Origin of the sequence: Pseudomonas sp. FH1 (genome assembly GCF_000510895.2) — a bacterium.
In the GTDB taxonomy this organism is placed as follows: domain Bacteria; phylum Pseudomonadota; class Gammaproteobacteria; order Pseudomonadales; family Pseudomonadaceae; genus Aquipseudomonas; species Aquipseudomonas azotoformans_A.
This window is the reverse complement of sequence record NZ_AOHM01000050.1, coordinates 1-41,703: the sequence shown is the minus strand read 5'-3', so window position 1 is coordinate 41,703 and position 41,703 is coordinate 1. Positions and strand designations below refer to the sequence as shown.

Below are 41,703 nucleotides of genomic sequence, written 5' to 3'. Positions count from 1 at the left end.
GGATCTGTGCGGGGGGCGGCAGGTAACTGCCGTCCCTACCGCGACCCCAATATCCTCACTCGATGACACTCAGACGGCCCAAGTGGTTGACTGCTTTGGGTCGACCTTAACCAGTTATGGATACGATGTACACTGGTCAAGTCCGATGCAAACGCCTGGTCAAGTCGAATGCAAATGGGTGGTCAAGTCCATGCAATTACGCATCACTCTCCAAAAATTCAGAAAGTTGCGCGAGAACACCTGTCGCATTACCGATCAGCATGATCTCGTTGTGTTCCCCCAGACTTACATCTTCCGTATTCACATGAATTAATAAAGCGCCCGACGCCAAAGCGAGCCTCGGAATATCTGCGGCAGGTGTGACAATCCCGGATGTGCCTACAGATATCAGGATGTCGCAGCCTCGCACCAATGACATCGCAGACTTCCAAACATCTCTCGACAGATCCTCTCCATACCAAACCACTCCTGGGCGCAGTTTGCCACCGCATCGTCTGCAGCGTGGCGGTTCGATCAACGCGCCTTCAACGGGTACAGCTAATTGATCCTGCGCCAGCTCTGCGGGTCGATGACAAGCGAAACACTTTGGGGTAGCCAGACTGCCATGCAAATGAAGGACACCATGAGACCCGGCCCGCTCATGCAGATCGTCAACATTCTGAGTGATGATAGAAACGGTACGCCCCGTTGCCGCCATTTGACAGAATGCTCGGTGCGCAACATTGGGCTGCGACCGAGCCACTTGTTGTCGCCGCCACAAGTACCACCCCCAAACCAGACGAGGATTCTCTCGAAAGGCCTTCGCGGTCTCCAGCTTCTCAGGGTCATACTGTGACCAAAGCCCGGCCAGCGGGTCTCGGTACGTAGAGATTCCGCTTTCAGCCGAAATCCCAGCGCCGGAGAAGCAGGTAATAGTTCTGGCTTTCAGTAACGATATCTTCGCTCGTTCCAGGGCTAGCATGTGCCCCTCAGATGGTTTGGCTCAAATAATGAAACAGGCTTCCGCGCCTTCATCAGGGCACCGCCGCATAGAGGTATGGCTCATTCGGATCGATCACGCGATTGGATACCCGAGGTATGTGAGCACGAAGCCGCTGCTCTGAGTACCAGATCTGACGAGTTTTCCTCTTCCACGAATCGAGATCACCAAGCTTATAGGTGCCCATCGACGCCTCATAGATCACTGCTCCTTGATCGGTCCCAATCCCTCGATAACAATTCTCTGAATAAGCTCATCCAAGCACCAGTGCTCCCGACCGGTCAGGTTCGGTGGACATAACATCTGCACTGCCTCAATGGCGACATCTTGGGCGAGAGAGAGATAGTGCTGCAGCTAGGAAGCGCAACGAGTCAATACACCTCTGTTGCGCCTGCTTGTGAACGGAGGTAATCGTTGGGAGAAAGCATAAACCATCTACCTCGCAATTCATCCATACGCGTACATCGCGGCTCTTATGACCAAGCACGTAAATCACTGTTTACACAATTGCGAGTGAGTCGGCCGCCTGACAAGGCTTAAGGGAGAATAAATCGCCCAAACATAACTTGAGACAAAGGCCTTTCGGAAAAATCAATTGGCCCTTGCCAGTTTTGACCAGTCCAGGATTGGCCTTTGAACGCTATTTTGACCAAAATAAATTGGCCCTAGCCATAGGCTGGGCGCGCTGTCGGCACTGGATTGACCAGTTGCTCGAGCGTCGCGCGATCCAATAATTCGGTGTCCAATTTGATGTAAATGGCCGCCTCTTCCGCGACCACGACTGCATCTGTTACCCCTACGACTGCCTTGAGGCGCTCTACCAGACCGCTTTCGCGGATCGCCTCAGGCGATAGCGGCAAACGCAGACTTGTGACGTAGGGAGGTTCGCGCATGGTAACAGCAAAGGCCAGCCAAAGTGCAGCCAGCCCGGCGCATCCGAGGAAGACAACCGACAAACCGCCATGCTGGAACATCCAGCCCCCCATGATGCCGCCCAGTGCAGAACCGAGGAACTGGCTGGTGGAATACACCCCCATCGCCGTGCCCTTGCCGCCGGCCGGTGAAACTTTACTGATCAGCGAAGGCAATGAAGCCTCCAGCAGGTTGAACGCGGTGAAAAATACCACCGTGCCGATTACCAGCGCCCGCAGGCTGTCGCCGAACTGCCAGAAGAATAGCTCAGTGAGCATCAGCGTCGTGACGGCGCCGAGCAGGATTCGTTTCATTTTGCGTTTTTTCTCGCCATAGATGATGAACGGGATCATGGCGAAGAACGAAATCAACAGCGCAGTGAGGTAGACCCACCAGTGCTGTTCCTTGGGCAGGCCGGCTTTTTCCACCAAGGCCAGGGGCAAGGCGACGAAGCTGCACATCAGCATCGCGTGTAATACGAAGATACCTAAATCCAGGCGCAGCAGATCCGGATGCTTGAGCGTCGGCAAGAGCGCCTTGCGTGCGACGCCCGACTCGCGATGCTGCAATGTGCCGGTGGAGCGCGGCACCATGAAGGCCACGATCACGATGCCGAACAGCGCCATACCGCCGGTGGCGAGGAACAGTCCATGCAAGCCGAACGCACGGGTCAGCAAGGGACCGACCACCATGGCCACGGCAAACGACAGGCCGATAGTCATGCCGATCATGGCCATGGCCTTGGTGCGGTGTTGTTCGCGGGTCAGGTCCGACAGCAAGGCCATCACCGCCGCGGAAATCGCTCCGGCGCCTTGTAGGATACGTCCGGCAATCACGCCCCAGATGGAATCGGACTGAGCCGCGAGCACACTGCCGAGGGCGAACACGATCAGCCCGAGGTAGATGACCGGGCGGCGGCCAATACGGTCGGAAATGATCCCGAAGGGAATCTGGAAAATCGCCTGGGTCAGGCCGTAGGCGCCAATAGCCAGGCCAATCAATGCGGGGGTCGCGCCTGCGAGATCCATTCCATAGGTCGCCAACACCGGCAACACCATAAACATGCCCAGCATACGGAAGGCGAACACCAGGGCCAGACCGCTTGCCGCTCGGGTCTCGCCGCTACTCATGCGTTCGCTGTGGGGATCGTGCATGGAAAAACCTCGTGTGAACCGGCGGCGATTCTACCAGTCCCATCGATTGAGAGGGTATATGCGGCGGTTTGCCGCGCAGCTTTCATCTAAGGCTGCAAGCGGCCTTTTGACAGTGTATATTCATCCAGTCTTTAGCCGTATACTCCGGCATTATTTACGCCCGCCGTGCGAGGCCATCTTGGACAAGATCCTGATTCGTGGGGCTAGAACCCACAACCTGAAGAACATCGACCTGACCCTGCCCCGGGACAAACTGATCGTCATCACCGGCTTGTCCGGGTCCGGCAAATCGTCCCTGGCGTTTGACACGCTGTATGCCGAAGGCCAGCGTCGCTATGTGGAATCGCTGTCGGCCTATGCCCGCCAGTTCCTGTCGATGATGGAAAAACCCGACGTCGACACCATTGAAGGCCTGTCGCCGGCGATCTCCATCGAGCAGAAGTCGACCTCCCATAACCCGCGTTCCACCGTGGGCACCATCACTGAAATCTACGACTACCTGCGCCTGCTGTATGCACGCGTGGGTATTCCGCGTTGCCCGGACCACGACATTCCACTGGAAGCCCAGACCGTCAGCCAGATGGTCGACCTGGTGCTGGCCCAGCCGGAAGGCGCCAAGCTGATGCTGCTGGCGCCGGTGATCCGCGAGCGCAAGGGTGAACACCTTTCCGTCTTCGAAGAGCTGCGGGCCCAGGGTTTTGTACGCGCACGCATCAACGGCAAGCTCTATGAGCTGGACGAAGCGCCGAAGCTCGACAAACAGAAGAAGCACTCGATTGATGTGGTCGTCGACCGCTTCAAGGTGCGCGCCGACCTGCAACAACGCCTGGCGGAATCCTTTGAAACTGCCCTGAAGCTGGCCGACGGCATCGCCTTGGTTGCACCGATGGACGACGAGCCGGGCGAAGAGATCATCTTCTCCGCGCGCTTTGCCTGCCCGATCTGCGGCCATGCCATCAGCGAGCTGGAACCCAAGCTGTTTTCCTTCAACAACCCGGCCGGCGCCTGCCCGACGTGCGATGGCCTGGGCGTGAAGCAGTTCTTCGATATCAAGCGCCTGGTCAATGGCGACCTGACGCTGGCGGAGGGCGCGATACGCGGCTGGGACCGGCGCAACGTCTACTACTTCCAGATGCTCGGGTCGTTGGCTTCGCACTACAAGTTCAGCCTGGAAGTACCGTTCAACCAACTGCCGGCGGATCAGCAGAAGGTCATCCTGCACGGCAGCGGTTCGCAGAACGTCGACTTCAAATACCTGAACGACCGTGGCGATATCGTCAAGCGCTCCCACCCGTTCGAAGGCATTGTGCCAAACCTGGAGCGCCGCTACCGCGAGACCGAATCGGCAAGCGTGCGTGAAGAGCTGGCGAAATTCCTCAGCACCCAGCCTTGCCCGGATTGCCGCGGCACTCGCCTGCGTCGTGAGGCGCGGCATGTGTGGGTGGGCGAGAAGACCTTGCCGGCGGTGACCAACCTGCCGATCGGGGATGCCTGCGAGTACTTTGGTGTGCTCAAGCTGACCGGGCGCCGTGGGGAGATCGCCGACAAGATCCTCAAGGAAATTCGCGAGCGATTGCAGTTCCTGGTCAACGTGGGCCTGGACTATCTGTCGTTGGATCGCAGTGCCGATACCCTGTCCGGCGGTGAAGCCCAGCGGATTCGCCTGGCCAGCCAGATTGGTGCGGGTCTTGTGGGTGTGTTGTACATCCTCGATGAGCCGTCGATTGGCTTACACCAGCGCGACAATGATCGCCTTCTAGGCACGTTGAAACACCTGCGGGACATCGGCAACACGGTTATCGTGGTCGAACACGATGAAGATGCGATTCGCCTGGCGGATTATGTGGTCGATATCGGCCCGGGCGCGGGCGTGCATGGCGGGCACATTGTCGCTGAAGGCACGCCGGCTGAAGTCATGGCGCACCCGGATTCGCTGACCGGTAAGTACTTATCTGGCCGTGTGAAGATTGAGGTGCCGGCCAAACGCACACCGCGTAACAAGAAGCTGGCGCTGCACCTCAAGGGCGCACGCGGTAACAACTTGCGCAATGTCGACCTGGAAATCCCACTGGGCTTGCTGACCTGTGTGACGGGTGTTTCCGGCTCGGGGAAATCGACGCTGATCAACAACACGCTGTTCCCCTTGAGTGCCACCGCCTTGAACGGCGCGACCACCTTGGAAGCCGCGGCGCACGACAGCATCAAGGGCCTGGAACATCTGGACAAGGTGGTCGATATCGACCAGAGCCCGATTGGCCGGACGCCACGATCCAACCCGGCGACCTACACCGGTTTGTTTACGCCGATTCGCGAGCTGTTTGCGGGTGTTCCGGAATCCCGCTCACGGGGTTACGGGCCAGGCAGGTTCTCGTTCAACGTCAAGGGCGGGCGCTGTGAAGCGTGCCAGGGCGATGGCTTGATCAAGGTTGAAATGCACTTTCTCCCGGACATCTACGTGCCGTGCGATGTGTGCAAGAGCAAGCGCTACAACCGCGAAACCCTGGAGATCAAATACAAGGGCAAGAGCATCCACGAAACCCTGGAGATGACCATCGAGGAAGCACGGGTGTTCTTCGACGCGGTCCCGGCGTTGGCGCGCAAGCTGCAAACACTGATGGACGTGGGCTTGTCCTACATCAAACTGGGCCAGTCAGCGACTACGCTGTCGGGGGGTGAGGCGCAGCGGGTGAAGTTGTCTCGCGAGCTGTCCAAGCGCGATACGGGCAAGACCCTGTATATCCTCGATGAGCCGACCACCGGCCTGCACTTCGCGGATATTCAGCAGCTATTGGACGTGCTGCACCGCCTGCGCGACCACGGCAACACCGTGGTGGTGATCGAGCACAACCTTGATGTGATCAAGACGGCCGATTGGCTGGTGGACCTTGGGCCGGAAGGCGGATCCAAAGGTGGCCAGATCATTGCCGTGGGCACGCCGGAGCAGGTTTCCGAAATGCCGCAGTCGCACACCGGTTACTACTTGAAACCATTGCTGGAACGCGACCGGGCCTGACTTTTTCGGGCCCAATGAAAAGCCCCTGTCACTTTACGGTGACAGGGGCTTTTTTGTAGCCGGGAATCAGAACTGCGATTGCAGGTAGTTTTCCAGACCAATCAGCTTGATCAGGCCCAACTGCTTTTCCAGCCAGTAGGTGTGATCTTCTTCTGTGTCGTTCAACTGCACCCGCAGGATTTCACGGGTGACGAAGTCGCTGTGCTGCTCACAGAGCTCAATGCCCTTGCAGAGCGCGGCACGGACCTTGTACTCGAGGCGCAGGTCGGCAGCGAGCATGTCAGGGACTGTGGTGCCCACATCCAGGTCATCCGGACGCATACGCGGCGTGCCTTCGAGCATGAGGATACGGCGCATCAGTGCGTCGGCGTGCTGTGCCTCTTCTTCCATCTCGTGGTTGATACGTTCGTAGAGCTCGGTAAAGCCCCAGTCTTCGTACATGCGCGAATGGATGAAATATTGGTCACGAGCAGCCAGTTCGCCCGTCAGCAACGTGTTGAGGTAATCGATTACGTCGGGGTGACCTTGCATCGCCCTACATCTCCCTGCTTGAAAGTCTGTAGTTTGAACCATGATGACTTGAAGGTCACGGGACCAACGGCAGAAAAGTGATGTTTTTCGGAGAAAAGTAGCTGAAATAACGCAAAAACCGCCCAAATGAGGGCGGTTCTGCTTATCGTTTAGAGTCGGTTAAGCGATACACCCAGCGCCTTTGCGATTGCTTCTCCATAAGCCGGATCGGCCTTGTAGAAGTGCTGCAGTTGACGTTGAACCACATCACTGGAAACGCCACCCATCGCGCCGGCGATGTTGTTGGTGAGCAAAGCTTTCTGCTCATCGTTCATCAGGCGGAACAGCGCACCGGCGTGGCTGTAGTAATCGGTGTCTTCACGGTGATCGTAACGGTCAGCCGCGCCACTCAGGGCCAATGCAGGCTCCGCATACTGAGGTGCTTGCTTCGGTGCATCGGCGTAGCTGTTTGGCTCGTAGTTAGGCGCCGCGCCACCGTTGCTGCCAAAGGCCATCGAACCATCACGCTGGTAGCTATTCACCTGGTTACGCGGGGCATTCACCGGCAGTTGCTGGTGATTGGTGCCAACGCGATAGCGGTGGGCATCGGCGTAAGCGAACACACGACCTTGAAGCATGCGGTCTGGCGACAGGCCGACGCCTGGAACCATGTTGCTTGGGCCAAAGGCAGCTTGCTCGACTTCAGCAAAGTAGTTCTGCGGGTTACGATTCAGTTCCAACTCGCCGACTTCGATCAGCGGGAACTCCTTCTGCGACCAGGTTTTGGTCACGTCGAACGGGTTCTCGTAATGAGCGTTGGCCTGGGCCTCGGTCATGATCTGGATGCAGACGCGCCATTTCGGGAAGTCACCTCGCTCGATCGCGCCAAACAGATCACGCTGGGCGTAATCAGGGTCAGTACCGGCCAAGCGAGCAGCTTCGGCCGGCGCGAGGTTCTTGATGCCCTGCTTGGTCTTGTAGTGCCACTTGACCCAGTGACGCTCGCCTTTGGCGCTGATCAGGCTGTAGGTATGACTGCCGAAGCCGTGCATGTGACGGTAGCCATCAGGGATACCACGGTCCGAAAACAGGATGGTGACCTGATGCAGCGCCTCTGGGGAGTGCGACCAGAAATCCCACATCATTTGTGCGCTTTTCAGGTTGCTTTGCGGCAAGCGCTTCTGCGTGTGGATGAAGTCCGGGAACTTCAAAGGATCGCGAATGAAGAACACCGGAGTGTTGTTACCCACGATGTCCCAATTGCCTTCTTCGGTATAGAACTTCAAGGCGAAACCGCGTGGGTCGCGCTCGGTATCAGCCGAACCACGCTCGCCGCCTACGGTGGAAAAACGCAGGAAGGTAGGGGTTTGCTTGCCCACCGACTCGAACAGCTTGGCGCTGGTGTACTGCGTAATGTCTTGGGTGACCGTGAAAGTGCCGTAGGCACCCGAACCCTTGGCGTGCACACGGCGCTCAGGGATATTTTCACGGTTGAAGTGAGCGAGCTTCTCGATCAGATGAAAATCGTCGAGCAGCAACGGGCCGCGTGGGCCGGCGGAACGTGAATTCTGGTTGTCCGCAACGGGGGCGCCGCTGGCGGTGGTAAGGATTTTATTCTGGCTCATGCTCAATTTCCCTCAGGTCGGACTTGGAACTTGCCGGCTAATCGGCTTGGGAGGAGTATTGATCATCAATATGACGTCTACAAATTCATTAAATTGTAGGCATCAATAGATATTTTCTACCGAACACTCCAACCCCCATAGTGCCAAGCACAATCTTTGGAAGCTTGTATCGAACACGCTTTTACTACGGGCACAAAAAACCGGGCACTAGGCCCGGTTCTTCGTTACAGCTTGTCGTCTTACTCGGCGCTTACAGCTTCACCGGCAGTAGCACGATCAACCAACTCGACGTACGCCATAGGCGCGTTGTCGCCAGCGCGGAAACCGCACTTGAGGATGCGCAGGTAGCCACCCTCACGGGTAGCGTAACGCTTGCCCAGGTCGTTGAAGAGCTTACCAACGATAGCTTTCGAACGAGTACGGTCGAAAGCCAGACGGCGGTTAGCCAGGCTGTCTGTCTTGGCCAAAGTGATCAGCGGCTCAGCAACGCGACGCAGTTCTTTAGCTTTCGGCAGTGTAGTTTTGATCAGCTCGTGCTCGAACAGCGACACCGCCATGTTTTGAAACATGGCCTTGCGGTGCGAGCTGGTACGGCTCAGGTGACGACCACTTTTACGATGACGCATGGTTCATTCCTTACCAAACTCACGTTCGGTGATTACGACGATCAGGCAGTCGCCTTGTCGTCCTTCTTAAGACTTGCAGGCGGCCAGTTGTCGAGGCGCATGCCGAGGGACAGACCGCGGGAGGCCAGAACGTCCTTGATTTCAGTCAAGGATTTCTTGCCCAGGTTCGGAGTCTTCAACAGTTCTACTTCGGTACGCTGAATCAGGTCGCCGATGTAGTAAATGTTTTCCGCCTTAAGGCAGTTAGCCGAACGTACAGTCAGTTCCAGATCGTCAACCGGGCGAAGCAGGATCGGATCGATCTCGTCTTCCTGCTCGATTACCACTGGTTCGCTGTCACCTTTGAGGTCGACGAACGCAGCCAACTGCTGTTGCAGAATGGTTGCAGCGCGGCGGATAGCCTCTTCAGGATCCAGAGTACCGTTGGTTTCCAGATCAATAACCAGCTTGTCCAGGTTAGTACGCTGTTCGACACGGGCGTTTTCCACCACGTATGCGATACGGCGAACCGGGCTGAACGAAGAGTCAAGCTGCAAGCGACCAATGCTGCGGCTTTCGTCTTCATCGCTCTGACGCGAGTCGGCCGGTTCATAACCACGACCACGAGCTACGGTGAGCTTCATGTTCAGGGCGCCGTTAGACGCCAGGTTAGCGATTACGTGATCGGGGTTAACGATCTCGACATCATGATCCAGCTGAATATCGGCAGCGGTAACCACCCCCGAACCCTTCTTCGACAAGGTCAGCGTAACTTCGTCACGGCCGTGCAGCTTGATAGCCAGACCTTTAAGGTTCAACAGGATTTCAATTACGTCTTCCTGTACACCTTCGATGGCGCTGTACTCGTGGAGCACACCGTCAATCTCGGCCTCGACTACTGCACAGCCGGGCATTGAGGACAACAGGATGCGGCGCAGCGCGTTGCCCAGGGTGTGGCCAAAACCACGCTCGAGAGGCTCGAGAGTAATTTTGGCGCGGGTTGGACTGACAACCTGCACATCAATGTGGCGGGGTGTCAGGAACTCATTTACCGAAATCTGCATGGATGCACCTATTTTCTAGCCCTTACTTGGAGTAGAGCTCGACAATCAGGCTTTCGTTGATGTCGGCGGACAGATCACTGCGAGCAGGAACGTTCTTGAAAACGCCCGACTTCTTCTCAGTGTCTACTTCTACCCATTCTACGCGGCCACGTTGGGCACACAGATCGAGAGCTTGGACAATGCGAAGTTGGTTTTTTGCTTTCTCGCGAACTGCGACCACGTCACCAGCACGAACCTGGTAGGACGGAACGTTTACGGTCTGACCGTTAACGCTGATCGACTTGTGCGATACCAGCTGACGGGATTCGGCACGAGTCGAACCAAAGCCCATACGGTATACAACGTTGTCCAGACGGCATTCGAGCAGTTGCAGCAGGTTTTCACCGGTTGCACCTTTCTTGCCAGCAGCTTCTTTGTAGTAGCCGCTGAACTGACGCTCGAGAACGCCGTAGATACGACGGACCTTCTGCTTTTCACGCAGTTGGGTGCCGTAATCGGACTGGCGACCGCGGCGTTGGCCGTGGATACCAGGTGCTGCTTCAATGTTGCACTTCGATTCGATCGCGCGCACGCCGCTCTTCAGGAAGAGATCGGTGCCTTCGCGACGAGCGAGTTTGCATTTTGGACCAATGTAACGAGCCATTCTTTACAATCTCCTGGATTACACGCGGCGCTTCTTCGGCGGACGGCACCCGTTGTGCGGGATTGGCGTCACGTCGGTGATGCTGGCGATCTTATAGCCACAGCCGTTCAAAGCACGGACAGCAGACTCACGACCTGGACCTGGACCCTTGACGTTAACGTCGAGGTTTTTCAGGCCGTATTCCAGCGCAGCTTGACCAGCACGTTCAGCAGCTACTTGAGCAGCAAACGGGGTGGACTTGCGGGAACCGCGGAAACCCGAACCACCGGAGGTAGCCCAAGAAAGCGCGTTACCTTGACGGTCGGTGATGGTCACGATTGTGTTGTTAAAAGAAGCATGGATGTGGGCGATGCCATCAACCACTGTCTTTTTAACTTTTTTACGAGGACGAGCAGCAGGTTTTGCCATGATAATTTTCCTGTCGATTCGCTGGGGCGATTACTTGCGGATCGGCTTACGCGGACCTTTACGGGTACGCGCGTTAGTCTTGGTACGCTGACCGCGTACTGGAAGACCACGACGATGACGCAGACCGCGATAGCAACCGAGGTCCATCAAACGCTTGATTTTCATGTTGATTTCGCGACGCAGGTCACCTTCAGTGGTGAACTTCGCCACTTCGCCACGCAGCTGTTCAATCTGCTCGTCGCTCAGATCCTTGATCTTAGCGGCTGGGTTTACCCCAGCAACTGCGCAAATTTTCTGCGCAGTAGTGCGACCAACACCATAGATGTAGGTCAGCGAGATAACAGTGTGCTTGTTATCTGGAATGTTAACGCCTGCAATACGGGCCATTCAGTGGGACTCCAATTGACAGCTACCTACGCCCCGGAAGCCAAGAAATAGGGCGCGAGATAATATCGCTGTAATAACAAATAATCAACCCGGCAGCGCACTAGCTGCCGGGCTTCAAGCGGATCACACTCAGCCTTGGCGCTGTTTGTGACGCGGTTCCGCGCTGCAAATTACTCGAACAACACCTTCGCGGCGAATAATCTTGCAGTTACGGCACAGCTTTTTCACCGATGCACGAACTTTCATCACCAACTCCTCGAACCTTATGGGGTACTCAGCGCAACATGCCGCTGCCGTAGCCCTTCAGGTTGGCTTTCTTCATCAGGGATTCGTACTGGTGCGAAACGAGGTGCGATTGTACTTGGGACATGAAGTCCATCACAACCACGACCACGATCAGCAACGAGGTCCCGCCAAGGTAGAACGGAACGTTTGCTGCAACCACCAGGAACTGGGGCAACAAGCACACGGCCGTCATATATAGAGCACCGAACAGGGTCAAACGAGTCAGAACGCCATCAATGTAGCGTGCAGACTGCTCACCTGGACGGATGCCCGGAATAAAGGCACCGGACTTCTTCAGGTTTTCCGCTACGTCTTTCGGATTGAACATCAACGCCGTATAGAAGAAGCAGAAGAAAATAATCCCTGCACTAAACAGCAGAATATTCAACGGCTGACCAGGAGCGATCGACTGAGAGAGGTCCTGCAGCCAGCCCATATTTTCGGACTGACCAAACCAGGTACCCAACGAAGCCGGAAACAGCAAAATGCTGCTCGCGAAAATTGCCGGAATAACACCGGCCATATTCACTTTCAGCGGCAAGTGGCTGGTCTGCGCAGCAAAGACCTTACGGCCCTGCTGACGCTTGGCGTAGTGAACAGCAATACGACGCTGACCACGCTCAATGAACACCACAAAACCGATAATCGCTACTGCCAGCAAACCGATGGCAACCAAGGCGAAAATGTTGATATCACCCTGACGTGCAGACTCGAAAGACTGCCCAATCGCTCTCGGAAGACCGGCGACGATACCTGCGAAAATCAACATCGAGATACCGTTACCAACACCACGTTCAGTAATCTGCTCACCCAGCCACATCATGAACATCGCACCAGCCACAAATGTGGATACCGCGACGAAATGGAAGCCAAAGTCACCAGTGAACGCAACGCCCTGCCCAGCCAGGCCAACGGACATGCCGATAGCTTGGACGAGGGCGAGGACGACAGTGCCGTAGCGGGTGTACTGGCTAATCTTGCGACGGCCAGCTTCACCTTCCTTCTTCAACTGCTCCAGCTGCGGGCTGACGGCGGTCATCAGTTGCATGATGATCGATGCCGAAATGTACGGCATGATCCCCAGTGCAAAGATGCTCATCCGTTCCAGCGCGCCGCCGGAAAACATGTTGAACAAGCTAAGAATGGTCCCCTCATTCTGTCGAAACAGGTCTGCGAGTCGGTCCGGGTTGATACCTGGAACCGGGATGTGTGCGCCTATTCGGTAGACGATAATCGCCAGGAACAGAAAACGCAGACGAGCCCAAAGTTCAGACATACCGCCTTTGCCGAGCGCTGAGAGAGCACCTTGCTTAGCCATTTATTCCTCGAACTTGCCGCCAGCTGCTTCGATAGCCGAACGCGCACCTTTGGTGGCGCCGATTCCCTTGCCGATAGTGACAGCGCGAGTCACTTCACCGGACAGCATGATTTTCACACGCTGTACGTTGACGTTGATCACGTTGGCATCTTTCAGGGTCTGCACAGTAACGATGTCGCCTTCCACTTTAGCCAGCTCGGACAGACGCACTTCTGCGCGGTCCATGGCTTTCAGGGATACGAAACCGAACTTAGGCAGGCGACGATGCAGCGGCTGTTGACCGCCTTCAAAGCCTGGAGCGATGGTGCCACCGGAGCGGGAGGTTTGACCTTTGTGGCCACGGCCACCAGTCTTACCCAAACCGCTACCGATACCACGGCCCGGACGATGCTTTTCGCGACGGGAACCCGGCGCTGGACTCAGATCATTGAGTTTCATCGATTAACCCTCTACACGCAGCATGTAGTAAGCCTTGTTGATCATCCCGCGATTCTCGGGAGTATCCAGGACTTCTACAGTGTGACCGATGCGACGCAGACCCAGACCTTTAACACACAGTTTGTGGTTAGGGATGCGGCCGGTCATGCTTTTGATCAGCGTTACTTTAACGGTAGCCATGATCAGAAGATCTCCTTGACAGTCAGACCACGCTTGGCAGCGATGGACTCAGGAGATTGCATAGCTTTCAAACCTTTGAAAGTGGCGTGAACCACGTTTACCGGGTTAGTCGAGCCGTAGCACTTGGCCAGAACGTTCTGAACGCCAGCAACTTCGAGGACAGCACGCATAGCGCCGCCAGCGATGATACCGGTACCTTCAGAAGCAGGCTGCATGTACACCTTCGAAGCGCCATGGGCGGACTTCATTGCGTACTGCAGCGTGGTGCCGTTCAGATCAACTTGGATCATGTTGCGACGAGCAGCTTCCATTGCCTTCTGGATCGCAGCAGGCACTTCACGTGACTTGCCACGGCCGAAGCCAACACGGCCTTTACCATCACCTACCACGGTCAACGCGGTGAAGGTGAAGATACGGCCGCCTTTAACGGTTTTGGCTACGCGGTTAACTTGAACCAGCTTCTCAATGTAGCCTTCGTCGCGCTTTTGGTCGTTATTTGACATAACTTAGAACTCCAGCCCAGCTTCACGAGCAGCATCAGCCAGCGCTTTCACGCGACCGTGGTACTTGAAGCCAGAGCGGTCGAAAGCCACTTGCGAGACGCCAGCGGCCTTAGCACGCGTAGCGACCAGCTGGCCAACCTTTGTGGCCGCGTCGATGTTGCCAGTGGCACCATCACGCAGTTCTTTATCCAAAGTCGAGGCGCTTGCCAGGACTTTGTTGCCGTCGGCCGAGATGACCTGGGCGTAGATGTGCTGCGACGAGCGGAACACGCAGAGACGCACGACTTCGAGTTCGTGCATTTTCAGGCGTGCTTTGCGAGCGCGACGCAGTCGAGTAACTTTTTTGTCGGTCATTTGCTATGCCCTACTTCTTCTTGGCTTCTTTACGACGGACGACTTCGTCCGCGTAGCGCACACCTTTGCCTTTGTACGGCTCTGGTGGACGGAAGTCGCGGATCTCAGCGGCCACTTGACCTACCAGCTGCTTATCGATGCCCTTGATCAGGATATCGGTCTGGCTAGGGGTCTCAGCAGTGATGCCCGCTGGCAGTTCGTAATCCACAGGGTGCGAGAAGCCAAGGGCTAGGTTCAAAACCGTGCCTTTTGCTTGCGCTTTGTAACCAACACCGACCAGCTGGAGCTTACGCTCGAAGCCTTGGCTTACGCCTTGGACCATGTTGTTTACCAACGCACGCGTGGTACCGGCCATTGCGCGAGTTTGTTGATCGCCATTGCGAGCAGCGAAACGCAGCTCACCAGCTTCTTCAACGATCTCAACGGACGAATGGATGTTCAGTTCAAGAGTGCCCTTGGCACCCTTCACCGAAAGCTGTTGGCCTGCGAATTTGACTTCGACACCGGCTGGCAGCTTAACGGGGTTCTTAGCGACGCGAGACATGCTTATCCCCCCTTAGAACACAGTGCAAAGAACTTCGCCGCCGACACCGGCAGCGCGCGCAGCACGATCCGTCATCACACCTTTGTTGGTGGAGACGATAGACACGCCCAGACCGCCACGAACTTTCGGCAGATCTTCAGCGGACTTGTACTGACGCAGGCCTGGACGGCTAACGCGCTTCACTTCCTCGATGACCGAACGGCCTTCGAAGTACTTCAGCTCGATGGACAGCAGTGCTTTTACATCGCTGCTGATCTGATAACCCGCAATGTAGCCTTCGTCTTTCAGGACTTTGGCAACAGCTACCTTCAACTTGGAAGATGGCATGCTTACGACGGACTTTTCAGCCATCTGGGCATTACGGATACGAGTTAGCATGTCCGCTAACGGGTCCTGCATACTCATGGGCTAGACGCTCCTAATACAAAAAAATTAGCCTTGCGGCTACATATGTCGCCGAGAATCTCCGGGTAAAAAACACGGGCTCAGGCGAGCCGCGTATTTTAGACACACTCCGGAAATGAAACAAGCCCCAAAAGGGGCTTGTTCCAGATTCAAGGTCACCGGTGGTCAGTATCTTGCGATATTGGCCACCTGGACGCTGAAAGTACTTACCAGCTGGCTTTAACCAGACCTGGTACGTCACCACGCATTGCCGCTTCACGCAGTTTATTACGGCCGAGGCCGAACTTGCGGTAAACGCCGTGTGGACGACCAGTCAGGCGGCAGCGGTTACGCATGCGCGAAGCGCTTGCGTCACGTGGCTGCTTCTGCAGAGCTACTGTAGCTTCCCAACGCGCTTCTGGACTTGCGTTCAGATCAACGATGATTGCTTTCAGTGCTGCACGCTTCTTGGCGTACTTGGCAACCGTGAGCTGACGCTTCAGCTCGCGGTTTTTCATGCTCATCTTGGCCATGGTCCTACTCCAATCAGTTGCGGAACGGGAATTTGAAAGCACGCAACAGGGCGCGACCTTCATCATCGTTCTTGGCAGTGGTGGTCAGGGTGATGTCCAGACCGCGGAGAGCATCGATCTTGTCGTAGTCGATTTCCGGGAAGATGATCTGCTCTTTCACGCCCATGCTGTAGTTACCACGACCATCGAAGGACTTGGCATTCAGGCCGCGGAAGTCGCGGACCCGAGGCAGGGAGATCGACAGCAGACGATCCAGGAATTCGTACATACGCTCACGGCGCAGGGTCACTTTGACGCCGATCGGCCAACCTTCACGGACTTTAAAGCCAGCGATGGATTTCCGAGCGTAGGTCACAACGACTTTCTGGCCGGTGATCTTTTCCAGGTCAGCAACAGCGTGCTCGATGACTTTTTTGTCGCCGATCGCTTCGCCCAGACCCATGTTCAGGGTGATTTTGGTAACGCGCGGAACTTCCATCACGTTCCCAAGCTTAAGTTCTTCCTTAAGCTTAGGGGCGATTTCCTTCCGGTAAATCTCTTGTAGTCGTGCCATGGTCTAATCTACCTAGCAGTGTTCAAGCATCAACCGCTTTTTGGGTCGACTTGAAGACACGAATTTTCTTACCGTCTTCTACTTTGAAACCAACGCGGTCAGCCTTGTTGGTTTCGCCGTTGAAGATGGCGACGTTAGAAGCGTCCAGCGGAGCTTCTTTCTCGACGATACCGCCCTGCACGCCCGACATCGGGTTAGGCTTGGTATGACGCTTGACCAGGTTCAGACCACCGATAACCAGACGGTTATTAGCGAGAACCTTAAGCACCTTACCGCGCTTACCTTTGTCTTTGCCGGCGATCACGATGATCTCGTCGTCACGACGAATCTTTTGCATGTCGGATCTCCTTACAGCACTTCTGGGGCGAGCGAGACGATCTTCATGAACTTCTCAGTACGAAGTTCACGGGTCACTGGCCCAAAGATACGGGTGCCGATCGGCTCTTGCTTGTTGTTCAGAAGAACAGCAGCGTTGCCATCAAAGCGGATAATGGAGCCATCAGCACGACGTACGCCGTGACGAGTGCGGACTACAACAGCAGTCATCACTTGGCCTTTTTTCACTTTACCGCGAGGAATTGCTTCCTTGACGGTAACTTTGATGATGTCACCGATACCAGCGTAACGACGATGGGAGCCACCCAGCACCTTGATGCACATAACACGGCGAGCGCCGCTGTTATCGGCCACATCGAGCATGGATTGAGTCTGAATCATATAATTTCTCCGACCCCTAGTCCTTAGACTTCCACAGCGCGTTCGAGAACATCAACCAGTGCCCAAGACTTGGTCTTGGCCAGCGGACGAGTTTCACGAATAGTGACTTTGTCGCCGATGTGGCACTGATTGGTTTCGTCGTGCGCGTGCAGCTTAGTCGAACGCTTAACATATTTACCGTAGATCGGGTGCTTAACGCGACGCTCGATCAGAACGGTGATGGTTTTGTCCATCTTGTCGCTGACAACACGGCCAGTCAGCGTACGGACAGTCTTTTCGGCTTCAGCCATGATCACTTACCTGCCTGCTGGTTGAGCACAGTCTTCACGCGAGCGATGTCACGCTTAACTTGCGAGAGCAGATGAGACTGCCCCAACTGGCCAGTTGCTTTCTGCATACGCAGATTGAACTGGTCGCGCAGCAGGCCGAGCAGTTGCTCGTTCAGCTGCTGTGCGGATTTTTCACGAAGTTCATTCGCTTTCATCACATCACCGTCCGTTTAACAAAGGAGGTGGCGAGCGGCAGCTTTGCAGCAGCCAGGGCGAAAGCCTCACGCGCCAGCTCTTCAGAAACACCCTCGATTTCATACAGGACTTTGCCTGGCTGAATCTGGGCTACCCAGTATTCCACGTTACCCTTACCTTTACCCATACGAACCTCGAGAGGTTTTTTGGAGATCGGCTTGTCCGGGAATACACGGATCCAGATCTTGCCGCCACGTTTAACGTGACGGGTCAGAGCACGACGCGCTGACTCGATCTGACGAGCGGTGAGACGACCACGAGCTACAGACTTCAGCGCGAACTCGCCGAAGCTGACTTTGCTACCGCGCTGAGCCAGACCACGGTTGTGGCCTGTCATCTGCTTGCGGAACTTCGTACGCTTAGGTTGCAACATTTGGCGTACCCCTTACTTAGCAGCTTTTTTACGAGGCGCTGGTGCTTGTGGTTTCAGTTCTTCTTGGCGACCACCAATTACTTCGCCTTTGAAGATCCAAACCTTTACACCGATCACACCGTAAGTGGTGTGAGCTTCGTAGTTGGCATAGTCGATGTCGGCACGCAGGGTGTGCAGTGGCACACGACCTTCGCGATACCATTCAGTACGTGCGATTTCAGCACCGCCGAGACGACCGCTCACTTGGATTTTGATGCCTTTGGCACCAATGCGCATGGCGTTCTGTACAGCGCGCTTCATAGCGCGACGGAACATAACGCGACGCTCCAGCTGCTGAGCTACGCTCTGCGCAACCAGCATACCGTCGAGCTCCGGCTTGCGGATCTCTTCGATATTGATGTGCACAGGCACACCCATTTGCTTGGTCAGGTCCTGACGCAGTTTCTCAACATCTTCACCTTTCTTCCCGATAACGATACCTGGACGAGCGGTGTGGATGGTGATACGTGCAGTTTGGGCCGGACGATGGATATCGATACGGCTTACGGACGCGCTTTTTAGTTTGTCTTGGAGATACTCACGCACCTTCAGATCAGCGAACAAATAGTCCGCATAAGTCCGACCGTCTGCGTACCAGACGGAGGTGTGCTCCTTGACGATTCCCAGGCGAATGCCAATGGGATGTACTTTCTGACCCATCTCTTCGACTCCGTTACTTGTCAGCAACCTTGACAGTGATATGGCAAGACCGCTTGACGATGCGATCAGCACGGCCTTTGGCACGTGGCATGATGCGCTTCAGCGAACGCCCTTCGTTGACGAAAACGGTGCTGACCTTCAGGTCATCAACGTCTGCGCCTTCGTTATGCTCGGCGTTGGCTACGGCCGACTCCAGCACTTTCTTCATGATCTCGGCGGCTTTCTTACTGCTGAAAGCCAACAGGTTGAGCGCTTCGCCCACCTTCTTCCCGCGGATCTGGTCGGCGACCAAGCGGGCTTTCTGGGCGGAGATTCGAGCGCCCGACAACTTAGCGGCTACTTCCATTTCCTAACCCCTTAACGCTTGGCTTTCTTGTCTGCCACGTGCCCACGATAAGTGCGGGTACCGGCAAACTCGCCTAGTTTGTGGCCGACCATGTCTTCGTTCACGAGAACTGGGACGTGCAAGCGACCGTTGTGTACAGCGATGGTCAGACCGACCATTTGTGGCAGGATCATCGAACGACGCGACCAGGTCTTAACTGGTTTGCGATCGTTCTTTTCCGCCGCCACTTCGATCTTCTTCAGTAGGTGAAGATCAATAAAAGGACCTTTTTTCAGAGAACGTGGCACTGTCGTATCCCTCTATTTACTTGCGACGACGGACGATCATTTTGTCGGTACGCTTATTACCACGAGTCTTCGCGCCCTTAGTCGGGAAGCCCCATGGCGATACCGGATGACGACCACCAGAGGTACGACCTTCACCACCACCGTGTGGGTGGTCAACCGGGTTCATGGCAACACCACGAACGGTTGGGCGAACGCCACGCCAGCGTTTGGCACCAGCTTTACCCAGCGAACGCAGGCTGTGCTCGGAGTTCGAGACTTCGCCCAGGGTCGCGCGGCATTCAGCCAGCACTTTACGCATCTCACCAGAACGCAGACGCAGGGTCACGTAGACACCTTCACGAGCGATCAGCTGAGCCGAAGCACCAGCGGAACGAGCGATTTGCGCGCCTTTACCTGGCTTCAATTCGATGCCGTGTACGGTGCTACCAACTGGAATGTTGCGCAGTTGCAGAGCGTTGCCCGGCTTGATCGGTGCCAGAGCACCTGCGATCAGCTGGTCGCCAGCGCTCACGCCTTTAGGGGCGATGATGTAGCGACGCTCGCCATCTGCGTACAGCAGCAGAGCGATGTGAGCAGTACGGTTTGGATCGTATTCGATACGCTCGACAGTGGCAGCGATGCCATCTTTGTCGTTGCGACGGAAATCGACCAGACGATAATGCTGCTTATGGCCACCACCGATGTGACGAGTGGTAATACGACCATTGTTGTTACGACCACCAGACTTCGATTTTTTTTCGAGCAGCGGTGCGTGAGGAGCGCCTTTATGCAGCTCCTGGTTGACCACCTTGACCACAAAACGGCGGCCAGGGGAAGTCGGTTTGCATTTAACGATTGCCATGATGCACCCCTTCCTTACTCAGCACTGCTGCTGAAATCGAGATCTTGGCCTGGCTGAAGGGAGATAACTGCCTTCTTCCAGTCATTACGCTTGCCCAGACCGCGAGCAGTGCGCTTGCTCTTACCCAGAACATTCAGGGTAGTAACACGCTCTACTTTCACGCTGAACAGGCTTTCGACGGCCTTCTTGATTTCCAGCTTGGTTGCGTCAGTTGCAACCTTGAAAACGAACTGGCCTTTCTTGTCAGCCAGAACCGTAGCCTTTTCGGAAACGTGCGGGCCAAGCAGAACTTTAAATACGCGTTCCTGGTTCATCCCAGCAGCTCCTCGAATTTCTTCACGGCCGACACGGTGATCAACACCTTGTCGTATGCGATCAGACTAACTGGATCGGAACCTTGCACGTCACGTACATCAACGTGTGGCAGGTTGCGAGCAGCCAGGTACAGGTTCTGATCAACAGCTTCAGACACGATCAAAACATCGGTCAGGCTCATGTTGTTCAGTTTGCCCAGCAGATCTTTGGTTTTCGGGCTTTCAACAGCGAAGTCCTGAACCACGACCAGACGGTCAGTACGCACGAGTTCAGCAAGGATGGAGCGCAGAGCTGCGCGGTACATCTTCTTGTTGAGCTTCTGCGAGTGATCCTGTGGACGAGCTGCGAAAGTGGTACCACCGCCACGCCAGATTGGGCTACGGATAGTACCGGCACGAGCACGGCCAGTACCTTTCTGACGCCAAGGGCGCTTACCGCCACCACGAACGTCGGAACGGGTCTTTTGCTGCTTGCTACCTTGACGGCCGCCAGCCATGTAGGCCACGACTGCTTGGTGAACCAGCGTCTCGTTGAACTCGCCGCCAAACGTCAGTTCGGAAACTTCGATCGCTTGAGCGTCATTTACATTTAATTGCATGTCAGCTTCCCCTTAACCGCGAGCCTTGGCCGCCGGACGTACAACCAGGTTGCCGCCAGTAGCGCCAGGAACAGCACCCTTGACCAACAACAGATTGCGTTCAGCGTCGACGCGCACTACTTCGAGGGACTGCACGGTCACGCGCTCAGCGCCCATATGACCGGACATTTTTTTGCCCTTGAATACACGACCAGGAGTCTGGCACTGGCCAATAGAGCCCGGGACGCGGTGGGAAACGGAGTTACCGTGAGTGTTGTCTTGGCCACGGAAATTCCAACGCTTGATCGTACCCTGGAAGCCTTTACCTTTGGACTGACCGGTTACATCAACCAGTTGACCAGCAGCGAAGATTTCAGCGTTGATCAGATCGCCAGCCTGGTAGTCGCCGTCTTCGAGACGGAACTCCATAACAGTGCGACCAGCTGCAACGTTTGCTTTAGCGAAGTGACCTGCTTGAGCAGCAGTCACGCGCGAAGCACGACGCTCGCCGACAGTGACTTGCACTGCACGATAGCCATCGGTCTCTTCAGTTTTGAACTGGGTGACGCGATTCGGTTCGATCTCAATGACCGTGACCGGAATGGAGACACCTTCTTCGGTGAAAATACGGGTCATACCGCATTTACGACCGACTACACCAATAGTCATGTTGTAAACCTCATGAGTGTACGGGGCTTTCACCCGCTATGGCCGCCCATTTCAGAGCGTTACACGACTAAGACCCAAGTCTTAGCCGAGGCTGATCTGTACTTCCACACCGGCCGCCAGATCAAGCTTCATAAGTGCATCAACGGTTTTATCCGTTGGCTGGACGATGTCCAGTACGCGCTTATGAGTACGGATCTCGTACTGGTCACGCGCGTCTTTGTTGACGTGCGGGGAGACCAGAACGGTGAACCGCTCTTTACGGGTAGGCAGTGGAATTGGACCACGCACTTGAGCACCAGTACGTTTCGCGGTTTCCACGATTTCCTGGGTGGATTGGTCGATCAGGCGATGGTCAAAAGCCTTCAACCTGATACGGATTTGCTGATTTTGCATTGGATTTCAGACTCCGGCTGCTATTCCCAGCGAGCGCAATACGCCCGTTAAAAGGAGGCGCAATTCTATAGACGGCCCTGATAGGTGTCAACCCAATAAAAAAGGCCCCCGCTGAGCGGGGGCCTTTCAAAACATCAGAGCTATCTCAGAAGAGATAATTACTCGATGATTTTAGCTACAACGCCAGCACCAACGGTACGGCCGCCTTCACGGATTGCGAAACGCAGACCGTCTTCCATAGCGATGGTTTTGATCAGGGTGACAACCATTTTGATGTTGTCGCCTGGCATTACCATTTCTACGCCTTCCGGCAGTTCGCAGTTACCAGTTACGTCGGTAGTACGGAAGTAGAACTGTGGACGGTAGCCTTTGAAGAACGGAGTGTGACGACCGCCTTCTTCTTTGCTCAGCACGTACACTTCAGCTTCGAACTTGGTGTGCGGCTTAACCGAACCTGGCTTAACCAGAACCTGGCCACGCTCAACGTCGTCACGCTTGGTACCACGCAGCAGAACGCCGCAGTTCTCGCCAGCACGACCTTCGTCGAGCAGTTTACGGAACATTTCAACACCGGTGCAGGTGGTGACGGTAGTGTCACGCAGACCAACGATTTCCAGTGGATCTTGAACCTTAACGATACCGCGCTCGATACGACCAGTTACAACAGTACCGCGACCGGAGATCGAGAATACGTCTTCGATTGGCATTAGGAACGGCTTGTCGATAACACGGACTGGATCTGGGATGTAGCTGTCCAGAGTCTCAACTAGTTTACGAACGGACGTGGTGCCCATTTCGTTGTCGTCTTTGCCTTCCAGAGCCATACGAGCAGAACCGATGATGATCGGAGTGTCGTCGCCTGGGAAGTCGTAAGTGCTCAGCAGATCGCGCACTTCCATCTCAACCAGTTCCAGCAGCTCAGCGTCGTCTACCAGGTCAGCCTTGTTCAGGTAAACCACGATGTACGGAACGCCTACCTGACGGGACAGCAGGATGTGCTCACGGGTTTGTGGCATCGGACCATCAGCAGCCGAGCAAACCAGGATAGCGCCGTCCATCTGGGCAGCACCGGTGATCATGTTCTTCACATAGTCAGCGTGACCTGGGCAGTCAACGTGAGCGTAGTGACGGATCAGCGAGTTGTATTCAACGTGCGCGGTGTTGATGGTGATACCACGAGCTTTTTCTTCTGGTGCGCTGTCGATTTTATCGAAATCAACGATTGCGGAACCGAAAACTTCGGAGCAAACGCGAGTCAGAGCAGCAGTCAGAGTGGTTTTACCGTGGTCAACGTGACCGATGGTGCCAACGTTGACGTGCGGTAGGGAACGATCAAATTTTTCTTTAGCCACGACAATTAACTCCTTGCCTAAAGGACTGAATCAGCCTTGTTTTTTGGATACAGTTTCAGCGATGTGCGCCGGAGCTGTGTTGTATTTTTTGAATTCCATAGAGTAGCTTGCGCGACCCTGGGACATGGAGCGAACGTCGGTCGCATAACCGAACATCTCACCCAACGGAACCTCGGCGCGAATCACTTTGCCGGAAACCGTGTCTTCCATACCCAAGATCATGCCGCGACGACGGTTAAGGTCGCCCATGACATCACCCATATAGTCTTCAGGTGTAACAACTTCTACCGCCATGATCGGCTCAAGCAACTCACCACCGCCCTTCTGGGCCAGTTGCTTGGTTGCCATGGAGGCAGCCACCTTAAACGCCATCTCGTTGGAGTCGACGTCGTGGTAAGAACCGTCAAAAACGGTTGCTTTCAGGCCGATCAGCGGATAGCCGGCAACAACACCGTTCTTCATCTGCTCTTCGATGCCCTTCTGGATAGCCGGGATGTATTCCTTAGGAACCACACCACCAACTACTTCGTTCACGAATTGCAGACCTTCCTGACCTTCGTCAGCAGGAGCAAAACGGATCCAGCAGTGACCGAACTGACCACGACCGCCGGACTGACGAACGAACTTGCCTTCGATTTCGCAATTCTTCGTGATGCGCTCACGATAGGAAACCTGAGGCTTACCGATGTTGGCTTCGACGTTGAACTCACGGCGCATCCGGTCAACCAGGATGTCCAGGTGCAGCTCGCCCATGCCGGAGATGATCGTTTGACCAGTCTCTTCATCAGTCTTGACGCGGAAAGATGGATCTTCCTGAGCAAGCTTGCCCAGAGCGATACCCATTTTTTCCTGGTCATCCTTGGTCTTAGGCTCTACGGCAACCGAAATAACCGGCTCCGGGAAGTCCATGCGAACCAGGATGATTGGCTTGGCAGCGTCGCACAAAGTCTCACCCGTGGTGACGTCCTTCATGCCGATCAGGGCCGCGATGTCACCAGCGCGTACTTCCTTGATCTCTTCACGGGCGTTTGCGTGCATTTGCACCATACGACCCACGCGCTCTTTCTTGCCTTTAACCGAGTTGATCACGCCGTCGCCGGAGGCCAACACGCCCGAGTAAACGCGGACGAAGGTCAAAGTACCCACGAATGGGTCGGTTGCGATCTTGAACGCCAGAGCCGAGAACGGCTCGCTATCATCGGCGTGACGCTCCATTTCTTCTTCCTCGTTATCAGGGTTGGTACCCTTGATAGCAGGAATGTCGGTTGGAGCCGGCAGGTAGTCGATAACGGCGTCGAGAACCAGGGGAACACCCTTGTTCTTGAAGGAGGAACCGCAAACAGCCAAGACGATCTCGCCAGCGATAGTACGCTGACGCAGAGCAGCCTTGATTTCCACGTTGGTGAGTTCTTCACCTTCGAGGTACTTGTTCATCAGCTCTTCGTTGGCTTCGGCAGCAGCCTCAACCATGTTGTTGCGCCACTCGTCAGCCAGCTCCTGCAGTTCTGCAGGGATAGGCTTACGAACAGGAACCATACCTTTGTCGGAATCATTCCAGTAAACAGCTTCCATGTTGATCAGATCGATCTGACCCTGGAAGTTGTCTTCGGAACCGATAGCCAATTGGATTGGCACCGGGGTGTGACCCAGACGCTGCTTGATCTGACCGATCACGCGCAGGAAGTTGGCACCAGCACGGTCCATCTTGTTTACATAAACAAGACGTGGAACGCCGTACTTGTTGGCTTGACGCCATACGGTTTCCGACTGAGGCTCAACACCCGAGGTACCGCAGAACACAACGACGGCGCCGTCGAGTACGCGCAGGGAACGCTCAACTTCGATGGTGAAGTCTACGTGGCCTGGGGTATCGATTACGTTAAAACGGTGCTCGTCTTTGTACTGCTTCTCGGAACCTTTCCAGAAGGCGGTAATAGCAGCAGAAGTAATGGTAATACCACGCTCCTGCTCCTGAACCATCCAGTCTGTGGTCGCGGCGCCGTCATGCACCTCGCCCATTTTGTGACTTTTGCCGGTGTAAAACAGTACGCGCTCGGTGGTGGTGGTTTTACCAGCATCCACGTGAGCAACAATACCGATGTTACGGTAGCGGCTAATCGGAGTAGTACGAGCCATAAAGCCCTCGCAAAATTAGTGAAGCTAAGATTAGAAGCGGTAGTGCGAGAAAGCTTTGTTAGCTTCAGCCATACGGTGCACGTCTTCACGCTTCTTAACAGCAGCACCTTTACCTTCAGCAGCGTCCAACAGCTCGCCGGCCAAACGCAGAGCCATAGACTTCTCGCCGCGCTTACGGGCGAAGTCTACCAACCAGCGCATTGCCAGAGCGTTACGACGGGACGGACGAACTTCAACCGGAACCTGGTAAGTAGCACCGCCTACACGGCGCGACTTCACTTCGACCAGCGGAGCGATGGCGTCGAGAGCTTTCTCGAAGATTTCCAGGGGGTCGCTGTTCTTGCGTTCTTTAACCTTTTCCAGCGCGCCATAAACGATACGCTCGGCAACGGCTTTCTTGCCGCTTTCCATCACGTGGTTCATGAACTTGGCCAGGATCTGGCTTCCGTATTTTGGATCGTCAAGCACTTCGCGCTTGGCTGCTACGCGTCTTCTTGGCATGGATAAGCCCTCAAACGGTCTTCAGGTTCGTTCGGAATCGGTGCCCTTGCGGGACGCCTCCGACCTTACTCTTATCGACTCAGAAAATAAGATGATTCAGTTTTACAAAAAGCCGCTACTACTTAGGCTTCTTGGTACCGTACTTCGAACGACCCTGGTTACGACCTTTAACGCCGGAAGTATCCAAGGAGCCGCGTACGGTGTGGTAACGAACACCTGGCAAGTCTTTTACACGACCGCCGCGGATTAGTACCACGCTGTGCTCTTGCAGGTTGTGACCTTCACCACCGATGTACGAGGAAACCTCGAAACCGTTGGTCAGGCGCACACGGCATACTTTACGCAGTGCCGAGTTAGGTTTTTTCGGCGTGGTGGTATACACACGGGTGCATACGCCACGACGTTGCGGGCAGTTCTGCAGCGCAGGTACGTCGGATTTCTCGACGATACGCTTACGCGGCTGACGTACCAGCTGGTTGATAGTTGCCATCTACTAGCTCCACTGTTGTCTTGCGACGCTATTGTCTTGCAAGAAAAGCAAAATGGCAGGAACGAATTCCCGCCAAATTTAGGGGTACAAGAGTCTAAAGAGGATCTTGCCCCCAGTCAAGGCAAGGCCCCGACATCCCCACTCACCGAACCGGGGCAAAAAAGCCTCGATCCGACGAATGGGGCTGCCGGGGCCCAGACTTATCTAGTGCAGAACTCAGTTACCGCTAGAGTTCAGCGCTTCGGTCAGTGCAGCTTCCACTTCACTGGCGCTTACGCGCAGCGGCTTGTCAGCATCACGGCGACGCTTACGCTCGCTGTGGTAAGCCAAACCGGTACCGGCTGGGATCAAACGACCCACAACCACGTTTTCTTTCAGGCCGCGCAGGTAATCGCGCTTGCCGGTTACCGCTGCTTCGGTCAGTACACGAGTGGTCTCCTGGAAGGAGGCCGCCGAGATGAACGACTCAGTGGACAACGACGCCTTGGTGATACCCAGCAGCACGCGGGTGAACTTGGAGACAAACTTGTCTTCCGCGCCCAGACGCTCGTTCTCTACCAGTACGTGAGTCAGTTCCATCTGGTCGCCCTTGATGAAACTGGAATCGCCGGATTCAGCGATTTCAACTTTACGCAACATCTGACGCAGGATGGTCTCGATGTGCTTATCGTTGATCTTCACGCCTTGCAGGCGGTAAACGTCCTGGATCTCGTTAACGATGTACTTGGCCAGCGCACTCACACCCAGCAGACGCAGGATGTCGTGTGGATCGCTCGGGCCGTCGGAGATAACTTCGCCGCGGTTTACCTGTTCGCCTTCGAAGACGTTCAGGTGACGCCACTTCGGAATCAGCTCTTCGTACGGATCGGTACCGTCGTTCGGGGTAATGACCAGACGGCGCTTGCCCTTGGTCTCTTTACCGAACGCGATGGTGCCGCTGACTTCAGCCAGAATCGACGCTTCTTTCGGACGACGAGCTTCGAACAAGTCGGCAACACGCGGCAGACCACCGGTGATGTCACGGGTCTTCGAAGTTTCTTGCGGGATACGCGCGATAACATCACCGATCGCGATCTTCGCACCATCCGCTACACCGACCAGGGCGTTGGCTGGCAGGAAGTACTGAGCGATTACGTCAGTGCCTGGCAGCAACAAGTCCTTGCCGTTGTCATCGACCATCTTCACGGCAGGACGGATGTCTTTACCGGCAGCTGGACGATCTTTCGCGTCGAGTACTTCAATGTTGGTCATACCGGTCAATTCGTCAGTCTGACGCTTGATCGTGATGCCTTCTTCCATGCCCACGTAGGTCACGGTACCTTTCATTTCGGTAACGATTGGGTGAGTGTGCGGATCCCACTTGGCCACGATTGCGCCAGCGTCGACCTTGTCACCTTCTTTAACCGAAATCACAGCACCGTACGGCAGCTTGTAACGCTCGCGCTCACGACCGTAGTCATCAGCGATTGCCAGCTCACCGGAACGGGACACAGCAACCAGGTGGCCATCCACTCGCTCAACGTGTTTCAGGTTGTGCAGACGGACAGTACCGCCATTCTTCACCTGAACGCTGTCGGCTGCGGAGGTCCGGCTTGCCGCACCACCGATGTGGAACGTACGCATGGTCAGCTGGGTACCCGGCTCACCAATGGACTGGGCAGCGATAACGCCGACCGCTTCACCGATGTTCACCTGATGACCACGAGCCAAGTCACGGCCGTAGCACTTGGCACAAATGCCGTAGCGGGTTTCGCAGCTGATCGGCGAGCGAACGATCACTTCGTCGATGCTGTTGAGTTCGATGAACTCGACCCACTTCTCATCTACCAGGGTGCCGGCAGGAACGATAACTTCCTCGGTGCCTGGCTTGAATACGTCACGGGCAATAACACGACCCAATACGCGCTCACCCAGTGGCTCTACAACGTCACCGCCTTCAATGTGCGGCGTCATCAGCAGGCCGTGCTCGGTGCCGCAATCGATCTCGGTTACAACCAGATCTTGTGCAACGTCTACCAGACGACGCGTCAGGTAACCGGAGTTAGCGGTTTTCAACGCGGTATCCGCAAGACCTTTACGAGCACCGTGAGTCGAGATGAAGTACTGAAGTACGCTCAAACCTTCACGGAAGTTCGCGGTAATCGGCGTTTCGATGATGGAGCCGTCCGGCTTGGCCATCAGGCCACGCATACCGGCGAGCTGACGGATCTGCGCAGCAGAACCCCGTGCGCCCGAGTCGGCCATCATGTACATCGAGTTGAAGGACTCTTGGTCAACTTCGTCGCCGTGACGGTCGATGACTTTCTCTTTCGAGAGGTTGGCCATCATCGCCTTGGAAACTTCGTCGTTTGCCTTCGACCAAAGGTCGATCACCTTGTTGTACTTCTCGCCCTGGGTTACCAGGCCGGAGGCGTACTGGCTTTCGATCTCTTTCACTTCATCGGTTGCAGCCGCGATGATGCGAGCTTTTTCATCCGGGATAACGAAGTCGTTAACACCGATGGAAACGCCGGAAATGGTCGAATAGGCAAAACCGGTGTACATCAACTGGTCAGCGAAGATCACGGTCTCTTTCAAACCAACCACGCGGTAGCACTGGTTGATCAGCTTGGAGATCGCCTTTTTCTTCATCGGCAGGTTGACGACGTCGTACGACAGACCTTTTGGCACAACTTGATACAGCAGCGCACGGCCGACAGTAGTGTCGACGATACGGGTGCCGCTCACGCTGCCGCCATCACGGTCGTTGACGGTTTCGTTGATCCGCACTTTGACCTTGGCGTGCAGTGCGGCTTCGCCGGCACGGAACACACGGTCAACTTCTTGCAGGTCAGCGAATACACGACCTTCGCCCTTGGCGTTGATCGCTTCACGGGTCATGTAGTACAGACCCAATACAACGTCCTGCGACGGAACGATGATTGGCTCACCGTTGGCTGGCGACAGAATGTTGTTGGTCGACATCATCAACGCGCGCGCTTCCAACTGGGCTTCCAGTGTCAGCGGTACGTGCACGGCCATTTGGTCGCCGTCGAAGTCGGCGTTGTACGCAGCACAGACCAGAGGGTGCAGCTGGATAGCCTTACCTTCGATCAGTACCGGTTCAAACGCCTGGATACCCAGACGGTGAAGGGTCGGTGCACGGTTGAGGAGAACCGGGTGTTCGCGGATCACTTCAGCGAGAACGTCCCAAACCTCTGGCAGTTCGCGCTCGACCATTTTCTTGGCCGCTTTGATGGTGGTCGCGAGACCGCGCATTTCCAGCTTGCCGAAGATGAATGGCTTGAATAGCTCAAGTGCCATCTTCTTAGGCAGACCGCACTGGTGCAGACGCAGGGTCGGGCCTACGGTAATTACCGAACGACCGGAGTAGTCAACACGCTTACCGAGCAAGTTCTGACGGAAACGACCTTGCTTACCCTTGATCATGTCAGCCAGGGATTTCAGAGGGCGCTTGTTCGAACCGGTGATAGCGCGGCCACGACGACCGTTGTCGAGCAGGGCATCGACAGCTTCTTGCAACATACGCTTTTCGTTGCGCACGATGATGTCCGGAGCGGACAGATCAAGCAGGCGCTTCAAGCGGTTGTTACGGTTGATCACGCGGCGGTACAGGTCGTTGAGGTCGGACGTCGCGAAACGACCACCGTCCAACGGTACCAGCGGACGCAGGTCTGGCGGCAGAACCGGCAGAACGGTCAGCACCATCCACTCTGGCAAGTTGCCGGAACCTTGGAAGGCTTCCATCAACTTCAGACGCTTGGACAGCTTCTTGATCTTGGTTTCGGAGTTGGTTTGCGGAATCTCTTCACGCAGACGGCCAATCTCGTGTTCCAGGTCGATAGCGTGCAGCAGTTCGCGGACAGCTTCGGCACCCATGCGGGCATCGAAATCGTCGCCGAACTCTTCCAGCGCTTCGAAGTACTGCTCGTCGTTCAGCAGCTGACCTTTTTCAAGAGTGGTCATACCTGGATCGATAACGACATAGCTCTCGAAGTAGAGAACACGTTCGATATCACGCAGGGTCATGTCCATCAGCAAGCCGATACGGGACGGCAGCGATTTCAGGAACCAGATGTGGGCAACCGGCGAAGCCAGTTCGATGTGCGCCATGCGCTCACGACGAACCTTGGCCAGTGCAACTTCAACGCCGCACTTCTCGCAGATCACACCACGGTGCTTCAAGCGCTTGTACTTACCGCACAGGCACTCGTAATCCTTTACCGGGCCAAAGATCTTGGCGCAGAACAGGCCGTCACGCTCAGGTTTGAACGTACGGTAGTTGATGGTTTCCGGCTTTTTAACTTCACCGAACGACCACGAACGGATCATCTCAGGCGATGCCAATCCAATACGGATGGCGTCGAACTCTTCGACTTGACCCTGGTTTTTCAGCAAATTCAGTAGGTCTTTCAAGGCCTTTCCTCCTGGCGGAGCAGAGAGCGGGCTAAACAGCCCCGCTCTCGATTCGCGTCACGTGTTATTCGGTTTCCAGATCGATATCGATGCCGAGGGAACGAATTTCTTTGATCAACACGTTGAAGGACTCGGGCATGCCCGGCTCCATACGGTGATCGCCGTCCACGATGTTTTTGTACATCTTGGTACGACCGTTCACATCGTCCGACTTCACTGTGAGCATTTCTTGCAGAGTGTAAGCAGCACCGTATGCTTCCAGTGCCCAGACCTCCATCTCCCCGAAACGCTGACCACCGAACTGAGCCTTACCACCCAGCGGCTGCTGGGTAACCAGGCTGTACGAACCGGTAGAACGAGCGTGCATCTTGTCGTCTACCAAGTGGTTCAGCTTCAGCATGTACATGTAGCCAACAGTAACCGGGCGCTCGAACTTGTTGCCGGTACGGCCGTCGAACAGCTGCATCTGGCCGCTTTCTGGCAGGTCTGCCAGTTTCAGCATGGCCTTGATTTCGCTTTCCTTGGCACCGTCGAACACCGGGGTAGCCATTGGAACGCCGCCGCGCAGGTTCTTCGCCAGATCCAGGATTTCCTGGTCGGAGAAGGTGTCCAGCTCTTCGTTGCGACCGCCGATCTCGTTGTAGATCTCGTGCAGGAACTTACGCAGGTCTGCGACCTTGCGCTGCTCTTCGATCATACGGTTGATCTTCTCGCCCAGACCTTTGGCCGCGAGGCCCAGGTGGGTTTCAAGGATCTGACCAACGTTCATACGCGAAGGTACGCCCAACGGGTTGAGGACGACGTCGACCGGGGTGCCATTGGCATCGTGCGGCATGTCTTCAACCGGCATGATCACGGAGACCACACCTTTGTTACCGTGACGACCGGCCATCTTGTCGCCCGGCTGGATGCGGCGACGGATTGCCAGGTAAACCTTGACGATTTTCAGCACGCCTGGAGCCAGGTCATCGCCCTGCTGCAGTTTGCGCTTCTTGTCTTCAAACTTGTCGTCCAGCAGACGGCGACGATCAACGATGTAGGCCTGGGCCTTCTCGAGCTGCTCGTTCAGAGCATCTTCAGCCATGCGCAGTTTGAACCACTGGCCGTGCTCAAGACCGTCGAGGATTTCGTCGGTGATGTCCTGACCTTTCTTCAGACCCGCGCCGCCTTCAGCCTTGTGGCCTACCAGGGCGGAACGCAGACGTTCGAAGGTCGCGCCTTCAACGATACGGAACTCTTCGTTCAGGTCCTTGCGGATCTCGTCGAGCTGGGTCTTCTCGATGGACAGTGCACGAGCATCACGCTCAACGCCGTCACGGGTGAAGACCTGTACGTCGATGACAGTACCTTTGGTACCGGTCGGTACACGCAGGGAAGTGTCTTTAACGTCGCTGGCTTTTTCACCGAAGATGGCACGCAACAGCTTCTCTTCCGGAGTCAGTTGGGTCTCGCCTTTCGGAGTGACCTTACCGACCAGGATGTCGCCTGCGCCTACTTCAGCACCTACATAAACGATACCGGCTTCGTCCAGCTTGTTCAGTGCAGCCTCACCCACGTTCGGGATGTCTGCAGTGATTTCCTCTGGCCCAAGCTTGGTGTCACGTGCCACACAGGTCAGTTCCTGAATGTGGATCGTGGTGAAACGGTCTTCTTGAACAACACGCTCGGACAGGCAGATGGAGTCTTCGAAGTTGAAGCCGTTCCATGCCATGAACGCGATGCGCATGTTCTGACCCAGTGCCAGTTCACCCATGTCGGTGGACGGGCCGTCGGCCATGATGTCGCTACGCTGGACGCGATCACCCTTGCTCACCAGCGGACGCTGGTTGATGCAGGTGTTCTGGTTCGAGCGGGTGTATTTGGTCAGGTTGTAGATGTCGACACCGGCCTCGCCAGTTTCTACTTCGTCATCGGCAACACGAACCACGATACGGCTGGCGTCAACAGAGTCGATCACGCCACCACGACGAGCCACGACGCAAACGCCGGAGTCACGGGCTACGTTACGCTCCATGCCGGTACCTACCAGCGGCTTGTCAGCGCGCAGGGTCGGTACAGCTTGACGCTGCATGTTGGAACCCATCAACGCACGGTTGGCGTCATCGTGCTCCAGGAACGGGATCAGCGACGCAGCAACCGAAACTACCTGCTTCGGCGATACGTCCATCAAGGTGACGTCTTCCGGCGCCTTGACGGTGAACTCGTTCAAGTGACGAACAGCTACCAGCTCGTCGATCAGGACTTTCTTGTCGTTCATCGTGGCCGAGGCCTGAGCGATCACGTGATCAGCTTCTTCGATGGCGGACAGGAACACGATCTCGTCGGTGACCAGAGCGTGTTTCACTACACGGTACGGGCTCTCGAGGAAGCCGTACTGGTTGGTGCGCGCATAAGCGGCCAGGGAGTTGATCAGACCGATGTTCGGACCTTCCGGCGTTTCGATCGGGCAAACACGACCGTAGTGCGTCGGGTGTACGTCACGAACCTCAAAGCCAGCACGCTCACGGGTCAGACCGCCCGGGCCCAGTGCAGAAACACGGCGCTTGTGGGTGATCTCGGAGAGCGGGTTGTTCTGGTCCATGAACTGCGAGAGCTGGCTGGAACCGAAGAACTCTTTCACCGCCGCAGCCACTGGCTTGGCATTGATCAGGTCTTGCGGCATCAGGCCTTCGCTTTCTGCCATCGACAGACGCTCTTTGACCGCACGCTCAACACGTACCAGGCCAACGCGGAACTGGTTCTCGGCCATTTCGCCTACGCAACGAACACGACGGTTACCCAGGTGGTCGATGTCATCGACGATGCCTTTGCCGTTACGGATGTCGACCAGGGTCTTCAGTACCGCGACGATGTCTTCCTTGCACAGCACGCCCGAACCTTCGATCTCGGTACGACCGATACGACGGTTGAACTTCATCCGGCCGACCGCAGACAGGTCATAGCGCTCAGGGCTGAAGAACAGGTTGTTGAACAGGGTCTCGGCAGCGTCTTTGGTAGGTGGCTCACCAGGACGCATCATGCGATAGATCTCGACCAGCGCTTCCAATTGGTTGCTGGTGGAGTCGATCTTCAGCGTGTCGGAGATGAACGGACCGCAGTCGATGTCGTTGGTATACAGGGTCTCGATGCGAACGACCTGAGCCTTGGCGATCTTGGCCAGGATCTCGGTGTTCAGCTCGGTGTTGCACTCAGCCAGGATTTCGCCTGTAGCCGGGTGAACGATGACCTTGGCGGTCGTGCGGCCCAGGACGTAGTCCAGAGGCACTTCCAGCTCTTTGATACCGGCTTTTTCGATCTGGTTGATGTGGCGCGCAGTGATACGACGGCCAGCTTCAACAATGACCTTGCCTTTTTCATCCTGGATGTCCAGGACGGCAATTTCACCACGCAGACGCGAAGCGATCAGCTCCAGCTTGAGGGTTTCATCCTTCAGGCTGAATACGTTGGTGGTGTAGAAGGCATCCAGCACTTGCTCAGTGGTGTAACCGAGCGCGCGCAGCAGTACCGAGGCCGGCAGCTTACGACGACGGTCGATACGCACGAACACGCAGTCTTTCGGATCGAACTCGAAGTCCAACCACGAACCGCGGTACGGAATGATCCGCGCGGAGTACAGGAGTTTGCCGGAGCTGTGCGTCTTGCCGCGGTCGTGGTCGAAGAACACGCCCGGGGAACGGTGCAGCTGGGAAACGATCACACGCTCGGTACCGTTGATAACGAAGGTACCGTTCTCGGTCATCAATGGGATTTCGCCCATGTAGACTTCTTGCTCTTTGATGTCCTTGATCGCTTTGTTCGACGATTCTTTGTCGAAAATGATCAGGCGCACTTTTACCCGCAAAGGTACGGCGTAAGTAACACCGCGCAACACGCATTCTTTGACATCAAATGCCGGTTCGCCCAGGCGATAACCGACGTACTCCAGCGCAGCATTGCCGGAGTAGCTGATGATCGGGAAAACGGATTTGAAGGCCGCATGCAGGCCCACGTCGCGGAACTGATCTTTGGTCGCTCCCGCCTGCAAGAATTCACGATACGAATCCAGCTGGATAGCCAGAAGGTACGGGACATCCATGACGTCCGGCAACTTGCTAAAGTCCTTGCGGATACGTTTTTTCTCAGTATATGAGTAAGCCATCAGCGTTCCCCAGCTTGGTCACCTGCTTGTTTGGCCCTCCCGACGGGAGCAGCCAGAAAATCTTGCAAACCCCATGGTTTGCACCACCGCATCGGGTGGCTACAGCGCGTTAATGGCGGCGACCGAGTCGACAGCCAAGAACGGAAAAAGGCCGGTGGCAAGAGCCACCAGCCATCAGCCTTCAGCTTAACGCTTGGGCTGGAGACGCAAGGTCGATGCTTACTTCAGCTCGACTTTAGCGCCTGCTTCTTCCAGTACTGCTTTGGCTTTGTCAGCTGCGTCTTTCGACACTGCTTCCAGAACCTGGGCAGGAGCGCCGTCAACTACAGCCTTGGCTTCTTTCAGGCCCAGACCGGTCAGTTCACGTACTGCCTTGATCACGTTTACTTTCTTCTCGCCAGCTTCCAGCAGCATGACGTTGAATTCGGTTTGCTCTTCAGCAGCAACAGCAGCAACAGCTGGGCCAGCGGAAGCAGCGGCAGCGGAAACGCCGAATTTTTCTTCGAAAGCTTTGATCAGCTCAACAACCTGCAGAACCGACATTTCAGCTACGGCGTTGAGGATATCGTCTTGGGAGATAGACATTGCTGTATTTCCTGAATTGGGGGACGGCCTACGCGGCCATCGAAATAAACAAAAATACGCGAGAGAAGTTGCTCAGCCTTAGGCTGCGGCAGCTTCTTTTTGCTCGCGAACTGCAGCCAGAGTACGAGCCAGCTTGCTGGTAGCGCCTTGAATCACGCTCATCAGCTGCGAAATGGCTTCGTCGCGGGTCGGCAGTGTTGCCAGTACGTCGATTTGGTTAGCTGCGAGGAACTTGCCCTCGAACGCAGCTGCCTTGATCTCGAACTTATCCTGACTCTTGGCGAATTCTTTGAACAAACGGGCAGCAGCGCCTGGATGTTCTTTGGAGAACGCGATCAGAGTCGGGCCAGTGAACACGTCGTTGAGGACACTGTATTCAGTGTCAGCAACAGCGCGCTTGAGCAGGGTGTTACGTACAACACGTACGTATACGCCAGCTTCACGAGCCTCTTTACGGAGTCCGGTCATAGCGCCTACTGTCACACCACGGGCATCAGCCACGACAGCGGACAGAGCAGCTTTGGCAGCCTCGTTGACTTCAGCGACGATGGCCTTCTTGTCTTCGAGATTAATTGCCACGGGTTTAACTCCTGCTTGTTACCGTTTCATCTGGCCGGAGCCGGATGTCGTTTTGGTGTCTGATTCGGTAAGGAACCGGGAGCACCATCTGCGTAGGCTTGTGGTTTAAGACTTGCGTCGCCTACGGTCTTGGATAGCCCCCGCCAGGCAGGGACCCCAATTTTTTCAATCGGCGCGATCGCTCGCGCCGATCTGTGTCTTATACGTCCAGCGAGCCTTGGTCGATGACCAGACCTGGGCCCATAGTGGTGCTCAGGGTAACGCGCTTGACGTAGATACCTTTCGAGGAAGCTGGCTTGATACGCTTCAGATCAGCGATCAGGGCTTCAACGTTTTCCTTCAGCTTGACGGCATCGAAGCCGACTTTGCCAACGGAGGTGTGAATGATGCCGTTTTTGTCAGTGCGATAACGAACCTGACCCGCCTTGGCGTTTTTAACCGCGGTGGCTACGTCTGGGGTTACGGTGCCGACTTTAGGGTTAGGCATCAGACCACGTGGACCGAGGATCTGACCCAACTGACCTACAACGCGCATTGCATCCGGGGAAGCAATAACTACGTCATAGTTCAGGTCGCCGCCTTTCATTTCGGCAGCCAGGTCGTCCATGCCAACGCGATCAGCACCAGCGGCCAGAGCAGCTTCAGCTGCTGGGCCTTGGGTGAAGACAGCTACACGTACAGTCTTGCCAGTACCGTGTGGCAGCACAGTTGCGCTACGAACGACCTGGTCGGATTTACGTGGGTCAACACCCAGGTTTACAGCAACGTCTACGGACTCGCTGAACTTGACAGTCGACAGCTCAGCCAGCAGGGCAGCGGCGTCTACAAAGTTGTAGGCCTTGCCTGCTTCGATTTTGCCGGCGATAGCCTTTTGACGCTTGGTCAGCTTAGCCATTACACACCCTCCACGTTAAGGCCCATGCTACGAGCAGAACCGGCGATGGTACGCACGGCTGCATCCATATCAGCTGCAGTCAGATCCGCGTTTTTGGTTTTCGCGATTTCTTCCAGCTGAGCACGAGTTACGGTGCCAACCTTAACGGTGTTCGGACGAGCGGAACCGCTAGTCAGACCAGCAGCTTTCTTCAACAGAACCGAAGCCGGGGTCGACTTGGTTTCGAAGGTGAAGCTACGGTCGCTGTATACAGTGATGATCACTGGAGTCGGCAGACCTGGCTCAAGACCCTGAGTACGGGCGTTGAAGGCCTTGCAGAATTCCATGATGTTCACGCCGTGCTGACCCAGAGCTGGACCGACGGGTGGGCTAGGGTTGGCCTGAGCGGCCTTCACTTGCAGCTTGATGTAAGCGGTAATCTTCTTGGCCATGAGGCACTCCAATTACGGGTTCAAACGCCTCGAAAGGCTCCCCGGTTACTTGCGCGTTTATCCCAGTGACGACAAAACCCCACAGCCTAAGGCTGCGGGGTTGGGATGCTTGCTCAGCTAGACCTTCTCGACCTGGCTGAACTCCAACTCTACCGGAGTAGAGCGACCGAAAATGAGCACTGCCACTTGGATCCGGCTCTTTTCGTAGTTAACTTCTTCGACAGTACCGTTGAAATCAGCAAACGGACCATCTGTGACACGAACAACCTCACCCGGCTCGAACAACGTCTTCGGCTTAGGCTTGTCGCTACCATCGGCAACGCGGCGCAGAATCGCTTCTGCTTCTTTGTCAGTGATAGGAGCAGGCTTATCAGCAGTACCGCCAATGAAGCCCATGACACGAGGGGTATCCTTGACCAAGTGCCAAGTACCTTCATTCATGTCCATCTGAACCAGCACATAGCCAGGGAAGAACTTGCGTTCGCTTTTGCGCTTCTGGCCATTCCGCATTTCAACCACTTCTTCAGTGGGAACCAGAATTTCGCCGAAGCCATCTTCCATGCCTGCCAGCTTTACGCGCTCTAGCAAAGAGCGCATAACATGCTTCTCGTAACCCGAGTAAGCATGCACAACGTACCAACGCTTAGCCACGGGACACCCTTAGCCAACAATCAAGGAAACAAGCCAGCCGAGCAGGGAATCAAGCCCCCACAACAGCAACGCCATAACCAGAACAACAGCCACAACGATCAACGTGGTCTGCGTGGTTTCTTGGCGAGTCGGCCAAACGACTTTACGGATTTCGGTGCGAGCTTCCTTTACCAGGACCGCGAAAGACTTGCCTTTAGCAGTCTGCAGGCCTACAAAGGCAGCTACAGCAGCAAGGGCAAGCAAAGCGAGGACGCGGTACAGGATCGGCGAAGCAGAATAGTACTGATTGCCAACAACGCCTACGACCACCAAGGCAACTACAGCGAGCCACTTGACCAGATCGAAACGAGAGCTTTGAGCTTCAGCCTTAGGAGTCATCTATGAAGATCCTGTGAAAAGAAAGCCAGATACACCACGTGAATCTGGCAGGTCAGGAGGGAATCGAACCCCCAACCTACGGTTTTGGAGACCGTCGCTCTGCCAATTGAGCTACTGACCTAAAACAAAATCAGGCCGACCATTATGCAGGCCTGAAAAAGACTTTACAACAACCAACCCCACTAGACTTGAAATCACCCGACGATAAAGCCAGGCGCAACACTAACAAGCCGAGGCAGCTGTTAAAACAAAGGCAGATATTTTCATATCTGCCTTGTTATATGGAGCTCTTGAGCGGATTTGAACCGCTGACCTCACCCTTACCAAGGGTGTGCTCTACCAACTGAGCTACAAGAGCAAAACACCTTGCACAACCTGCAAACTTGGAGCGGGTAGCGGGAATCGAACCCGCATCATCAGCTTGGAAGGCTGAGGTTCTACCACTAAACTATACCCGCGGAGCTTGCAGCTCACGCTAAAAATGGTGGAGGGGGAAGGATTCGAACCTTCGAAGTCGTAGACGTCAGATTTACAGTCTGATCCCTTTGGCCGCTCGGGAACCCCTCCTAAGCGAGCCGGCATTTTACATTACGCCGACCTTCTGTCAAGCATTTTCTCATTTAAAAATATGAGGTTAGCTGCGTTGACCTTCGCTTCACACTGTAGGCCTTAAAGGTCTTCACTGCGAAGCGGGCGCCATTCTATGCAAACTATTCGAGAGATGCAACGCCTTCGCACAACATTATTTTATGTTTTAACTCATTGAATTCCTTAGCAAGGTTTTCAAATGGCAGATCCTCAGCCAGGCGTCGGCTTTCAGGGGCTACGCGCAGCCAATAGCCAGAGGCTTCAGCAGTATTGAGCAATTGGACCGTGACCCTTATATCCAGGCTTGTGAGGCGCTGCTCAACAGACTGCGCCTGCCGCTGGTCCGCAAAACCACCGATGTACAAACACATATTCTGCGCCTCAGATGCTTTTGCACGATCTCTGCGCGTCACCGCATCAGACGACTCACTGAGCAAGCGAATGTCCTGTTGCGACCCCTTGTAAAGACTCAGAGGCGTGACATCTTTGGCGCGCAACGGTGCTTCTTGCTGATGCCAGATGTAGTAGAAGGCGTTGAGGACAAGTAAAAGCAAAAACAACCAACGCATATTCACCTCAAGACAAAGGACAAGCCATCGCCAAACCGACAAAAACCAAATCTGGAACGAGTCGGGCCTGTGGCACCGCATCTGCCACCAAATCGGCGTCCCCTCCCGTAAGGAACACAGTGAAGTCATCACCCCAGTAGCTTCGCGCCAGCTCTAACTGAGTGAGTACAAACCCTCGAAGCATAAGCGTACAACCTCGCTCCACTGCCTCTACGGTCGTACGACCTGGAGAGAGGCGCTCCAGCGCCCTTTCAGCAGCAGCGTCGTCGTACCGTATCTTGCGTGTATGAGTTCGCAGTTGGTTGCGCATGAGCGGCATACCTGGACAGATGAATCCACCGAGGTGCTCACCATCCGCTGCGATGAAATCCGCCGTGGCTGCGGTGCCGAAATCGAGCACCAGGCAAGCACCGCGCGCCAACTTGAACCCACCCAGCATTGCCAGCCAACGATCAAGGCCCAAACGCTCAAAATCTTCGTAGCCGTTACGCACTCCGGCCATCGCGCGCGCGGGAGCCGCACAGGAGACAGCAACTCCGAAAGCCTCATGCAGGGCCGCAACCAGCTTGCTTGTTTCTTCCAGGGCACGAACGCTCACCAGCCGGCAACGCGTCAGCAACAAACCGGGAAGCGCCATGAGGCTTTCAATCAAAGCCAGATCCGAACCAACAATCCCTTCCGAAGAGGCGTGAGCACTGTCGGCATCAAGTACACGCCATTTGATAAAGCTATTCCCACAGTCGAGCTCAAGAATCATCACGCAACCTCAGGCTTAACTCACCGCCATTGTATATTTTCTCAACACCATCGACGCTCAAGCGCAGCGCCCCCTGGTGGTCTACACCCAGTACAACGCCATCGACTTGGCTGATACCCGCGATAAGCGACACCGGCCTTCCTTGCCAGGCGTGATTCTGCTCCCACTCATCTTTGAGTGCGACAAAACCACCCTCCCGGTGCCGTTCAAGGTAGCGCTGCAGCTGCAACCCCAACTGCGCCACCATCGCATTGCGATTCGCCGGAGAACCTGTCTGCAACTGAACCGAAGTCCATTGCTGGTCCACCTCGTCAGCCCTCTGCATATTCACGTTGATGCCTATTCCGAGGACAACGTGGCAAATATCAGCGGGGTCTCCTACCAACTCCAGCAAAATCCCGGCAATTTTCTTCTGCCCTACCAGAACGTCGTTTGGCCACTTCAGAGTAACGTTCTGCACACCCGACTCGCGCAAGGTCTGCATGACCGCCAAGCCCACCACCAGGCTCAGTCCCTCCAACTGCCGAAGGCCCGACTCGATGCGCAATACGAGGCTGTAATACATATTTTGTGCGAACGGGCTTACCCACTTCCGCCCCCTCCTACCCCGGCCGGCCGTTTGCTGCTCCGCAAGCACCAGGAGCGGCGCCGCGCAACCGCCATCAACAAGGCGCAAGGCTTCGGCATTAGTGGAGTCAACGGAGTCAGAGATATGAATGGGCCACGCCAGGGAGGGCGCATTCAAGGCAATATCTTCAGCAGTCAAGAACACCAACGGTGACGCCAACTGATACCCCTTACCTCGCACCTTATGGAGGGGCAGATTGAGTTCTGCTTCCAGGTGCTGGAGCTGCTTCCAGACAGCACTGCGGCTGACACCCAGGGCGGCGCCAAGCGCTTCACCCGAGTGGAATCGGCCATCTTTCAGAAGTTTTAACAGCGTCAGCATGCAAATATCGCCTCACAATGAGGCACGCATGATAGCCATGCGCAGAGTCATTGCATAGAAACGCAGGACCTTAGCACTGAAGGTCGTCGAAATGGCCGCCTTTGTGTTTTTCGACCGCCCAAAACAAAACCCCATCTGCTTTCGCAAATGGGGTT

The 41,703-nt window shown here is 55.5% G+C and carries 48 protein-coding genes and 4 tRNA genes; 1 reads left to right on the top strand and 51 read right to left on the bottom strand.

Features of this window, described 5'->3' with window-relative positions:
• Positions 1-196 precede the first annotated feature (196 nt).
• On the bottom strand, positions 197-961 hold the full coding sequence (locus H096_RS16625; RefSeq protein ID WP_033900049.1) for an NAD-dependent protein deacylase: 765 nt from the start codon (positions 959-961) through the stop codon (positions 197-199).
• Positions 962-1,644: 683 nt separating this feature from the next.
• Positions 1,645-3,045, bottom strand: a complete 1,401-nt coding sequence (locus H096_RS16620) for an MFS transporter (RefSeq protein ID WP_033900048.1) — start codon at positions 3,043-3,045, stop codon at positions 1,645-1,647.
• Between the two features lie 178 nt (positions 3,046-3,223).
• Between H096_RS16620 and uvrA the strand changes: the two genes are divergently transcribed.
• Complete coding sequence (gene uvrA / locus H096_RS16615) at positions 3,224-6,058, top strand: excinuclease ABC subunit UvrA (protein WP_033900046.1); 2,835 nt, start codon at positions 3,224-3,226, stop codon at positions 6,056-6,058.
• A 66-nt stretch (positions 6,059-6,124) separates the two neighbouring features.
• On the opposite strand, the gene bfr is transcribed toward uvrA, so the two are convergent.
• The 49 genes from bfr to birA form a co-directional block, all read right to left on the bottom strand.
• Positions 6,125-6,589, bottom strand: a complete 465-nt coding sequence (gene bfr, locus H096_RS16610) for a bacterioferritin (RefSeq protein ID WP_033900044.1) — start codon at positions 6,587-6,589, stop codon at positions 6,125-6,127.
• 149 nt (positions 6,590-6,738) lie between these two features.
• A complete protein-coding gene (locus H096_RS16605; protein ID WP_033900041.1) occupies positions 6,739-8,193 on the bottom strand; it encodes a catalase in 1,455 nt (484 codons plus the stop codon).
• A 239-nt stretch (positions 8,194-8,432) separates the two neighbouring features.
• Positions 8,433-8,819 carry a 50S ribosomal protein L17 gene (gene rplQ / locus H096_RS16600; protein ID WP_003176402.1) on the bottom strand — a complete coding sequence of 129 codons (387 nt, stop codon included), beginning with the start codon at positions 8,817-8,819 and terminating at the stop codon, positions 8,433-8,435.
• Between the two features lie 41 nt (positions 8,820-8,860).
• Positions 8,861-9,862: a DNA-directed RNA polymerase subunit alpha gene (gene rpoA, locus H096_RS16595; RefSeq protein ID WP_003176403.1), complete on the bottom strand. Its 1,002-nt coding sequence runs from the start codon at positions 9,860-9,862 to the stop codon at positions 8,861-8,863.
• A 22-nt stretch (positions 9,863-9,884) separates the two neighbouring features.
• Positions 9,885-10,505 carry a 30S ribosomal protein S4 gene (rpsD, locus tag H096_RS16590; RefSeq protein WP_003176404.1) on the bottom strand — a complete coding sequence of 207 codons (621 nt, stop codon included), beginning with the start codon at positions 10,503-10,505 and terminating at the stop codon, positions 9,885-9,887.
• Between the two features lie 18 nt (positions 10,506-10,523).
• Positions 10,524-10,913, bottom strand: a complete 390-nt coding sequence (gene rpsK / locus H096_RS16585; RefSeq protein ID WP_002555466.1) for a 30S ribosomal protein S11 — start codon at positions 10,911-10,913, stop codon at positions 10,524-10,526.
• 30 nt (positions 10,914-10,943) lie between these two features.
• Positions 10,944-11,300 (bottom strand): 30S ribosomal protein S13, encoded by a 357-nt coding sequence (gene rpsM, locus H096_RS16580; RefSeq protein WP_003194635.1) that lies wholly within the window; start codon positions 11,298-11,300, stop codon positions 10,944-10,946.
• Positions 11,301-11,429: 129 nt separating this feature from the next.
• Complete coding sequence (rpmJ, locus tag H096_RS33315; RefSeq protein ID WP_002555468.1) at positions 11,430-11,546, bottom strand: 50S ribosomal protein L36; 117 nt, start codon at positions 11,544-11,546, stop codon at positions 11,430-11,432.
• 28 nt (positions 11,547-11,574) lie between these two features.
• On the bottom strand, positions 11,575-12,903 hold the full coding sequence (gene secY / locus H096_RS16575) for a preprotein translocase subunit SecY (protein WP_003194637.1): 1,329 nt from the start codon (positions 12,901-12,903) through the stop codon (positions 11,575-11,577).
• The gene (gene rplO, locus H096_RS16570; RefSeq protein WP_003176407.1) at positions 12,904-13,341 is read right to left on the bottom strand and encodes a 50S ribosomal protein L15; all 438 of its coding nucleotides are present in this window, start codon (positions 13,339-13,341) and stop codon (positions 12,904-12,906) included.
• 3 nt (positions 13,342-13,344) lie between these two features.
• Positions 13,345-13,521: a 50S ribosomal protein L30 gene (gene rpmD / locus H096_RS16565; protein WP_003186033.1), complete on the bottom strand. Its 177-nt coding sequence runs from the start codon at positions 13,519-13,521 to the stop codon at positions 13,345-13,347.
• A 2-nt stretch (positions 13,522-13,523) separates the two neighbouring features.
• Entirely contained in the window at positions 13,524-14,024 is a 501-nt protein-coding gene (gene rpsE / locus H096_RS16560) for a 30S ribosomal protein S5 (protein WP_003176409.1), read from the bottom strand.
• A 3-nt stretch (positions 14,025-14,027) separates the two neighbouring features.
• Positions 14,028-14,378 (bottom strand): 50S ribosomal protein L18, encoded by a 351-nt coding sequence (gene rplR, locus H096_RS16555; protein WP_003186037.1) that lies wholly within the window; start codon positions 14,376-14,378, stop codon positions 14,028-14,030.
• A gap of 10 nt (positions 14,379-14,388) precedes the next feature.
• A complete protein-coding gene (rplF, locus tag H096_RS16550) occupies positions 14,389-14,922 on the bottom strand; it encodes a 50S ribosomal protein L6 (RefSeq protein ID WP_003194640.1) in 534 nt (177 codons plus the stop codon).
• Positions 14,923-14,934: 12 nt separating this feature from the next.
• A complete protein-coding gene (gene rpsH, locus H096_RS16545; RefSeq protein ID WP_010206883.1) occupies positions 14,935-15,327 on the bottom strand; it encodes a 30S ribosomal protein S8 in 393 nt (130 codons plus the stop codon).
• Between the two features lie 206 nt (positions 15,328-15,533).
• Positions 15,534-15,839, bottom strand: coding sequence for a 30S ribosomal protein S14 (gene rpsN, locus H096_RS16540; protein ID WP_003176414.1), 306 nt, complete (start codon positions 15,837-15,839; stop codon positions 15,534-15,536).
• A 13-nt stretch (positions 15,840-15,852) separates the two neighbouring features.
• Positions 15,853-16,392, bottom strand: coding sequence for a 50S ribosomal protein L5 (gene rplE / locus H096_RS16535; RefSeq protein ID WP_003194642.1), 540 nt, complete (start codon positions 16,390-16,392; stop codon positions 15,853-15,855).
• Positions 16,393-16,414: 22 nt separating this feature from the next.
• Positions 16,415-16,729: a 50S ribosomal protein L24 gene (gene rplX / locus H096_RS16530; protein WP_003176416.1), complete on the bottom strand. Its 315-nt coding sequence runs from the start codon at positions 16,727-16,729 to the stop codon at positions 16,415-16,417.
• Positions 16,730-16,740: 11 nt separating this feature from the next.
• Positions 16,741-17,109, bottom strand: coding sequence for a 50S ribosomal protein L14 (gene rplN, locus H096_RS16525; RefSeq protein ID WP_002555479.1), 369 nt, complete (start codon positions 17,107-17,109; stop codon positions 16,741-16,743).
• Positions 17,110-17,132: 23 nt separating this feature from the next.
• Positions 17,133-17,399, bottom strand: a complete 267-nt coding sequence (rpsQ, locus tag H096_RS16520) for a 30S ribosomal protein S17 (RefSeq protein ID WP_003176419.1) — start codon at positions 17,397-17,399, stop codon at positions 17,133-17,135.
• Between the two features lie 2 nt (positions 17,400-17,401).
• Positions 17,402-17,593, bottom strand: coding sequence for a 50S ribosomal protein L29 (gene rpmC, locus H096_RS16515; protein ID WP_002555481.1), 192 nt, complete (start codon positions 17,591-17,593; stop codon positions 17,402-17,404).
• Positions 17,593-18,006 carry a 50S ribosomal protein L16 gene (rplP, locus tag H096_RS16510; RefSeq protein ID WP_003176421.1) on the bottom strand — a complete coding sequence of 138 codons (414 nt, stop codon included), beginning with the start codon at positions 18,004-18,006 and terminating at the stop codon, positions 17,593-17,595. The genes rpmC and rplP overlap by 1 nt, the downstream gene beginning before the upstream one ends.
• Positions 18,007-18,018: 12 nt before the next feature.
• Positions 18,019-18,705: a 30S ribosomal protein S3 gene (rpsC, locus tag H096_RS16505; RefSeq protein WP_003176422.1), complete on the bottom strand. Its 687-nt coding sequence runs from the start codon at positions 18,703-18,705 to the stop codon at positions 18,019-18,021.
• 13 nt (positions 18,706-18,718) lie between these two features.
• Positions 18,719-19,051, bottom strand: a complete 333-nt coding sequence (rplV, locus tag H096_RS16500; protein ID WP_003103908.1) for a 50S ribosomal protein L22 — start codon at positions 19,049-19,051, stop codon at positions 18,719-18,721.
• Positions 19,052-19,062: 11 nt separating this feature from the next.
• Entirely contained in the window at positions 19,063-19,338 is a 276-nt protein-coding gene (gene rpsS / locus H096_RS16495; RefSeq protein WP_003232420.1) for a 30S ribosomal protein S19, read from the bottom strand.
• A 16-nt stretch (positions 19,339-19,354) separates the two neighbouring features.
• Complete coding sequence (gene rplB, locus H096_RS16490; RefSeq protein WP_003186055.1) at positions 19,355-20,179, bottom strand: 50S ribosomal protein L2; 825 nt, start codon at positions 20,177-20,179, stop codon at positions 19,355-19,357.
• Between the two features lie 14 nt (positions 20,180-20,193).
• Positions 20,194-20,493: a 50S ribosomal protein L23 gene (gene rplW / locus H096_RS16485; RefSeq protein ID WP_002555488.1), complete on the bottom strand. Its 300-nt coding sequence runs from the start codon at positions 20,491-20,493 to the stop codon at positions 20,194-20,196.
• Positions 20,490-21,092: a 50S ribosomal protein L4 gene (gene rplD / locus H096_RS16480; protein ID WP_003176424.1), complete on the bottom strand. Its 603-nt coding sequence runs from the start codon at positions 21,090-21,092 to the stop codon at positions 20,490-20,492. The genes rplW and rplD overlap by 4 nt, the downstream gene beginning before the upstream one ends.
• Before the next feature lie 12 nt (positions 21,093-21,104).
• Positions 21,105-21,740, bottom strand: a complete 636-nt coding sequence (rplC, locus tag H096_RS16475; RefSeq protein WP_003194649.1) for a 50S ribosomal protein L3 — start codon at positions 21,738-21,740, stop codon at positions 21,105-21,107.
• 81 nt (positions 21,741-21,821) lie between these two features.
• On the bottom strand, positions 21,822-22,133 hold the full coding sequence (gene rpsJ, locus H096_RS16470) for a 30S ribosomal protein S10 (RefSeq protein ID WP_003186070.1): 312 nt from the start codon (positions 22,131-22,133) through the stop codon (positions 21,822-21,824).
• A gap of 158 nt (positions 22,134-22,291) precedes the next feature.
• Positions 22,292-23,485 (bottom strand): elongation factor Tu, encoded by a 1,194-nt coding sequence (gene tuf / locus H096_RS16465; RefSeq protein ID WP_003176426.1) that lies wholly within the window; start codon positions 23,483-23,485, stop codon positions 22,292-22,294.
• Positions 23,486-23,515: 30 nt separating this feature from the next.
• Positions 23,516-25,621 (bottom strand): elongation factor G, encoded by a 2,106-nt coding sequence (fusA, locus tag H096_RS16460; protein ID WP_033900034.1) that lies wholly within the window; start codon positions 25,619-25,621, stop codon positions 23,516-23,518.
• A 30-nt stretch (positions 25,622-25,651) separates the two neighbouring features.
• On the bottom strand, positions 25,652-26,122 hold the full coding sequence (gene rpsG / locus H096_RS16455; protein ID WP_002555493.1) for a 30S ribosomal protein S7: 471 nt from the start codon (positions 26,120-26,122) through the stop codon (positions 25,652-25,654).
• A gap of 118 nt (positions 26,123-26,240) precedes the next feature.
• Complete coding sequence (gene rpsL / locus H096_RS16450) at positions 26,241-26,612, bottom strand: 30S ribosomal protein S12 (protein WP_002555494.1); 372 nt, start codon at positions 26,610-26,612, stop codon at positions 26,241-26,243.
• A gap of 216 nt (positions 26,613-26,828) precedes the next feature.
• Positions 26,829-31,028, bottom strand: a complete 4,200-nt coding sequence (rpoC, locus tag H096_RS16445; RefSeq protein ID WP_033900032.1) for a DNA-directed RNA polymerase subunit beta' — start codon at positions 31,026-31,028, stop codon at positions 26,829-26,831.
• Between the two features lie 64 nt (positions 31,029-31,092).
• Positions 31,093-35,166 (bottom strand): DNA-directed RNA polymerase subunit beta, encoded by a 4,074-nt coding sequence (rpoB, locus tag H096_RS16440; RefSeq protein ID WP_033900031.1) that lies wholly within the window; start codon positions 35,164-35,166, stop codon positions 31,093-31,095.
• A 219-nt stretch (positions 35,167-35,385) separates the two neighbouring features.
• Positions 35,386-35,751, bottom strand: a complete 366-nt coding sequence (gene rplL, locus H096_RS16435; RefSeq protein ID WP_003210093.1) for a 50S ribosomal protein L7/L12 — start codon at positions 35,749-35,751, stop codon at positions 35,386-35,388.
• Between the two features lie 78 nt (positions 35,752-35,829).
• The gene (gene rplJ, locus H096_RS16430; protein ID WP_016969477.1) at positions 35,830-36,330 is read right to left on the bottom strand and encodes a 50S ribosomal protein L10; all 501 of its coding nucleotides are present in this window, start codon (positions 36,328-36,330) and stop codon (positions 35,830-35,832) included.
• Positions 36,331-36,529: 199 nt separating this feature from the next.
• Positions 36,530-37,225: a 50S ribosomal protein L1 gene (gene rplA / locus H096_RS16425; protein ID WP_033900028.1), complete on the bottom strand. Its 696-nt coding sequence runs from the start codon at positions 37,223-37,225 to the stop codon at positions 36,530-36,532.
• Positions 37,225-37,656, bottom strand: a complete 432-nt coding sequence (gene rplK, locus H096_RS16420; RefSeq protein WP_003176435.1) for a 50S ribosomal protein L11 — start codon at positions 37,654-37,656, stop codon at positions 37,225-37,227. Before rplK ends, rplA begins: the two co-directional genes overlap by 1 nt.
• A gap of 117 nt (positions 37,657-37,773) precedes the next feature.
• On the bottom strand, positions 37,774-38,307 hold the full coding sequence (gene nusG, locus H096_RS16415; protein ID WP_003176436.1) for a transcription termination/antitermination protein NusG: 534 nt from the start codon (positions 38,305-38,307) through the stop codon (positions 37,774-37,776).
• A 9-nt stretch (positions 38,308-38,316) separates the two neighbouring features.
• Positions 38,317-38,685 (bottom strand): preprotein translocase subunit SecE, encoded by a 369-nt coding sequence (gene secE / locus H096_RS16410; protein ID WP_003194658.1) that lies wholly within the window; start codon positions 38,683-38,685, stop codon positions 38,317-38,319.
• A 45-nt stretch (positions 38,686-38,730) separates the two neighbouring features.
• Positions 38,731-38,806 (bottom strand) — tRNA-Trp (locus tag H096_RS16405).
• A gap of 161 nt (positions 38,807-38,967) precedes the next feature.
• A tRNA-Thr gene (locus H096_RS16400) sits at positions 38,968-39,043 on the bottom strand.
• Positions 39,044-39,069: 26 nt separating this feature from the next.
• Positions 39,070-39,143 (bottom strand) — tRNA-Gly (locus tag H096_RS16395).
• A gap of 24 nt (positions 39,144-39,167) precedes the next feature.
• Positions 39,168-39,252, bottom strand: a tRNA-Tyr gene (locus H096_RS16390).
• A gap of 143 nt (positions 39,253-39,395) precedes the next feature.
• A complete protein-coding gene (locus tag H096_RS16385; RefSeq protein WP_033900026.1) occupies positions 39,396-39,842 on the bottom strand; it encodes a hypothetical protein in 447 nt (148 codons plus the stop codon).
• A 7-nt stretch (positions 39,843-39,849) separates the two neighbouring features.
• A complete protein-coding gene (locus H096_RS16380; protein WP_033900024.1) occupies positions 39,850-40,599 on the bottom strand; it encodes a pantothenate kinase in 750 nt (249 codons plus the stop codon).
• A complete protein-coding gene (gene birA, locus H096_RS16375) occupies positions 40,589-41,548 on the bottom strand; it encodes a bifunctional biotin--[acetyl-CoA-carboxylase] ligase/biotin operon repressor BirA (RefSeq protein ID WP_033900022.1) in 960 nt (319 codons plus the stop codon). The genes H096_RS16380 and birA overlap by 11 nt, the downstream gene beginning before the upstream one ends.
• Positions 41,549-41,703: the final 155 nt, after the last annotated feature.

What these genes read in the sequence shown, in the direction of transcription:
- rpsJ (WP_003186070.1), bottom strand. Translation starts at nt 22,133, where the DNA reads ATGCAAAATCAGCAAATCCGTATCAGGTTGAAGGCTTTTGACCATCGC.
- rplO (WP_003176407.1), bottom strand. Translation starts at nt 13,341, where the DNA reads ATGAAACTCAATGATCTGAGTCCAGCGCCGGGTTCCCGTCGCGAAAAG.
- H096_RS16380 (WP_033900024.1), bottom strand. Translation starts at nt 40,599, where the DNA reads ATGATTCTTGAGCTCGACTGTGGGAATAGCTTTATCAAATGGCGTGTA.
- rplR (WP_003186037.1), bottom strand. Translation starts at nt 14,378, where the DNA reads ATGACCGACAAAAAAGTTACTCGACTGCGTCGCGCTCGCAAAGCACGC.
- rplB (WP_003186055.1), bottom strand. Translation starts at nt 20,179, where the DNA reads ATGGCAATCGTTAAATGCAAACCGACTTCCCCTGGCCGCCGTTTTGTG.
- rplW (WP_002555488.1), bottom strand. Translation starts at nt 20,493, where the DNA reads ATGAACCAGGAACGCGTATTTAAAGTTCTGCTTGGCCCGCACGTTTCC.
- rpsC (WP_003176422.1), bottom strand. Translation starts at nt 18,705, where the DNA reads ATGGGTCAGAAAGTACATCCCATTGGCATTCGCCTGGGAATCGTCAAG.
- H096_RS16625 (WP_033900049.1), bottom strand. Translation starts at nt 961, where the DNA reads ATGCTAGCCCTGGAACGAGCGAAGATATCGTTACTGAAAGCCAGAACT.
- rpsK (WP_002555466.1), bottom strand. Translation starts at nt 10,913, where the DNA reads ATGGCAAAACCTGCTGCTCGTCCTCGTAAAAAAGTTAAAAAGACAGTG.
- rpsE (WP_003176409.1), bottom strand. Translation starts at nt 14,024, where the DNA reads ATGTCAAATAACGACCAAAAGCGCGACGAAGGCTACATTGAGAAGCTG.
- rplN (WP_002555479.1), bottom strand. Translation starts at nt 17,109, where the DNA reads ATGATTCAGACTCAATCCATGCTCGATGTGGCCGATAACAGCGGCGCT.
- rpsM (WP_003194635.1), bottom strand. Translation starts at nt 11,300, where the DNA reads ATGGCCCGTATTGCAGGCGTTAACATTCCAGATAACAAGCACACTGTT.
- rplX (WP_003176416.1), bottom strand. Translation starts at nt 16,729, where the DNA reads ATGCAAAAGATTCGTCGTGACGACGAGATCATCGTGATCGCCGGCAAA.
- rplK (WP_003176435.1), bottom strand. Translation starts at nt 37,656, where the DNA reads ATGGCCAAGAAGATTACCGCTTACATCAAGCTGCAAGTGAAGGCCGCT.
- rplE (WP_003194642.1), bottom strand. Translation starts at nt 16,392, where the DNA reads ATGGCACGACTACAAGAGATTTACCGGAAGGAAATCGCCCCTAAGCTT.
- rplC (WP_003194649.1), bottom strand. Translation starts at nt 21,740, where the DNA reads ATGACTATTGGTGTAGTCGGTCGTAAATGCGGTATGACCCGTATTTTC.
- H096_RS16620 (WP_033900048.1), bottom strand. Translation starts at nt 3,045, where the DNA reads ATGCACGATCCCCACAGCGAACGCATGAGTAGCGGCGAGACCCGAGCG.
- rplF (WP_003194640.1), bottom strand. Translation starts at nt 14,922, where the DNA reads ATGTCTCGCGTCGCTAAGAACCCCGTTAAGCTGCCAGCCGGTGTCGAA.
- fusA (WP_033900034.1), bottom strand. Translation starts at nt 25,621, where the DNA reads ATGGCTCGTACTACTCCGATTAGCCGCTACCGTAACATCGGTATTGTT.
- bfr (WP_033900044.1), bottom strand. Translation starts at nt 6,589, where the DNA reads ATGCAAGGTCACCCCGACGTAATCGATTACCTCAACACGTTGCTGACG.
- rpmJ (WP_002555468.1), bottom strand. Translation starts at nt 11,546, where the DNA reads ATGAAAGTTCGTGCATCGGTGAAAAAGCTGTGCCGTAACTGCAAGATT.
- rpsQ (WP_003176419.1), bottom strand. Translation starts at nt 17,399, where the DNA reads ATGGCTGAAGCCGAAAAGACTGTCCGTACGCTGACTGGCCGTGTTGTC.
- rplA (WP_033900028.1), bottom strand. Translation starts at nt 37,225, where the DNA reads ATGGCTAAGCTGACCAAGCGTCAAAAGGCTATCGCCGGCAAAATCGAA.
- secE (WP_003194658.1), bottom strand. Translation starts at nt 38,685, where the DNA reads ATGACTCCTAAGGCTGAAGCTCAAAGCTCTCGTTTCGATCTGGTCAAG.
- rpsD (WP_003176404.1), bottom strand. Translation starts at nt 10,505, where the DNA reads ATGGCTCGTTACATTGGTCCAAAATGCAAACTCGCTCGTCGCGAAGGC.
- rplL (WP_003210093.1), bottom strand. Translation starts at nt 35,751, where the DNA reads ATGTCTATCTCCCAAGACGATATCCTCAACGCCGTAGCTGAAATGTCG.
- rplD (WP_003176424.1), bottom strand. Translation starts at nt 21,092, where the DNA reads ATGCAATTAAATGTAAATGACGCTCAAGCGATCGAAGTTTCCGAACTG.
- rpsL (WP_002555494.1), bottom strand. Translation starts at nt 26,612, where the DNA reads ATGGCAACTATCAACCAGCTGGTACGTCAGCCGCGTAAGCGTATCGTC.
- H096_RS16605 (WP_033900041.1), bottom strand. Translation starts at nt 8,193, where the DNA reads ATGAGCCAGAATAAAATCCTTACCACCGCCAGCGGCGCCCCCGTTGCG.
- rpmD (WP_003186033.1), bottom strand. Translation starts at nt 13,521, where the DNA reads ATGGCTACCGTTAAAGTAACGCTGATCAAAAGCATGACCGGCCGCATC.
- rplQ (WP_003176402.1), bottom strand. Translation starts at nt 8,819, where the DNA reads ATGCGTCATCGTAAAAGTGGTCGTCACCTGAGCCGTACCAGCTCGCAC.
- rplP (WP_003176421.1), bottom strand. Translation starts at nt 18,006, where the DNA reads ATGTTGCAACCTAAGCGTACGAAGTTCCGCAAGCAGATGACAGGCCAC.
- rpoA (WP_003176403.1), bottom strand. Translation starts at nt 9,862, where the DNA reads ATGCAGATTTCGGTAAATGAGTTCCTGACACCCCGCCACATTGATGTG.
- rpsG (WP_002555493.1), bottom strand. Translation starts at nt 26,122, where the DNA reads ATGCCAAGAAGACGCGTAGCAGCCAAGCGCGAAGTGCTTGACGATCCA.
- rpoB (WP_033900031.1), bottom strand. Translation starts at nt 35,166, where the DNA reads ATGGCTTACTCATATACTGAGAAAAAACGTATCCGCAAGGACTTTAGC.
- rplV (WP_003103908.1), bottom strand. Translation starts at nt 19,051, where the DNA reads ATGGAAGTAGCCGCTAAGTTGTCGGGCGCTCGAATCTCCGCCCAGAAA.
- rpsN (WP_003176414.1), bottom strand. Translation starts at nt 15,839, where the DNA reads ATGGCCAAGATGAGCATGAAAAACCGCGAGCTGAAGCGTCAGCTCACG.
- rpsH (WP_010206883.1), bottom strand. Translation starts at nt 15,327, where the DNA reads ATGAGTATGCAGGACCCGTTAGCGGACATGCTAACTCGTATCCGTAAT.
- birA (WP_033900022.1), bottom strand. Translation starts at nt 41,548, where the DNA reads ATGCTGACGCTGTTAAAACTTCTGAAAGATGGCCGATTCCACTCGGGT.
- secY (WP_003194637.1), bottom strand. Translation starts at nt 12,903, where the DNA reads ATGGCTAAGCAAGGTGCTCTCTCAGCGCTCGGCAAAGGCGGTATGTCT.
- H096_RS16385 (WP_033900026.1), bottom strand. Translation starts at nt 39,842, where the DNA reads ATGCGTTGGTTGTTTTTGCTTTTACTTGTCCTCAACGCCTTCTACTAC.
- rpmC (WP_002555481.1), bottom strand. Translation starts at nt 17,593, where the DNA reads ATGAAAGCGAATGAACTTCGTGAAAAATCCGCACAGCAGCTGAACGAG.